Here is a 57,671-nt window from a genome sequence, read left to right on the forward strand (position 1 = left end):
ATGCCCGTGGCGGCAGGTCAGGATGCTGCTTGCAGGCAGGTAAAAGAAGCGTTCCTTATATCTTATATATAGTAATGAACGCCCGCAAGAGTACCCCCTTAAAGGAACGGACAACGAACGAAACAAGAACATTTATATTATTATTAACAACTAATTTACGATTAAGAACATGGAAAAAAAAATGAAGTATGAAGCTCCGGCAGTGGAAGTGCTGGAAGTAAAAGTGGAAACAGGCTTTGAAGGAAGCGGCTTTGATGTTACACCTCCGGAATATCCTGGATTCTAATAAAGAGATAAACTGGAAACATGTATAGAATTGCAATATCAAATTATTAATTTATATCAAAATGAAAACAAAAACTTTATTGGCCGCACTCGCGTTGCCCGCGATATTTGCGGCATGTAGCCAAGATGAATTTATGGCTACGCAAGAGTCGGAGTTCAAAGGGACACCTATCGGGTATTTGGAATTTACTGCTACACGTGGTGGAGCAGATACACGTCTGAATCTTAGCGGATGGGAAAAAGATGACAAGATTGCTCTGGGATGGATTTCTGCAGCAGACCTTTCTGCTACTGCCAATCTTTTCTCAAACCATCCTTTGTACTTCAAAGGAAACAACGGATTCAAATCAGAGACAATGGTGTTTGAAGGATTGTACATCGCTTCTTTCCCATACCAAGAAACTCAAAAAGTGAGTCCTTTGGCTTTTGATTTGGCAACACAGACTTCCACTAATCTTGAAGCTACTTATGGCAAACGGGTTTATGTAAGTGACAAATTCGTAGAACTGACGGAAGAGACAGCCGGTTTGGGCAATGCGTCTACATTGAGCATGGTTCCGCTTACAAACCTTATGAAACTTAACATCAAGCTGGCTGCAGGGGCGACAGTTCCTGAAGATTTCAAAGTATTGGGTGTTAAGCTGAATGATACTGGGAGTAAGTTGGTGAATAAGCTGACTCTTGCTTCTAGTAATTCTGCTGTTGTCGCAGGTAATTCTGCTCTTGCATCTAGTTGCTGGACTCCAGCACAAGGTAACATTGCCGTGCAAGTTGGTACAGAGAATGAAGGCCTTGCCATTGATGCCACAAAGGGCTTGGATGTATACGTACAGTTGGGAGCTTTTGCTGCTGATGATGCTACCACACTGGCTATCGAGACAAATTACGGTGATGCAAGTATTGCTGCAGGAGCTGAAAGTGTGACTTGGAGCAGCACAGGCTTGGGACAAGCAGCTGTTGCAAAAGTTGCCTCATTTGCTGAAGCAGTGAAAGCAATGAATGGTAAGGCTGCAAGTAAACCTTACGGCCAAAATGTAAGCGTGAACGTGACACTTAATGCAGCAAGCATTCAAGTTCCGACTACTGTAACATGCCAGGAAGATTTGAATAAGATTGTGAACCTGATGGATAAATTGGGTATGTTTGCTGCCGATAATACTAGTACAGCCACAATTGAGTTCTCAAAGAGCACCTTGAAACAAGCAGATAAGGTTGTAGCTAACGATGGCGATGTTGTTATCACAGACATCTCCGGATTGAACAAGCTGGGTGGTGCAGTAACTTTCAAAATGGCTGCTAGTGATTATCCTACGAATGTATATATTGCAGGCGAGTTGGGATTGGCTACAACACCTACGATAACAAGCGTGGGCTTTTCCGTACTGGACGGCGAAACGCTGACTGTGACCAAAGATTTGGACCTTGGAAGCAATGGCCTTACCATCAATGCAGGCGGTAAACTGGTTAATAAAGCTACCATCACCATTGGAAGTGGTAAAGCAATCGTTATCTCCGGTGAAGATGCAACTACAAAAGCTCCTGCCGCAATTTATGAAAGCAACGCAAAAGATGCTGCCATTGCAGGCGATGGTGTTTTCACCAACAGTGGTGTAGCTCATTGGATTGCCGGTTCATTGGCTAAGGTTGGCGGTAAAATCTATGCAGATGTTACTACCGGTGTCGAACTGAACAATGCGAATATAGCATTCGAAGATGTTGCGAGCGGAGCAACTTGTGAAGTAAAAATCGCAACAGATATGACTGTTGCCGGACAGTTGCAATCCACTACATTTGGCAATATTACCAAGATGACTATCAACGGTGAGGTTACGTTCGGAGTAAACCAAGCTGAGGCTTTTACCTTTACTAAATTGACAGCGATTAATGTAGAAACCGGTTCATTCAATCTTACCGGTGGCGACACTGCTGAAGGAGAAAACGCATTCTACGCACTCACTGCTGCTAGTGCAGGTTGTACATTGACTTTGGAGGAAGGCACAGAGCTCAACATTCCGGCTGGCGCTAAACTTGATTTAGGATCAGCTGGTGTTGTAAACTATAAGTCTGCAACAGTCAATAATGCAGGTTATATTGAAGCAGGTTCTGCAACAGGTACAGGTACTTGGGAAGGAAATGCTATCAAAGAGAATCCTAAAGCAGAATAATGGGAGCCGACGCAGCATTGCGGATAATGCTGGAATGACATCTTCAGGCAGCAGGTCCTGAATTTGCCATTCGGCAATCCTACAAACCGAATCCTCATCCGGAAGCCATGTAAAATGGTACGGGTGGGGATTCGTGTTTAGTATCTCTTTACCTGTACCGGAGTCTGAGACTCTGTCAACGTGCAAAAGAGACTGCTTTCCTGCATCTATATACCATAAATGCATCCCCCTTCATCTCTCCCTTCCCCCTTTAAGTAAATGATAAAAATTAGTTTATATCGTAATAGTATCTCGATTCTCCTCCTCCGGGGAGGAGGGGAATTCAGATACTACTACAGTATAAACTGAATTTCAACATATACTTATCAGGCTTCCCGGATTCCCGGTTCCTCTCTTCATCCCCCTTTTTCTTTGTCAAAAAACAAAACCACATGAAGGAAGAATGAAAGGGGATGTACGAAGCGTGCATTCGGTCAGCTGTTTTTTTTGCACGATAAACGTGATGTGTAGACGGTGTTTTCATTTGCATACACCGCTTTTTAAAAAAAACGAAAAAAGACAGTTACTTAGGAAAGAATGAATTATCTTTGCAACCGGTGTAAATATGCAGTCAAACCCCTATACATTATTATATATAGATGAATAGCAATACTACAAACGAGGAAAATAAACTGCAGTCCGTGCAGGAGCAGGAGATTGATTTGCTGGAACTGGCAAAGAAGGTTTGGGATTCGCGGAAGCTGATACTGAAAGTGTGCGGCATCGGGGCTGTGATAGGTCTGGTGATAGCTTTCAGTACCCCTAAGGAGTATACGTCGAAAATTCTGATTGCTCCGGAGTCTACCACCAAAAGTTCGTCATCCGGCATGAGTGCATTGGCGGCAATGGCGGGTGTCAGTCTTGGCTCTTCATCGGGCAGGGATGCCATTTATCCGGACTTATATCCGGATATTGTGAGTTCCACTCCGTTCCTCACCGGTCTTTTCGACATAGAGGTGCACGAAAACAAAGATACCACGATGATGACCCTTGCCACTTACATGAAAGAGCATCAGAGGGTGCCGTGGTGGAGGTCGGTTACCGGTGCACCTTTTAAATTGATAGGTTGGGTGACGTCTCTGTTCAAGGAAAAAACGGAGGAAGAGGGAGGTGACGCCCGGAAAATAAATCCTTTCCAGATGACCCGTGAACAGGCAGGCATAGCCGGTGCCATCGGTTCCAAAATCATGGTTACGGTGGAGAAGAAAACATGGGTGACAACGTTGGCTGTTACTATGCAAGACCCGTTGATAGCTGCTACGGTGGCCGACTCCGTACGGGTGCGCCTGCAGGACTATGTGACGGATTATCGGACGAGCAAGGCACGCATGACCTTGGAATACACCGAAAAACTGGCTAAGGAAGCGCAGGCCGAATACTACGAGGCTCAGGAAAAATACGCCCGTTTTGCAGATGCCAATCAGGGTCTGGCTATGTTGAGCTCGCGTGCGGAACTGGAGAAACTGCAAAATGAAATGAATTTGGCTTACTCTGCCTACAACCAGATGAGCCAGCAATTGCGGCTTGCCAAGGCCAAAGTGGAAGAGATTACCCCGGTATATACCATTATCCAACCGGCATCGGTTCCGTTGCGACCTTCGAAGCCGAGCAAGATGATGATTCTTGTGGGCTGTGTTTTCCTTGCCGGCGTGGGAAGCGTGGGCTGGGTACTGTTTGTGAGAGACTTCTTGAGAAATAGAAAGAAACAGGTGGCCGGTGACGGGCAGAAGGCTGATGATTAAAAAAATATACGGACTGCTGTCCGAACAGCAGCGTAAACGGGGTATTTGGGCAGCTTTTGCCGTATTGCTGCGTGCCATACTCGATTTTGCGGGAGTAGCTGCACTGATTCCGATACTGCTGGTGGTAGTGAAACAAGAGGATGGCGGTCGGGGCATGATGCTGGCGTTGTGTGGGGCCGTGTTGCTGTTTGTCTTGTTTAAAAACACATTGGTGGTGCTCCTGGCACGTGTGCAGAGCCGTTACCAATTGGAGATATACCGTGAGTTCAGCCGCCGGATGTTTGCTAATTATTATCACCGTGGTCTGCTCTTTCTGAGGGGGAAAAGTAGTGTCCAGTTGGGGCACGAGGTGAATTACGTCTGTTATACGTTCAGTTTGTGTGTGTTGGCTCCGGTCTTTCGTATGGCGGGAGAGTTGATGCTGGTACTGTTGATGGTATCGGCACTTGTGGTTTGGGAGCCGCTTGCCGGTTTGCTGCTTTGTGCCTGTTTTTTCCCTTTGGCTGCTTTGTATGTGGGATTGGTACGGAAGCGTTTGCGCCGTTTCGGAATGGAAGAATTGGAGGCACGGCGAAAACAGAGCCGTACGGTGGTAGAGGCTTTTCGCGGGTATTCCGAATTGGAGATAGCCCAGGCTTTCCATACTTCGCTTGCGAGTTTCGACCAGGGAATGGATTTCATCGTCCGCAACCGTCTGCGCACGGAAATATATCAATTGTTTCCGTCATTCCTCTCGGAAGTGGCGATTGTGGCGGGGCTGGCTTTGCTGATTGGCACCGGAAGCGGTGATTTGGGATTGGTGAGCGGTGTATTTGCAGTGGCTGCCTTCCGGCTGATTCCGGCAGTGCGTAGTGTGCTGAACAGTTGGGTAATGCTTCAAAATGCCTCACACACCATTACCGTAGTGGAAGAGGGAATCAGTGATGAACCGCAGGAAGAGGTATCGGAAGGAACTCCTTTCACCTTTAAACATGCCATCGAGCTGTGCGGACTCGGCTTTGCCTTTCCGGACGGACATACGCTTTTCAGTGACTTGAACTTAAAAATCGTTTGCGGTGAGCGTATCGGTGTACGTGGAGCCAGTGGTTCGGGAAAGTCTACACTTTTCAATCTGATGCTTGGCTTTTTTGAGCCGACAGCGGGAGAGATTCGTATAGACGGGCAGAAGCTGACACCTGCCAATCGTAGCGGATGGCACGAACGGGTGGGCTATGTTCCGCAGGAGATATTCATCATAGAAGGTACGCTTGCCGATAATATAGCACTTGGCCAATCGCAGGCCGACCGGGCAAAAGTGATGCAGGTTTTGGAACAAGTACAGCTTAAGGAGTGGGCCGACGGGCTGCCGCAAGGTCTGGATACACCTTTAGGAGAATATGGCAGCCGTTTGTCAGGCGGACAGAAACAGCGTATCGGCATTGCACGTGCACTCTACAAGGATGCCGAGGTCTTGTTTTTTGATGAGGCCACGTCTGCGCTGGACAACAAGACGGAGCAGGAAATCAATCATGCTTTAGAGATGCTTTCTTTAAAGCATAGAGAACTGACGCTGGTGGTGATAGCCCATCGTGAAAGTTCGTTGGCTTTTTGCGACAGGATATTTGAGTTGGAATAGTGATTAATGATTAGTGATTAATTGTCAATTATCAATTGTCAATTGTCAATTAAATTAAGTATAATGATGGAACAAGATTATTTGATAGCCGGGCATCGCATCCGGGTGGAGGGTGACCGCTTGGTGAAGGCGATGGATGCGCTGGATGGCTTTGCGGTGTTTAAAGTGGAAACGGAAGGCGAGGCGGTATGCCGGTTTGTTGAGGCTGAGACCCGGATGCCGGAGTTTGAACAAGTACATTATCGCAGTGAAATAGACGGTATTGTGAGTCGTTTCGGGCGTAATGCCGAAGAGTATGTTTTTGACATGACGCCTTCGGATGCCGAGCCTTTGCAACTGTGGATGAATCCGGATGCGCATACTGCCAGTTTCAAAGGGAATTATGCTCCCCGGCTGCTTCGTTTTGCCTGCTGGATTGCTTACGGAGTGGCTACTGCACCTCTTCAGACCGTTGCCATCCATACCAGTACCATTCAGTATCGTGGCAAAGCCGTGTTCTTTTTGGGAGAAAGCGGAACCGGGAAGAGTACGCATACCCGTTTGTGGCGTGAAAATATAGAAGGTGCCGTGCTGCTGAATGATGACAGCCCCATTCTGCGCATTGTAGACGGGAAGCCGTGGGTATATGGCAGCCCGTGGAGTGGAAAGACACCTTGTTACAAAAAAGAAAGTTATCCGTTGGCAGCGTGCGTGCGTCTGTCGCAAGCACCTTATAATGAAATAAAGAAGTTGAGTGTGGTTCAGGGATATGGGTCGCTCCATCCTTCGTGTCCTCCTTGTTTTGCCTATGATGACGGACTGTATGATCACATCAGCAGTGTGTTGGGCAGCCTGCTCTCGAATGTACCCGTCTATCATTTGGCTTGTCTGCCTGATGCTGATGCTGCCCGTCTGTCTTGCAAAACAATATTCGGTGCATGAAGAAGTTGACTGTTTCCAATAGCTTTCTTAGCGAAGCGGCAGAGGCTTTGAAGCAGGGACATGCTGTGAAACTTCTGATTGGCGGGCAGAGCATGTATCCTTTTATCAAGGGAGGGGTCGACCTGGTGGAGGTAGTACCTTGCCCTCCTGAAGGGGAACTGCCGAAGTGGTGTTGTCCTTTTTATCAATGGGAGGGCCGCTATATGATTCACCGTTACATAGGTTGTGAAGGTGATGAATGCCTGATGCTGGGGGATGGAAATATAGCACGTATCGAGCGTGTGAAGCGGGAGGAGATTGTGGGTCTGTTGCAGACCATCTACCATCCGGACGGCACCGTGCAGGATTGCCGTGATGCACGTTGGCTGAAGAAGGCGGAATGGTGGTATAGACTCCGTTTCCTGCGCCGATGGCTGTTACCGGCCTTCAGGCTGTTGCATGTACGTTGATGCTTTTAACTAAAATTATTATGGAAAAATTTCCTTAATAACGAATGTCGTTGTACTTTTGTACCATCTTTAAAGAACACTTATAAACAAAAAACTTTAGAAATTATGTCAAAAGTAACCGTAGTAGGTGCAGGTAACGTAGGTGCTACATGCGCTAATGTGTTAGCCTTTAATGAAGTGGCTGACGAAGTGGTAATGCTGGACGTGAAAGAAGGCGTTTCAGAAGGTAAGGCAATGGATATGATGCAGACTGCTCAGCTGCTGGGCTTCGACACCACTGTTGTAGGTTGTACCAACGATTATGAGAAGACTGCCAACTCCGACGTTGTAGTGATTACTTCCGGTATTCCCCGTAAACCGGGCATGACTCGTGAAGAATTGATCGGTGTTAATGCAGGTATCGTTAAGTCGGTTGCACAGAACATCCTGAAATATTCTCCGAATGCTATCCTCGTGGTTATCTCCAACCCGATGGATACCATGACTTATCTGTCATTGAAGTCTTTGGGCTTGCCGAAGAACCGTATCATCGGTATGGGTGGTGCTTTGGACAGCTCTCGTTTCAAATATTTCTTGTCTCAGGCTTTGGGCTGCAACGCCAACGAAGTAGAAGGCATGGTTATCGGTGGTCACGGTGATACTACCATGATTCCGTTGGCTCGTCTGGCTACTTACAAAGGACAGCCGGTAAGCACACTGCTGAGCGAAGAAAAACTGAACGAAGTGGTAGCTTCTACTATGGTAGGTGGTGCTACACTGACTAAGTTGCTGGGTACTTCTGCATGGTATGCTCCGGGTGCGGCAGGCGCTTATGTCGTTGAGTCTATCATCCACAACCAGAAGAAGATGATTCCTTGTTCAGTATATCTGGAAGGAGAATACGGTGAATCAGACATCTGTATCGGTGTTCCCGTAATCCTTGGCAAGAACGGTATCGAGAAAATCGTTGAACTGGAACTGACTGCTGACGAAAAAGCTAAATTTGCTGCCAGCGCTGCTGCCGTTCACAAGACAAATGCTGCTTTGAAGGAAGTAGGTGCTCTCTAATTGAGGGTAACTTAAAATGATAAGCAAACCTCACGGTCTTTTTCCGAAAGGAAAAGTCGTGAGGTTTTTTTATTCTCCAAAAACAAGAATCATTATGAAAAAACTACTATTAGGTATTGCTGCCGCTTGCCTGGCAGGTTTTATTTTTGCGCAGGATGCTCCGCTGTGGATGCGTCATAGTGTCATCTCTCCCGATGGGACCACCATTGCTTTTACGTATAAGGGAGACATCTATACGGTGCCGGTTGCCGGTGGACGTGCCATGCAGATAACTACCAACCCGCATACGATACGGCTCCGGTATGGAGTCCGGACAGTAAGCAGATTGCTTTTGCTTCGGACCGTATGGGAAGCCTTGACGTCTACATCGTGTCCAAAGACGGGGGCGAACCACGACGGCTGACTACCCACTCGGGAAGCGAAACACCGCTTGCTTTTACAGATGCCGGGCATATCTTGTTCTCTGCGGGCATCATGCCGTCTGCCGAGGCTGTTGTCTTTCCTTCCAACGGGCAGTTCAACCAGGTATATCGAGTATCAGTGGAGGGAGGGCGCCCGACGATGATTTCGTCCATGCCTATGGAGTGCATCTCCATCAATAAGGAGGGAGCGATGTTGTATCAGGATAAGAAAGGTTACGAGGACTACTGGCGTAAACATCACGTATCGCCCATTGCCCGTGACATCTGGATGTATACTCCGGGAAAAGAACCGCAGTACCGCCAGCTGACCACTTTCGGAGGAGAAGACCGTGAACCGGTTTGGGCTCCTGATGGAGAAACATTCTACTATCTGAGTGAGGAAAACGGCTCTTTCAATATCTACCGACGTACTCCCGGAGATGCAAAGGCCGTGCAGTTGACGCACTATACCAAAAATCCGGTACGCTATCTCAGTGCCGCTACGGACGGAAGGTTGTGCTATGGATTTGATGGTGAGATTTACACCCTGCTCCCCGGTGGAGAAGCGCAAAAGGTGAACATCAGCATTGTTTCCGACAGAAACGACAAGGACATTATCCGCCAGATTAAGAGTAGCGGTGCCACGGAAATGGCAGTGTCTCCGGATGGTAAGGAAGTGGCTTTCGTTTTGCGCGGCGATGTCTACGTCACTTCAGTGGAATATAAGACTACGAAGCAGATAACGAATACTCCTTGTCAGGAACGTACCGTAGACTTTGCCCCCGATGGCCGGACACTGGTTTATGCTTCCGAACGTGGCGGGCTTTGGCAACTTTACACTTCGACGATTGTGCGTAAGGATGAAAAGCTGTTTACCTATGCCACAGAGCTGAAGGAAGAACGCTTGACAAATTCGGATGCCGCTTCTTTCCAACCCCAATACAGCCCTGACGGTAAAGAGATTGCCTTCCTTGAAAACCGCAGCACCATCCGTGTCATCAATTTGAAGACAAAGGATGTGCGTACCGTTATGGATGGCAAGTATCAATACTCTTATTCGGACGGTGACCAGTGGTTCCAGTGGAGTCCGGACAGCAAATGGATTCTTTCGGACTATATCGGTGTAGGTGGATGGAACAACAAAGATGTTGTGCTACTGAATGCCGATGGCAAGGGTGAAATGGTGAACCTGACCGAAAGCGGATACAACGATGGCAATGCCAAGTGGGTATTGGGTGGAAAAGCCATGATTTGGACCAGTGACCGTGCGGGGTATCGCAGCCACGGCAGTTGGGGAGCCGAAGACGATACTTATATCATGTTCTTTGATGCTGAAGCATACGACCGTTTCTTGATGAACAAGGAAGAATCCGCTTTGCTCGAGGAAGCGGAGAAGGCAGAGAAGGAGGAGAAGGAAAAAGCCGGGAAGAAAGACGGAAAGGATGCCAAGAAGAAAAAAGAGGATGCCGACAAAGATAAGGAGAAAAAGGTAGAGCCGTTGAAGTTCGACCTCGCAAACCGCTTTGACCGTATTGTACGCCTCACCGTCAACTCCTCGCATATGGCAGATGCCATGCTTTCTGCTAAAGGGGATAAACTCTATTATCTGTCTGTTTTCGAGGATGGGTACGATCTTTGGGAGCACAATCTGAAAGAGAATGTTACAAAGGTTCTTTTGAAGAAAGTAGGTGCAGGCGCTTTGCAGCCTGACAAGGAAGGAAGAATATCTTCCTTTGTGCCCGCGACGGAATGAAGAAGATAGAGATTGAAGGCAGCAAGATTTCTCCAATTGAATTTGAGGCTTTCTTCGATTACCGCCCTTATGGTGAGCGTGAATATATCTTCGACCATATCTGGCAGCAGGTAAATGATAAGTTCTATGTGGCAGACTTGCAAGGTACGGACTGGAATGGATACAAAGAAACCTATAAGCGCTTCTTGCCTTATATCAACAATAACTACGATTTTGCGGAAATGCTGAGTGAGATGCTGGGTGAATTGAACGGTTCTCATACGGGAGCGCGTTATTATGCTTCGGGCGCAGCACTTCCTACGGCTGCTTTGGGAGTGTTCTATGATGAAGCTTATGCGGGCGATGGACTGAAGATTAAAGAAATTATAGCTCAGAGTCCATTGACGAAGAAAAAGACGGATGTCAAGCCGGGCTGTATTATCGAGAAAGTGGATGGTGTTGTCATTAAGGCCGGTGCTGATTATTTCCCGTTACTCGAAGGTAAGGCAGGCCGAAAGGTGATTCTCTCGGTCTATGACCCTGCTACCGGAAAGCGGTTTGAAGAAACCTTGAAGCCTATATCTTACGGTGCCCAGAATGAGTTGTTGTATAAGCGCTGGGTGGAAAACTGCCGCAAGAAGGTGGATGAATATTCCGGCGGGCGCATTGCTTATATTCACATCAAAGGTATGGATAGTCCGAGCTTCCGTAAGATGTATTCCGACTTGCTGAGCGAGAGTAACCGCAAGAAAGAGGCAGTCGTGGTAGATACCCGCCACAATGGAGGCGGCTGGCTGCACGACGATGTGGTGACATTGCTGGGTGGCAAAGAGTATGAACGTTTTGTCCCGCGCGGCCAGTACATCGGTAGCGACCCCTTCAACAAGTGGCTGCAACCTTCGTGTATGCTGGTTTGCGAGGATAATTACAGCAATGCCCACGGTACTCCTTTCGTATATAAGACATTGGGAATAGGCAAGCTGGTAGGTGCTCCCGTGGCAGGAACCATGACTGCTGTCTGGTGGGAAAGCCAGATCGATCCAAGTATTGTATTCGGTATTCCGCAGGTAGGTTGTGTGGATATGCAGGGCAACTATCTGGAGAACCAGACTTTACAGCCGGACATCTTGGTTTATAATGAGCCGGAAGCTGTTTTGAAGGGAGAAGATGCACAGCTGAAAGCGGCGGTGGACCATTTGCTGAAGGGGTTGCAACAGAAGAGGTAGATGGCAAAATAAAACCTGTTTTCTTGATGTCACTCTCACTGCTGTCACTTTTTCCTTCTGTCCCTTTATTCATCGGTATTTGAATGGTGAGTGAGAACAAATAACAAGGGTGAGGACAAAATTTTGCCCTCACCCTTGTTATTTGCCGTTTTCCCGTCTATTTCTCTTCCCAAAAGCATCTTTGCAGTATAGGAAGTGGTAAACTGATGAATAGGTTTATGAGTTTATTATCAATGCATTACATTTACAACGTTGTTACATTCTTATGTAAAAGACGTTACACACCGGGGAAAGACTCTTTACACACCGGGGTAAAGGCCGTTACACACCGGGGTAAAGGTAGTTACATCCTGGGGTAAATGGAGTTCCCCGCTGAGGTAAATAGGTTATCCTGCTGGAGTGAATGAAGTGATATAGGCTTATCTGATGTCTGCCCCCCACATCATTTTATTGCGAAGGGTATCAAAGAAAATATGGTTGAACCGTTTCACTACCTTTATGCTATAGTCGGCACGTGAGATGTGCAACTGGGTCGTTTCTTTGCAGGACTCGCTACGGCCGTCGATGGCAACCAAGAAGTTGTGGCTGCGGCTTTCCACATCAAGTGTAATTTCCCAGTCGTCACAAATGACGATGGGACGGACGTTGAGGCTGTGTGGAGCCACCGGGGTGATGGCAATGGTTTTACTGTGGGGCACAATGACCGGACCGCCGACGCTGAGTGAGTAGGCGGTGGAACCGGTAGGTGTGGAGACAACCAGGCCGTCAGCTTGATAGGTGGTCAACGGAGCGCCATTGATGGCGGCGTGGATACTGATCATGGACGAACTGTCCCGCTTCAATACGGCTATCTCATTGAGGGCGTAAGGGGATTGCATCAAGCGTTCATCGTCGCACCTCAGTTGCAGTACACTACGCTCTTCCACCTTATAGTGGTTGTTGTAGATTTCATCGAAGGTCTCTTCCATCTCTTCCGGTGAGATGTCGGCAAGGAAACCCAGCCGGCCGGTATTGATGCCCAATATGGGGATATTCTTCTTTCCTACACGGCTGGCTGCTTTCAGGAAAGTGCCGTCGCCACCGATGCTGATAACCATGTCGGCACAGAAATCATCTCCGTCAAACAATTCGGCGTCAGGTATGTTTAAATGTAAATCGGTAGTCAGGAAGTGATGGAATTCCCGGCAGATGCAGAGCTGTGCATTATGCTGTCCGAGCAACCGGAAGAGGTTTTCTGCATGCGAGGATTTCTTTGCTTGGTAGGTATTTCCGAATATGGCAAATTTCATAATCAATTCTGTTGGATTGAAGTGCAAAGATGCTATTTTTTTCTCAGAATGCTGCCAATATATAACTATTATTTGTACTTTTGTCCCAAACTATAAACCGAATTATGACTAGATTAAGCGTTAATATAAATAAGGTGGCAACGCTGCGCAATGCCCGTGGAGGTGATGTCCCGAATGTTGTGAAGGTAGCGCTGGATTGTGAAGACTTTGGTGCTGATGGCATTACGGTGCATCCCCGTCCTGACGAGAGGCATATCCGCCGTAAGGATGTATATGATTTGCGGCCGTTGCTGCGGACAGAGTTCAATATCGAGGGTTATCCTACACCCGAATTTATGGATTTGGTCTTGAAGGTGAAACCGCATCAGGTAACTTTGGTGCCCGACAGCCCTACACAGCTGACTTCAAACGCAGGCTGGGATACCAAGACCCATTTTGACTTCTTGAACGAAGTGTTGGATGAGTTCAACAATGCTGGTATCCGTACTTCCGTATTTGTTTCCACCGATGCCGAAATGATAGAATATGCTGCCAAAGCCGGTGCCGACCGCGTGGAGCTATATACGGAACCTTATGCTACGGCTTATCCCAAAGGACGGGAAGCGGCTGTAGCTCCTTTTGTCGAGGCTGCCAAGGTGGCCCGCAGCTTAGGTCTGGGGCTGAATGCCGGACATGATCTGAGTCTGGTGAATCTGAATTATTTTTATCAAAACATTCCGTGGCTGGACGAGGTATCCATCGGGCATGCGCTGATTAGTGACGCGTTGTATCTGGGATTGGAGCGTACGGTCAAGGAATATAAAAACTGTCTTCGCTGATGAATGTAATGTTGTTATTGGCCCAAGTGGCTCCGGCACTGACTGACTCTATTGCAGGTGCCAATCCGGTACTGACACAAGTAAACGCTTCCGACGAAATGAATTTATGGAGCATGGCCATCAAAGGTGGCTGGATTATGATTGTCTTGGGTTTGATGTCCGTACTTTGTTTCTACATCTTGTTTGAACGTAATTATGTTATCCGGAAGGCGGGGAAAGAAGACCCTCAGTTCATGGATAAAATAAAGGATTATATTTTGGGTGGGGAATTGAAAGCTGCCATTGCTTATTGTCGCAGTGTGGATACTCCCTCGGCCCGTATGATTGAAAAGGTATCAGCCGTTTGGGACGCCCGGTGAACGATGTGCAGGCTGCCATCGAGAATGTGGGTAATATTGAGGTTGCCAAACTGGAGAAGGGAATGACGATTATGGCCACGATTTCCGGTGGCGCTCCTATGCTAGGCTTCCTTGGCACGGTGACGGGTATGGTACGTGCATTTTGGCAAATGGCAAATGCCGGAAATAATATTGATATAACGTTGCTTTCCGGTGGTATTTATGAGGCGATGATTACTACGGTGGGCGGTTTGATAGTCGGTATCATAGCTATGTTTGCCTACAATTACCTGGTGACATTGATAGATGGCGTGGTCAACAAGATGGAAGCCAAGACAATGGCATTCATGGATTTGTTGAACGAACCGGCGAAATGATTAATTAAAGAATTAAGAATTAAAACTTAAAGGCGTGTTAAAACGTAGAGCTAAAATATCACCCAATTTCAGTATGGCGTCCATGACGGACCTGATTTTCCTGCTGCTGATTTTCTTTATGATAACATCTACCATGGTATCGCCCAATGCTATCAAGGTACTGCTGCCGCAGGGAAAGCAACAGACTTCTGCAAAGCCTTTGACAAGAGTCATCATAGATAAGAATCTGAATTATTATGCTGCTTTTGGCAATGACAAGGAACTGTCTCTGACGCTTGAAGAATTGACTCCTTTCCTACAATCGTGTGCGGAGAGGGAGCCTGAAATGTATATAGCTTTGTATGCTGACGAAACAGTGCCTTACCGGGAAATCGTGAAGGTGCTGAACATTGCAAACGAGAATAAATTCAAGATGGTGCTGGCTACACGACCACCGGAAAACTAAATCGTACATTGTACATGGCTAAATTGTAAATGCAATGGTGAATCGGAAGAAGAAAGGAAAATATATAGGTATGGCAGGTGCACTTGTGGTGCATGTTGCCATTATTGCCCTTCTGATACTGGTAGGATTCACACCGCCGGAACCCTCGGAAGAAGGCGGTGTACCCGTTATGCTGGGAGAGGTGCCCGATGCACTGGGCGCTGCCGACCCTTCTTTGGTAAAGGTGGATGTCATGCCGGAGGAAACCGCTCCTCAGGTGCAGGAAACGGTGGAGCAGGACATCATTACGCAGGAAACTGAAGAAACCGTTGCCATAAAGCCCAAAGCCGAACCCAAGAAAAAGGAGGAGGTGAAGAAACCGGAAAAGACGGAAGCCGAAAAAGCGGAAGAGGCCCGCAAACTGGCAGCGGCAAAAGCCGAACGGGAACGTAAGGAAGCCGAGGAAGCTGCCCGTAAACGGGTAGCTGGCGCTTTTGGCAAAGGTGCCCAAATGGGTAGTAAAGGCGATACGGAAGGCGAAGGTATTCAAGGAAGTCCTACGGGAAATGCTCCGTCCGGAGCCACTTCGGGTACGGGAGGCTACGGCTCGTTTAATTTGGGCGGACGTTCTCTTGGTGAGGGCGGATTGCCGCGGCCGGTATATAATGTGCAGGATGAAGGTAGGGTTGTGGTGACCATCACAGTGAACCCTGCCGGACATGTGATAGCAACCAGCATCAACCGCCAGACCAATACCGTCAATCCCGCATTACGGAAAGCGGCGGAGGATGCTGCCAAGAAAGCCCGTTTCAACGTGGTAAGCGGCTTGAACAATCAGACGGGAACAATAACGTATTATTTTAATCTAAAATAAGAGGAGGAACAATTATGGGTACAGTTTATGTTTTTTTTGCCGACGGATTTGAAGAAATAGAAGCTTTTACTTCTGTGGATGTGATGAGACGCGCCGGACTGAACGTAGAAATGGTGACGGTAACCCCTGATGAAATAGTGACGGGAGCACACGATGTTCCGGTCTTGTGCGATAAGAATGTAGTGAACTGCGACTTCTTTGATGCAGAGCTTGTATTATTGCCTGGCGGTATGCCGGGTGCGTCCACTTTGGAGAAGTGTGGCGAACTGCGTAATCTGGTACTGCGTTTTGCCCAAGAGCAGAAACCGATTGCTGCTATTTGTGCGGCTCCTATGGTATTGGGTAAGCTGGGATTGCTGAAAGGCAAGAAGGCTACTTGCTATCCCGGCTTTGAACAATATCTGGAAGGTGCCGAATGTACGGGTGCTCCGGTAGAAAGAGACGGCAATATCATCACTGGCAAAGGACCGGGCGCTGCCATGGAGTTTGCATTGGCCGTAGTGGAGCTGTTGCAAGGCAAAGAGAAGGTGCAGGAACTGAAAGAAGCTATGTGCGTAACAGATTTATGATTTTAAATCATAAATCATAAATCATAAATCATAAATGCTTCAGTATGCTCTGATTGTTGCCGGTGGTAAGGGTTTGCGCATGGGGACCGAACTCCCCAAACAGTTTCTCCCGATAGGGGGAAACCTGTTTTGATGCGCACTCTGGAGGCGTTTTATGACTACAATGCTGAGATACGGATAATATTGGTGCTTCCCCACAGCCAGCAGGATTACTGGAAGCAGCTGTGCAGGGAGTACCGTTTTTCATTGCCGCATGCCATTGCAGATGGGGGGGAGACGCGGTTCCACTCCGTAAAGAACGGTTTGGCTTTGGTCAAGACACCAGCTTTGGTCGGTGTGCACGATGGGGTGCGCCCGTTCGTGGCCCGGGAAGTGATTGCACGCTGTTATGACTTGGCGGCCGAGAAAAAGGCCGTAATTCCGGTAATCGGTGTGGTGGAGACCGTTCGCCGTATGGAAGGGGAAGGCAGTGTGACTGTCGGCAGGGATGATTATAGATTGGTGCAGACTCCCCAGGTTTTTGATGCGGAACTGCTGAAAGCGGCATACGAGCAGCCTTATACACCCCATTTTACCGATGATGCTTCTGTGGTGGAGGCATTGGGCGTATCTGTCTTTTTGACGCCGGGAAATCGGGAAAACATTAAAATAACCACTCCTTTTGATTTAAAAATAGCCACAGCTCTGATAGGTTCATGTTCGATTTAGCCACGCGTGACATAAAATATTTGTCGGGCGTCGGGCCGCAGCGTGCTTCGGTGCTCAATAAGGAATTGGGCATTTACTCCTTGCACGATTTGCTATATTACTTTCCATATAAATATGTAGACCGCAGTCGGATTTATTATATTCAGGAGATCGATGGGACGATGCCCTATATTCAGCTGAAAGGTGAAATACTAAGTTTTGAGACGGCTGGAGAAGGGCGCCAGCGCAGGTTGATTGCCCATTTCTCGGACGGTACGGGGGTGGTGGACCTGGTTTGGTTTCAGGGCATCAAATATTTGGTAGGGAAGTATAAAGTGCATCAGGAATATATTGTGTTCGGAAAACCGACCTTCTTCAATGGTAGAATCAATATGGCTCATCCGGATATAGACTCTGCTTCGGATTTGAAATTGTCGTCCATGGGGTTACAACCTTATTATAATACGACTGAAAAGATGAAACGGAGTTCTCTCAATTCGCATGCCATCGAGAAGATGATGAATACGGTGGTGCAGCAGTTGCGTGAGCCGTTGCCCGAGACTCTTTCTCCTGCTATACTTGCCGAGCATCATCTGATGCCGTTGACGGAAGCTTTGGTCAATATACACTTTCCCGCTAATCCGGATTTATTGCGTAAGGCACAGTATCGGCTGAAGTTTGAGGAGCTCTTTTACGTACAGTTGAATATCCTGAGGTATGCAAAAGACCGTCAGCGGAAATATCGCGGTTATGTTTTTGAACGGGTGGGGGAAGTGTTCAATACCTTCTACTCCCGTAATCTTCCTTTTGAACTGACCAATGCACAGAAGCGGGTATTGAAGGAAATCCGTAAGGATGTAGGCTCAGGAAAGCAGATGAACCGCTTGTTGCAGGGGGATGTGGGAAGTGGAAAGACGCTTGTCGCACTGATGAGTATGTTGATGGCGCTCGATAATGGTTTTCAGGCATGCATGATGGCACCTACCGAGATTTTGGCAAACCAGCACTATGAAACCATCCGTGAGCTGCTGTATGGAATGGAGGTACGTGTGGAGCTGTTGACCGGTTCTGTCAAGGGCAAGCGGCGCGAAGCTATCCTTGCCGGTTTGTTGACGGGAGACATACATATATTAATAGGTACCCATGCCGTTATTGAAGATACGGTGAATTTTGCTTCGCTCGGTTTGGTTGTGATTGACGAGCAGCATCGTTTCGGTGTGGCCCAACGGGCACGCCTGTGGACAAAGAATGTACAACCTCCCCATGTATTGGTGATGACGGCAACCCCGATTCCCCGTACATTGGCAATGACGCTTTATGGCGACCTGGATGTGTCTGTTATCGATGAATTGCCTCCCGGACGTAAACCGATTGTCACTCTTCATCAGTTTGATAGCCGTCGGATAAGTTTATATCAGTCCATGCACAAACAGATTGCCGAAGGCCGGCAGGTCTATATTGTCTACCCGCTGATTAAGGAAAGCGAAAAGATTGACTTAAAAAACCTTGAAGAAGGGTATCTGCATGTTTGTGAAGAGTTTCCCGAGTGTAGGGTTTGCAAGGTGCATGGAAAGATGAAACCTACTGAAAAGGATGCTCAAATGCAGTTGTTCGTATCCGGCGAGGCACAGATAATGGTGGCTACCACCGTGATTGAGGTAGGTGTAAATGTACCCAACGCTTCGGTGATGGTGATTGAGAACGCCGAGCGTTTCGGGCTGTCCCAGCTTCATCAGCTTCGGGGACGTGTAGGACGTGGAGCCGACCAGTCCTATTGTATCCTGGTTACCGGCTACAAGTTGGCGGAGGATACAAGGAAGCGTTTGGAGATAATGGTGCGGACTAATGACGGCTTTGAAATAGCGGAAGCAGACTTGAAACTGCGTGGTCCTGGAGATTTGGAAGGGACACAGCAGAGCGGCATTGCTTTCGACCTGAAGATTGCCGATATAGCCCGTGACGGACAATTGCTGCAATATGTCCGTGAAGTAGCGCAAACGGTGGTGGATGCAGACCCGCATGGCATGTTGCCTGAGAACGAGGTCTTGTGGCGGCAACTGAAAGCGTTGAGAAAAACGAACGTTAATTGGGCTGCCATTAGCTGAAAAAACGGTTAAACATGCACTTTTGTTGCATTTTATGTTGTAAAACATGTTTGCTTGTAAATCTCCTATCCATAGGGCATTAAGGCATCTTTGCGGGCTTTACAGTACCCTCCTCTTCGAAAAAATAGTTAATGACTGATGTCGTTTTTCAGAGAGAAATGTTACCTTTGGGAGAATTTTTGAAAATCAATCTGGATATTCGCGTAGAACAGGTGGTGTTTGATTTGCCGAGATGCTTGCAACGGATATCAAAATGAATGACGAAACGGATGAATTTTAATTGGATAAAAACTGCTTTATTGGCTGCGACGGCAATGGTTGGCTTGAATTCTTTCTCGCAGGACTTGATTGCCCGCCAAGCTCCCGTCGACAGAAAACTTAAGAGTGTAGATTCTCTGGCTTTGCAAAAACAGATACGTGCGGAACAATCATTGTATCCGGGTTTGGATTTGTATCCCAACTGGAACAACGAATTCGTACAAGCCTATGGCAATGCGATTGTGCCTGAGAGCTATACATTTGATTTGACCGGTTTCTGTATGCCTACTCCCAATACCCGTATCACAGATGTATTCGGTTACCGTCCCCGGAGAAGAAGGGCTCATTACGGTTTGGATATCAAGGTGTATGTAGGCGATACAATCCGTGCGGCTTTTGATGGAAAAGTACGCGTTGTCAAGAATCAAGGGCGTCGTGGATACGGTAAATACGTCGTTATTCGTCACGACAATGGTTTGGAAACCGTTTACGGACACTTGTCTAAACAATTGGTTGATACAAACCAGTTGGTAAAAGCCGGCGAACCGATTGCATTGGGAGGAAATACCGGACGTTCTACCGGTTCACACCTTCACTTTGAAACCCGTTTCTTGGGTATTCCCATCAATCCTGCGCTTATGTTTGATTTTGAAAAGCAGGATATCGTAGCTGATTCCTATACTTTCCATAAGACAAAAGGCTCTTCCGGTACGCGCGTAGCATGGCATCGGGTGAAGGTCTGTTCTATAAGGTAAAGAAGGGAGACACATTGGGACGGATTGCAGCACGTCAGGGAACCTCCATCGACAAGCTTTGCAAACTGAACAGAATTACGCGTAAAACAATCCTGAGACCGGGACAAGTATTGCGCTGCTCATAAAAACGTAAACAATCTCTATAGAAGAGGGTACTTTAATAGATTTTAGAGTGCCCTCTTTTTCTTTTTCTTTAATTATTCCTATCTTTGCAGCGCACTGTGAAAAAAGGAAATGAAAGATACCAAGCAACAATTTGAACATGTCATTGCGGTTTGCCGTGACTTGTTCTCTAAGAAACTTCATGATTACGGTCCGGCGTGGCGCATTCTTCGTCCGTCTTCCGTAACAGATCAGATATTCATCAAAGCCAACCGTATCAGAAGTATTGAAACGAAAGGGGTGACTTTGGTAGACGAAGGCATCCGTTCTGAATTCATAGCTATTGTCAACTATGGAATTGTAGGATTGATACAGTTGGAGCTTGGTTATGCCGAAGCTGCCGATATGACCAATGAAGAGGCGTTGGTGCTGTATGATAAATATGCCAAAACCTCTTTGGAGTTGATGCTTGCCAAAAATCATGATTATGATGAGGCTTGGCGTAGTATGCGTATCAGTTCGTATACGGATTTGATATTGATGAAGATTTATCGGACAAAGCAGATTGAAAGCTTGTCCGGAGCGACTTTGGTTTCGGAAGGTATTGATGCCAACTATATGGATATGATTAACTATTCTGTATTCGGCTTAATTAAGATTGAATTTGGAGATTGACAAGAAACATATTGTCGGGAAAGTTTGGGTGAACCTCTGCCGTTTTCTGTTGGGGGCTTTGTTCATATTTTCCGGATTTGTGAAAGCTGTTGATCCGTTGGGTTTCTTTTATAAAATTCAAGATTACCTGACGGCTTTCGGCATGATTTCCTGGTTTCCTTCTTATGCGCCCTTGCTGGTAGGGATAGCGTTGTCTGCCATAGAGTTCAGTGTAGGTGTTTTCTTGTTTTTGGGTATACGCCGGAAGGTGGCATCTGCATTGGCATTATTGCTGATGGTTGTAATGACTCCGCTGACACTTTATCTGGCTTTGGCTAATCCGGTATCCGACTGCGGATGCTTCGGTGATGCGTGGATATTGACCAATTGGCAGACTTTCGGCAAGAACGTAGTCTTGTTGGCGGCGGCAGTATCTGTATTCAAGTGGCAGGATTTACTGGTGCGTTTCATTACTCCGAAGATGGAGTGGATGATTTCCATGTATACGTTTCTATTTGTGTTTGCGTTGTCCTTCTATTGCCTGGAGAATTTGCCGATACTTGATTTCCGACCTTACAGAATTGGAGCGAATATCAAGGCGGGCATGGAAATTCCGGAAGGTGCCAAACCAAGCGTGTTTGAAAGCCGGTTCATTTTGGAAAAAGGAGGAAAGCGTCAGGAATTTACATTGGATAACTATCCGGACAGTACATGGACGTTTGTAGAATCGCGTACGATACTGAAGGAAAAAGGTTATGAACCTCCCATTCATGATTTTTCATGATGAGTCTGGATACATGGGAAGATATAACGGACAGCGTACTGTCGGATAAAGGATATACGTTTCTGCTGGTTGCCCATCGGATAGAAGGAGCGGACGACAGTAACATCGACCTTATCAATGAAATATACGATTACAGTGTGGAGCATGGTTATGGCTTTTATGCCTTGACTTCATCTCCGGAAGACGAGATAGAATTGTGGCGTGACAAGACTGGAGCGGAATACCCTTTCTGCCAGACAGATGATATTACGCTGAAGACCATTATCCGTTCAAATCCCGGTCTGTTGTTGGTAAAGGACGGAACAATTTTGAATAAGTGGAGTGACAACCGGCTGCCTGATGAATATGTGCTGACCGATAGCCTGGACAAGTTGGAATTGGGCAGGCAGAAGCAGGAAAGTGACTTACAGACAATAGGCTATGTGTTGCTGTGGTTCATCATTCCTCTGATGATGGTGCTTTGTGTCGATATTTTAGTCGTAAGGCGCCGGGAGAAACAACGCCTCAGACAACAATAGTATCAAATAGTAAATAGTAAATTGTCAAATAGTAAATACATTAACCCTTTTAATAATAAAACAAAATGAGAAAAAACATTGTTGCAGGAAACTGGAAAATGAACAAAACCCTCCAAGAGGGTATTGCTCTTGCAAAAGAACTGAATGAAACATTGGCTAACGAAAAGCCTAACTGTGATGTAATCATCTGTACTCCGTTTATCCACCTGGCATCTGTTACTCCTTTGGTAGACGCTGCAAGATTGGTGTAGGTGCAGAAAACTGTGCAGACAAGGAATCAGGCGCATATACCGGCGAAGTATCAGCTGCTATGGTTGCTTCTACCGGTGCAAAATATGTCATTCTGGGTCACTCTGAACGTCGTGCTTACTATGGTGAAACAGTTGCTATTCTGGAAGAAAAAGTAAAATTGGCTTTGGCTAACGGTCTGACTCCGATTTTCTGTATCGGTGAGGTATTGGAAGAACGTGAAGCAAACAAGCAGAATGAAGTGGTAGCCGCTCAGCTGGCTTCTGTATTCTCTTTGTCTGCCGAAGATTTCTCTAAGATTATCTTGGCTTACGAGCCGGTTTGGGCTATCGGTACCGGTAAGACTGCTACTGCAGAACAAGCACAGGAAATCCACGCTTTCATCCGTTCATTGATTGCTGAAAAGTATGGTAAGGAAATCGCTGACAACTGCTCTATCCTTTATGGTGGCAGCTGCAAGCCTTCTAATGCAAAGGAACTGTTTGCCAACCCGGATGTTGACGGCGGTCTGATTGGTGGTGCTGCCTTGAAGGTTTCTGACTTCAAGGGTATCATCGATGCCTTTAATTAAATAGTTGAAAGCTGAAAGTTGAAAATTGAAAATGGATTGCATGACTGTTTTTCATTTTCTGTTTTCCATTTTCAGCTTTCCAATTTCCGTTATATAAAGATATTGACTCATGAAAAAGCTTGGTTTACTTTTAGTTGCATGTTTCGCTTTTGCAACGATTTCTGTAGCGCAGAACAATATTGTGAAAAGCCTGGAACGTAATGTGCCGGGACAAGGCAAGGTGACTATCCATCAAGATGCGCGCATTGCGGCATTGATAGGTTCGGAGTATGTTCCTGCCGGTTCGGATGAGCGGAAAGTGATTAAAAGTTCGGGTTACCGCATACAAGCTTATGCAGGGAATAATACCCGTCAGGCCAAGAACGAAGCTTATGCGGTAGCTACCCGCATCAAGGAATATTTTCCCGAACTTACAGTTTATACCTCTTTCAATCCTCCCCGTTGGCTGTGCCGTGCAGGAGATTTCCGCAGTATCGAAGAAGCGGATGCCATGATGCGTCAGTTGCGGGCTACCGGTGTATTCAAGGAAGTCTCTATCGTGAAAGAGCAGATAAACATCCCCTTATAAAGAATTATCATGTTAGGAAAAGAAGAAATTGTATCTCCTTCATTAGATGAACTGAAGGAACATTATTACCGCATCCTTACTCTGCTGGGTGAAGATGCCGGACGTGAAGGTTTGCAGAAGACACCTGAACGGGTGGCGAAGGCCATGTTGTCGTTGACGAAAGGGTATCATATGGACCCGCACGAGGTGCTCCGTTCGGCCAAATTCCAGGAAGAATACAGCCAGATGGTGATTGTGAAAGACATCGACTTCTTCTCACTTTGCGAACATCACATGCTTCCCTTCTACGGAAAGGCACATGTGGCATATATTCCTAACGGCTACATTACCGGACTGAGCAAGATAGCCCGCGTAGTGGATATTTTCTCTCATCGCCTGCAAGTGCAGGAACGTATGACTCTCCAAATAAAAGAGTGTATTCAGGAGACGCTGAATCCGCTGGGGGTTATGGTTGTTGTGGAAGCCAAACACATGTGCATGCAGATGCGCGGAGTAGAGAAACAGAACTCCATTACCACTACATCCGATTTTACCGGAGCATTCAACCAAGCGAAGACCCGCGAGGAATTTATGAATTTAATCAGGCATAATTCTTGATGGAGAACTCCCCGAATTGAATTTAAAAATTTAGGATGACTCTGTCTCCCAGCCGCTTTGCCATGATGCTTTTTACTTTGTTCAATTCGCTGTAGCGCTCCATGATGCTGTTACACTGGGTTTCATCATTGGCTATGGCAGGGTTCTGTAACGCAAATAGGGTATGCTTCAATTCTTCGCAGACGATGGCATATTTGAAGTTTATCATTAACCGTGGAATTAGCTCATAGAGGCGTTCTTCGTCCGTCACCATTTGTTCTATCTGTGATTTCCTTAACTGATAGCGGTTGCTGATAAGCTCCACGCTCAGCTTGCTGATGACGGGGTCGGGATGCGCCACAAAATACCGTTCGGCGGTAAAACCCTCATTGTGGATACGTTCGGCAGCTTCTGTCAGGATTTGCCGGTGAAGCGGATTGTGGAAGGCAAGTTCGTCTTCTTTTAAATCATTGACTATATATTCAGTTACAGTGATAGGGGTTTCCTGCCCCTCTCCATTGGTGACATTGCACATCACCCGCTCACCATAGAGCACTACCATCTTCAGAATAAGTCGTTCGTATTTATAGAACTCCTGGCCCTCCTTGCCTCTTGCGGGATGAAGGATACATATTCTTCCTCGGGTGGAAAAGGTGGAGGTGTTTCGGAAGGGAGACCGGCAGGCAGTGATTCGGGCGGATAGCCAGCTTGTTGTGCGTCGGGGCTGGTAGCTGTAGCTGCAGTATGACTGCCATTGACACCTGCTTCTGCATTGGCTCTTGCGGCATTGGCCGACCGACGCTCACGTTCTGCCCGCTCAGCTTGTTGCTCGGCTTGCTTTTCGCGACGCTTGGCAACCTCAGAAACCAGCAGTTTGTCTTCTACGTGCAATAATTGGGCGCACTCCTTGATATAGACATCGCGCACAATGGCTTCGGGAATGATGGAAATGCTCTGCACAAGGTTTCCGATAAGTTCGGCACGCTTGATGGGGTCTTTTCCAGCATCTTCCAGCAACAGATTGGTTTTGAAGCGGATAAAGTCCGTTTCATTCTCTTGTATGAAGGCCTGAAATTCCGTCGCATTGTGTTTGCGGGCAAAGGAGTCCGGGTCGTCACCGTCGGGCAGGAGGCAGACTTTGATATTCATGCCCTCTTCCAGCAACATGTCGATGCCTCGGATAGAAGCCTTTATACCGGCAGCATCACCGTCGTAGAGCACTGTCATATTGTTGGTGAAACGATGAATCATCCGGATTTGTCCGGGTGTCAATGCCGTGCCCGAAGAGGCAACCACGTTCTCTATGCCCGATTGGTGCATGGAAATGACATCCGTATAACCTTCGACCAGAAAGCAACGGTCTTGTTTCACAATGGCTTGTTTGGCAAAATATATGCCGTACAGTTCATTGCTTTTATGGTAAATCTCCGATTCAGGCGAGTTGACGTACTTCACCTTGACGCCTTTGGTGGCGCCGGCAAGCACGCGTCCCCCGAAAGCCACCACCTTGCCGGAGAGAGTGTGTACCGGAAAGATGACCCGCCCCCAGAAGCGGTCGCGCAGTCGGTGGTCGTCCGTCTCGTAGCAGAGGCCGGTCTTGACAAGATAATCCTTTTTATAGCCTTTCTTCAAAGCTTCCTGGGCAAGGGCATCGTGGCTCTCGGTACAATAGCCCAACTGGAACTTCTCGATGATGTCATCCCGAAAGCCGCGGCTGCGGAAATAGGCCATGCCGATACTCCGTCCGTCTACGTGGTTCTTTAGGATATTCTGGAAGTAGTCGCGGGCAAAGTTGTTCACGATGAAGAGGCTTTCCCGTTCACTCTGTGCTATCTTCTCTTCACTGGATAGTTCGCGCTCCTTGATTTCAATACCGTATTTTTTGGCGAGATACTTCAGTGCCTCAGGATAAGACATCTGCTCGTGCTCCATGATGAAATGCACTGCATTTCCTCCTTTTCCGCAGGCAAAGCACTTACAGAGCCCTTTGGCGGGGGATACATAGAAAGAAGGGGTTTTGTCATCGTGGAAAGGACACAGACCCACATAGTTCACACCGCGTTTGCGCAGGGTAACGAAATCGGATACGACATCGTATATTTGTGCGGCATCAAGTATGCGGTCTATGGTGGGTTGGTCTATCATTGTCTCTTTTCTAATTTCTAACTTGTGCAAAAGTACATGATATTTCTTGGATAATCAAAAAATATCATATAGGAAAGAGCTGACTGGAGTCCTACATCATCATAAACTTCCCGTGGATTGTATAGTCGAGTTTTTCTTTTAATCTTTGTATATCAACCGGCTTGGACATATATCCGTTAAAGCCATTCTGCATAATCTTTTCTTTGTCTGAAGCAAAGGAGTATGCCGTTACTGCAATAATGGGTACCGTTTTGGAGATTTTACGTATTTCGCGAGTTGCTTCATATCCATCCATTTTTGGCATATTGATGTCCATGATAACCACATGCGGATGAAACTTTTGATGGAGTTCCACGGCTTCCTCTCCATTCCAAGCGTGAACCAACTCATAATCTTTTGTAGGATAGACTCAAACAACATATAGTTGCTTTCGTTGTCCTCAGCTATCAGGATTGTTGGCTTTTCCTTAATTTTCTCGTTCAAAAGAGGCATTACTGTTAGATTAGTTTCCTTTTGAACCTCTTTCGGTTTATAGGGTATTGTAAACCAGAAAGTACTTCCTTTACCTTCTCCTTCGGAATCTACTCCGATGCGTCCTTTCATTCTTGTGACAATGTTTTTGCATATTGAGAGTCCTAATCCCGTTCCTTGTATAAAGGTGTTTACTTTGGTAAACCGTTCAAATATTTTCTTCTGGTTCTCTAGTGAGATACCTATTCCCGTATCTTTTACGTAGAAATAGATTTCTTCTCCACGGATTTTGTATCCAAACATAATCTCACCTTTTTCTGTGAATTTTGCAGCGTTGACTAGCAGGTTGATGAGGACTTGAGAGAGACGGTTATGTTCTGTCTGTACATAACAAACAGGTTCCCCTGGAACGAATCGTAGGACAACACCTGGTTGCAGTCTGTCTCGTACTGTGTTTTCCACATCTTTTGCCAACTGATTTAAATCAACATTCTGATATTTGAATTCCAGTGTATTTGCTTCTATTTTTGAAAGATCGAGAATGTCACTTATCAGTTGCAATAGCAACTGGTTGTTGGTTTCTATAATGCTGATGAACTCTTTACGTTCGGTTTCGTTTTCGGTTGCAGTCAGTAAGCTGGAGAATCCTACGATGGCATTCAAGGGAGTACGTATTTCATGACTCATATTGGCCAGAAATGCAGATTTCAACCGTTCGGACTCTTGGGCTTTTTCTCGTGCCCGGATAAGCGCTTCTTCTTGTCTTTTACGTTCTGTTATCAGTAAAAGGGAACCGACAAGCGATATCGGACAGCCATTTTTGTCGCGCTGATCAACTACTGCATTGGTTTCCATCCAGTCTATTATTTTTCGTCCTTCTATTTCGGTGATAATGCGATACTCTTCTCTGGCATGTTGCAACTTTCCTAAAATGAGATTTTTATGTACTTGGTGCATACGTTCGAAGTCTTCCGGATGTATCTTTCGGAAATATTCTGACGCCTTGATAATATCTACTTGGTCTGTGGAACTTTTCTCTTTTGTAAAGTTCATATGGTCTAATATCTTTTGTGCTTCGCAATAGATTAATTCTTTTTTTAAATCCCAGCGCCATGGTATGATGCGCGCTATGCTCAGTGTCATTTCCAGCTTTTTGTTAGTTTCTCGTAATGTGTTTTCGGCATCTTTACGAGCTGTAATGTTTACAGCGAAGACATCCAAAGTGTGTTTTTGGGATGCCGGGCAGAGAATGAATTCGTAAAAGCTGTTTGTTTGTTTGAAGTAATGAGTAAATGTTACTGTTTGTTTTTCTTGGAATACCATTTCCATGAAATGTGTCAGGTGCTCTATTTGGGAAAAGGCATTTTTTTGTGAACCATCAGCGGTTGGCGTAAACTGGTTGTTGAAGATGATGTTGCCGCACCGATAGCTCATATCTGCTATTTGTCCTGTTTTGTCGAAGAAAACCTCTATCTGGGTATAAGATATCGGCATGTTGCGTAAAAGGGTATCATGGGCACTTAGCAAGGCGATCTTCTTTCGTTGGAACCAATAAATGACTAAAGCTATGATAAGTAGTGAGAGTATCAGCACTACTCCACAAATAATCCACCATTGATATTTCTGCCAGAATGTAAGCGGTTTATGTATAAATACCGTGTTCATCGGACAAAGGGTGGCGTCAAGACCGTCTATCTGTAGCTGTGAATAGTTGATGAGGGGATATGATTGTTTGCTGTATTCAAACGGGATATTCCGTGCGTCTTCTCCTTCGAATATCTGCTTGAGTGCCGAAGAAAGTGACTTCTGCACTTCCATGCGGTCATAGAAATATCCTCCCACAAATCCCTCTTTGCCCACATAGGCACTTCTTAGTGCAAATACGGGCTGGGGCGACGATGCAACCAGCTGGAAGTCTCCGCTGATGAGTGTAGGAAAACCGAGCAGGTTCTTACGTTCGTAAAACCATGTGGAAAAAAGCATACCTATCTCCGGTTCATCATTTAGCAGATAGGCTTGTAATTCGTTTTGGTTTCTTTCATTACCTATTAAACGTTTATAGCGGAGGTTTGGATACTGTGACGTTATATAGCATGAATAAGCCGGTCCAGGTCTTGGTTATGATAGAGTTCATCTGCTGCAAATACAATAATTTTCATTTTGGGCTGCATCTGTACCATCATGTCGATGGTCTCTTTGTACATATACGGCGTTTCAATGAAGGTAAAGTTGTATTGTTGCCGTAGGTCGGCCAAAGGAGCTGTGGCGTTATCGGGCATGTGTATAGGACGTCCGGTGAAATAATATTCCCGGGTGGCATACGTGTCTTCATTGCCTATCAATACCATCGGGATATTTCCCCACTCGCTCAAAATACGTTCCCTTAAAGTAAAAGCCATGTTGCCGATAAGTACGAGATAATCAGGCTTCTTTTTCCGGAAACGTTGGAAAATGCCATTCTCCATCCGGATATATGATGAGTCATTACGGATAAACGTCCCGTTCATGTGTACTACATCGGCTGTGATATCCTCTATGGAAGATGTTTGCAGTAGGATAGGGGTTATAAGCTCCTGGCTCCAGGGTGCGCTTTCATTGTACGAGTTTATAATAAGTAATCTGCGGTGTTTACCGACAATGGTTTCATTGGCAAAAGCCAAGTTTAAATATAGAAAAATGAAGCATAAGCTAATTGTACATCTTTTAAATAAAAATACTTTCATAACTTAACTTTTTAAGTAATATGTTGTCTAATAACAATTTGATTGCCATATGCATTATTTATACAAAAATAATACATATGCATTTTAATCTTAAAATATAATCGTTGAAATTTAAAATAATTAACAATATGTTTTGTTGTATATGCTTAATCTTAATGTAATTATTGTTCTATATTATCTGGCAGGTGCGTACAAGAGTGAGAGGGAGTTTATGCGGAACATTATTTTGGAACGTTTGCTCAAATGATGCACCGTCCGGAGAAGACGGTACTTTCATGTTCGCCTCCGAAGAGTTCGACATGGAGGTGAATGCGTGTGAGAGCAGGCTGAAGGACAATGGCAGAAAACCGATAAACCTGGATGCTTTGCGGCAAAGGAACCACAATCACAGCGGTCTTGTATTGGGCCGTGTGGTTGGAGTGGGTGGCCTGGGTGGAGGCAGCACTTCAAAAGAGGTGGCGGCCTATTTGCCTATGTGATTTTTTTGTTATTTCCATGTCAGTTGTTAGGAATCCAGGTGGTTAATGCACCTCTCCAGGGGATTACGTCAACGGATAGCGTAAGGTAGTGCCTGTTGTTTTCATTTGGGGTGTTCGGAGTTATGGGAACGGGGTCGTTTTCCGAAATACGCGGATGTCCCAGACGGTTAATTCCGGTTACGGAAAGTCTGTAAATGTTGTTGCGCACTATGGCGAACTCCATCGGTCCCATCACGGTGTCATCGTTGTTGTCATTGTGTCGGTTCCAGCAGAAGTAGTAACAGTAATAGCCTGCTGCGTCGTAGTTGTCCGTGCTCGATTGATAAAGGGTGAACTGCGCTTTTTTGGCGGCTTTCCTGAAATCTGCCTGGAATGCTTCGTTGTTAATGTTCTGTTCATGCCACTTTTGCCACAAATGGTCTGGGCTTGTTTGGTCTGCGCTGTAGACGGCTGCCTGCCCATTGCCTTTTATGGTGAGATTCTTCTTTTTTTCATTTCCGAATACGGCTTTATAGAACCTGCTGTTCTCTTCTGCCTGGAATGCTTTTTCGCGCACTTCCTCCCATGTCACGTAGAGTGTATTGGCGTAGGAATAAAGGATAGGGTCTTTGGTCGGATTTCCCTTGGCGTTTGCAATGGCATCCTTCAATTTCCGGGAGCTTTGTCGGTCGCCATGATTTGTCCTTTGAGTACGATGCCGGTAGTGATTCCGTTTTGTTGCATTTCTATGCCGGGAATGGTGTTTTCGGTTACATAGCGCCATGTGTGGTAGTCTTTTCCCTTATTTTTGATGACTTTTGAAATCAGTGAGGTGTACCATTGGCTGCGTGCAGTGGCATCAATGTGCCAGTTACCTCCTTCGTAGTTGCCGAGGCAGAAGTTGAAGTAATCCTTGAAGGGATAACCTTTGTCAATGTTTTTGTCAATTCCGTTTTTTATGGTAGCATCTGTGTCTACCACGTAGTTGGTTTGGGGACCATGGCGGTATTCTGCTCCGCAAATCAGTGCGCCGGTATTGCTGCCGTCGGTCGACACGCGTCGCAGGTAGTAGAAGTCGCGGCTCATGTTCACCAGTGCCATTTTGGTCAGTTTCACCTTCAGGGTGGCGTTGTTTTCATCATCTCCCAGCACGTAGGTTTGGTCTTCGTTTTTACTTCCGTCTTTGAAGTCGATACGTGCTACGGCACGTTCCACCAGGATGTTGCCTTCGTTGTTTATCTCTTTTTCTTTAGCGCCTTGCCGGTTCATGCCGGAGAAGTTGAAGGGAGTATTCTTTTGGGTGTACTTTTCCCAATATTCCATTTTTGGGGGAATATTCTTTTCAATGCACGCTCTGTCTGCGGTAGACATCAGGAATCCATGTTGATGGTCTTTTCCTCCCCACACAGCTTCTCCTCTTATTATGTTGCCATTGGCATCTTCAGTAATGTTTTCGGTTTTGTGTATCCATTCTTCCAACATGAAATCTTTCAGCATGAAATGCTCTTTGAAGAGGTCTTTTAGTTCATTCGTAGGGTTACAAAAGGCGTAGATATGAATTTTGTCTTTTTCTTTCGTACTGTCAGCCTTATAATAGGCAGCCAGTGCGGCTTTGTCTATTTTCTGGACGGTGCCGACAGTGCCTTTTGCTTTGTTGAGGACTGCCAACGATGCTTGTTCGCCGCAGGCAATGAATTTGTCATCTTTGTCGGCCAGCACAAGCAGGATGTTGTTCACCCGGTTCTCGAACTCTCTTGTTGCGGCATTGTTTGTATTGCCAATGCTGTCGGGCTTATTATTTTCATTATCCGCATTTGTATTCACTGTAGGCAGTTGCACTTGTACATTTACGTACACCACATCTTCAGACTTGTCCGGCTTTACATCTGTTTTTACGCCTGCTTTTTTGTCAGCGGGGTTGCCGCAACCTGCCATGGTGCATATTGCCAGTATGCTGATAAAAAAAATGTTCCGGTTTCTCTTTTTCATAGCGTAAATTTATTAAGAATTTCGGCGTACAAAAATAAAACAAATTGGTAATAGTTCCCAATTTTTTACTATTATATTTCTGTTTTTTCATGAATAAACATTGGTTTAACATGATTTGTAAAGCAACATAGTACCATACTGATGTTGATAAAAAGTGAGGGAAATACCGTTTTCTCTTTTTCACGAAAGTCTGAGAAAACTTGCGGAAGTAGCAAGAGGGAAGTAGCAAAAAACTGAAAATCAATTGTCTGTGGATTGCCAATGAATAGGGAGAAAGCCATAAAAGGTAAAGGCTGTGCAGGATTGAAATCACTTTTTGTGCCGGAGTTGATTCCGGCTTTCTTCTGCAAGGCGCGCAAGAACTTGTTCCGGCAGTGCCTCTTTCAAGAGGACGTGTTTTTCTTTGTCCAGCAGGTAAAGGGTGGGCATGGTGGGGAATACATACGGTTCGTTGTCGGTGGAGGTGGCGGTTCCGGCTATCCAGCCGTCGGGCAGTTCGTTTCCGTTGTGGGGATGTGCTTCGGGACGGGGCGGGGTTTCATGGTCGCTTTCGGTATTGATGGCAAGCACGGTGAGCCGGTCGTCGTGCAGCATCTGCCTGAAGAGGCTGTCGGCGTGCAGCTGGGCGATGGCCTGACGGCAGTGGGTGCAGTCGGGGTTGTAGAACATTAGGAGCAGGTGCGGGGCGGAGGGGTGGCGTGTAGCGTCTGTAGTTTTCCTTCCGCAGTGTGGTAGGCGAAGTCGGTGGCTGTGGTGCCGGGGCGGTTCTTCCGGGCGGCAGAGAGCAGGAAGCGGGGGCGCGACTTTTCGGTATCGTCCAGGATAGGGGTGCGGGCCAGCTCTTCCAGAAAGGGGATGAAGTGCTCTTCGCTCTGCATGGGCGAGCCGGGGGTGTAGAGGTACTTCTCAGAGAGTTCCGCCAGCAGCAGGTAGGCGGGCTTGTCGGCTTCGGCGCGCTGCATCAGCCGGCGGACGGCGGCGGTGCGGGCTTCCTCTTGGGCATGGGGGAAGAGGGAAAGGAAGTTGGCAAGATTCTGCTCCACGAAGTCGGGGCGGCGGCTGCGCAGGGTGTCGGCGAAATCCAGACCGTCCCAGAAGTGTGCCAGGATGTAGGCGGCACGCTCGTGGGGGGTGCGCAGGGTGGTGGGCACGGAGGGCAGGGGCAGCTCTTGGGATAGGGGCTGCTGGGCGCTGATGCTGCCCCAGAAGCCGGCAAGCAGCAGGAGGCAGTGTAGCAGGAGAAGCCGCGTCAATGATGCGGAAGACAGGTGGCCGTTCATGGTCTTCATAGCCTTTCCAGTTCCTGCTGGCTGAAAGATGCCACGCTGGCTATCTGCTCCAGCTTGTCGAAGACGAAATTCATGAAGAACACGCCATACACTGCCTTGATGTCGGACTGCCACTCGCTGCCTTTCTTGCCCTGGGTGGTCTCCAGCTCGGGAATCTGCGCGGTGTTCAGGAAGGTGAGGTCGGTGATGAATCGCTCTCCCTCCAGCAGGTCGTTGAGGAAGTCGATGAGCAGGTCTTTGGTAATCTCCTGTCCGAAGATTTTCTTGAAACCGCAGTCGGTGAACGGATTGATGAATTTTCCCATGATGCCGGATTTTTAGTTGTACCGACAAATATAGGGATAAAAAATTCATTCTTCAAAGCCGCTTTGTGCTTATTTGTGTGTGCGCAGCACTAAAAAGTCATCACGGGGATGGATAGTAACTAACCTCTGTTTGTCAATGGTAAGTTTATAAGAAGAACGGACATGAAAAAGCCCGGGAGGGTTTCATGGATTATATATATATCTGATACGGGATTGTGGATAATGTAGGCCGTCTGTCAGGTACCGGATTCTGACGGCTCAGACTCCGGTACCTGACAGCTTGGACACCGGTGTCTGACGGCTCAAACACCGGAGTCTGTCAAAGTGCGGTCGCTGCCCCTGAAACGGCATGGCCGGGGCATTCAGGTGTCCGGGTTGTAGAAATGACTTGCGAAGAAAAGAGGTGAAATGCGGAGTAACTTAATTCTGTTCTACTATAAAAGCCCGGGAGGGATGTCCCGGGCTATAAGATTCAAGGTGCTTCGGCCTGAAATATTATCACTATTAGTCTTCTACACAGCGGATGAAGCAGGCGTCATTGTGCCAAATATTACTGCTTACTTTCATTTTTGAAATATAGTTAAAGTCAAAAGTAAAATAGTTGATATCCCAGCCGAGGGATTTACCGCCTTTTACTGTCGCTTGTTTATCAAACCAATAAATGGCGCCGGGGCGCATATACAAGTCATAAAATAGTGGCTTTTCTTTTAACGTTTCACCTGGTTGGCTCCCATTTTCAGGATATTTATCATATCGGTCGGATGAATAGCGAAGTATTCCCATACTAGTTGCGTCGCTTGGATTAAGCGCATCATATCGTTTGCGATGTCCATAGCCGGAAGCCCCTATGGGGAAAAACAGATTCTTACATGTCTCTTTGTTATATACAAAACACCCTCGCATACCAGCAGTTTTAGAACCAGCACCATATTGGTATGCGCCCGATATGGTAGTTGCGGTTTCTGTTGCATCATTGCCATATAGTACACCATATCCTTGTTCTATTTTGTCAGATAGAAATAAAGCGCGAAAGTCTTCATATTCGGCTATTCGTGCTCCTTTTAAGCTGAACTTGCCTACCTCTTTCGGAGTAGATTGGGTATTTTTCTCGTATTGCCACATCGTTTTGCCGTCTTCTAGTATGTCAGGAGCAATTGTGGGAATTGCGCTCCACTGCATTTCAGAATCAGTTCCTGCGATTTTTAATGAGGGGTTATATGTTGCAGTGTGTGATGGGAAAAATGATGGTTCTACATTAATCCATTCCTTTTCGTATTTTTGGTTACTTGCCGCAATCGGGTTTGCCATGTTTCCCAATTTGAACAACGAGCCTTCGTCCAGTGGTGAAGTGGCTTCACTTGAAGCTGTTACCAAGTTATGGGCATGCCATTTGGCGCCACCATCCAGCAATGCGTCGGGAGCATCTCCTTGCCGTACAAATATCAAGTGCTGGCAAGTATAGTTGTGGTAGTTTACTCTAATTACGGCATAACGATTTTCGTTTTCCCCGCACCCCCCACTAAAATTCACCATAAAGTCAATGGGGGTTCCCGTATTGCCCTCTACCTGTTGTTGTCCGTTTAGGTTGATAAAATTTGAGGTGCTTCCTTCTACAACTTCTGCTCTCCACGGCCCTTCGGATGTGAATTCTACAAAATTTGTCGCATTCTCCCGAGGCAACCTGAGGAGTTTTACATGGAAAGGTGTGTTGTTATCGTGTTTTCTGTAGATTCCTTTGGGATTGACAAGGCGTCTTACTTGCAATATTTCTACATTTTCTGTCAACTCTCTAGACTCGCCTCCCGGCATCTGCAATATGGCTGTGAGTTTTACTGTAGCCCGACGCTGGTAAGCCACATAAGGGTTATTCCCTGTGTATCCGGTTGTGATAATCATCTGTTTGGCGCGCGTATAAAAAGGAATGGTTACATTTACAGTGTGTTCATTTTCGTTGGAGGTAATTGTAAATTTTCCATCCTCTTCCTCATTTTCAAACTCTTTTTTGTCCTGCAAATAGGTTCGGGTACCGATTTGTTTTGTATCATAATAATTCTGATTATTAACTATATAGTGCACCCCCTCACTACTCTCTTCCAAAATATTTGTCAATATCTTGTATTTGGTCTTGCGCAATGAAAGGAAGCCATTCCAAGGCTGATTGGCATTATTCTCATTTATTCCGCTGTAATCTTTTCTTGACGTCACATCATAATCATACCAATACGCATAGTCCAGCTGGTCTGCATTACCGGTATAAGCATCTTTGGGTGCCCAGTTGTTTGTAATAATCTCGGCTTTTAAGTCAGTAAGCGTTCCGCCTCCCGTATTAATCTTTATAGGCAGGTTCATGGTTCGGTTATACAGATAAGAGATATAATAGGGGTTGGGCGCTTCGATACCCGGTTTCTCTTCTTTGTATTCGATGTGCCAATCCACATCATTGGCATATTTGTTGAATTTCAGTGTCAGTTTGTAGTGGTGGTTGCGTTCGGCGTTGTAGTCGGTAGTGATATTCTTGCCCAGCATGAAGCGGTAAGTGATGTCACCGTTGCCCACCCGCCTTCGGCATTGGAGACGTAGTAGGCTTTTACTTCGATGTAGGTGCCGTAGGGCTTATTGTCTTTGGCTATATAGGTTTCGTTTCCAGGAAGTCCCGGAGCATCCAGTGCTCCGTCTGGTTCTCCTGTTCCGTCAGGTCCGGTAGCATCTTGTCGTTTGTCTTTTCCCGTTCCCTGCATGTTTTCGTAGAAGAAGAGTGCTTCATTGGTCTCTCCATGTGCCAGTTTGGCATACTCCTGCTCTTTGTCTTTGTAGTCTTTGCTCAATACAGAGACTCCTTTATACTCTTTATTGATGTAATAATAATACGGTTTACCTTTCGTGATGCGTGCCGGCCAGTGTTCATCGTAGTTTTTTCCTGTGGCATACGTGATGCTTTCGCCTTCTTTTATAAGGCCTCCATAATTTTCAATGTCATCATTAGAATCCATATTGATGGTGCTTTCCTTGCCTAAATAGCATTCCGTAGGTATATCCTTGATGGTAACCGATTTCAGGTAGATATATACATTCTCGTGAAGGTAGAACCATCGTAAGCAATCGTCACCTTGGAAGCCGCACGGCGTATCCAGGCGTGTAGTTTGGTGGTTGCCTGGTTTATCACTGCCACTTCGTCGTTCTGTGCGCTTCCCGTAACGGTGAAATGGCCGAACATCTGGTTGTTGGCTATTATCTCCTTATTCCATTGGAGGGAAATGCTTTTCAGACCGTCGGCAGTTTTTATGTCTTCGGCATAATTGGTTTCAAGGTCTTCCATATTCGCCACCGCATAAATCATATAGCGCCCGTAAGGGATTCTCAGCTTAAAGTCGGCATGGGGTGTCTGTGTTTCGGCAGAAGGAAGGCCTTGCTTCTCACCGCCTATAGTTTCAGTGTTTTTTTCATTTGTTCTATCGGTTTCCGTAAGTGTATATTCTCCCTCTCCCGGTGTGCCCTCTTCTGCTTCTTTCAGCCTGTATATCTTCTGCAACTCCCCTTTGTCATTATACACCACCACGTGCAGGCTCTGAATCAGCTTGATGGCATCTCCTGCCGTTCGTGTGTCGGCCTCCAGCGCAGGTGTCAGGTTTTTGAACTTCACGGTGGCGCTGACAAGGCTTTCGCCTTCGCCTATCTCGCCGCCGTTGTAGAGCAAATCGTCTTGGCAGGCGGTGTTGCCGAGGCACAATATGCACAAAAGTATGTAGGCTAAAAAGTTACGTTTCATATCGGTTGCTTTCTTTTTGTTTATTATTTAGAAGACGCAGATGACACGGATGACGCGGATTTTTAATATTCTTATCCGCTTAATCCGCTTCATTCCGCGTCAAAGCGATAGCAGATTTCAGTTCTCGGACTGCCTGGGGGGGAGGCTCCTTCGGTGTTTAGCGTTTCTTCGGGTCGGCTTTCTCGTCCAGTCCGAATACCGGGTCGAGCACTACAGACCAATAAGGCTCCACGTCCACTTCCCAATCCAATTTGTAATCGGAATCATCTTTAAATGTCACCCGTACCTTGACATGCGTGTTGCGGAAGAGGGAAGCCAGATGCAGCAATACGCTGTGATACTCTCTTGTCACTGAAGAGTAATCGTTTTCGTTCCATCCATCATCTTTCGGCTTGAGGTTCTCTTTGGTATGGATGGTCACTTCGTATTCCTGCAACAGTAGGTCGTCTGCCGTTTCTGCCGCTTTTACTGTTTTGCTTTCGGGCAGGTAGAAGGCAAGAGCAGGGGTAGTAGGATACTCGCTTTGCTTCGGTACCTTTATTTCTGTGTCTCCATCCGGTTGATAAGAGAATTCCACAGTTTCCTCTTTTCCTTCTTCTGCATTCGGCACCTTGTAGCGGTCAGCCACTCGTATTTTTGGGCATCGCCGGAGGGGGCTTCTTTCTTCGCTTCCTCCACCATCCAGTCTATCCAGTCTACACCGGTGCCTGCACTTGCCGTTCCGGTCTCTTTCGGCAGGTGTGTGTGTTGCTCTCTGGCTGCATCCACCACCCAATATTTTCCATCAGTGCCCGTTTGGACATGCGGCATCAGATACATGCGGTCTTCGATGACTTTCTTCAGGCTGATTCCGGTTACTGCGATTTCTCTCTCTTCATTCCCCTCCTTAGGTTGATACCTGAAGCTGAAAGTAAACTTGGTTGCCGCACGTACCACGTACAATGTCTGGGGAATTCCTGTATAGAAGTCATCCTCAATGTAATTTTCCGGTATAGCGCTTCGTTCCGGTATATCGACTTCATACATGGCGGTCATCGGTATGCCGTTTCCCTCATTGAGGGCTGTGGCATATTGGTAACTGCCGGTCTCCGTTCCCAGGGCGAATACATAGCTGTCTATGGCGGCGGTGCCGTTTGACTCGTCGGGCAGAAAAGCCTCGTTGGCAAAGCTTAGCGGTGCGCCTTTGGCATCTTTCAGCCCGTTGCAGTTGGCCAGCAGGTAGATGCGTTTCCGGCAGCCGGCTTCCACCTTGAAAGTATGTTCGTCTGAAAGAAGTATGCCGTAGGAGCTGCCGGAGCTGATAACCCGGTTTTCTTCTACTGTCCATCCGCTTGTAGTTCCCGTGGAGCCTTCTGCGCCATCACCCGTTTTTTGCGACACGATGACGATTTGCAGCCGTTTTATCACTTCATCGGGTTCCTCCGTCCCATCGGCACGTGTGGAAGCACCTGCCACGGCAGCGCGAAAGGCAAGATATACGGCATTCTCCTTCTCCGCCGGTGGCGCTACGGGCGATTCGTCGGTGCACGACGTAAGTCCCGCCGCACAGCAGAGCAGGCAGAATGCAATGATATATAGATACTTCCGTCTCATGTTCTTTTCTGTTACATTTCGATGTCGTTTATTCTTACCACCCAGTCGTTCACCACGATGCGCGTGTTCAGCCATGTGCCTCCTTGCAGGAAGAAGAAGAGGGTCCAGCGGCTTTCACGGTCCAGGTACTCCTGGTCGGCCATCTTGTGGTAGCGGTCGCTCTTCATCAGCAGCAGGTACTTGTTTAGCGGGAGGTCTATCACGGTATTGCCGTCGGCATGCCGTTTCACGGTCAGGCGCGGTGCGTTCTTCGTCATCAGGCGCGACGTGCTCAGTTCGGCGTAGGCCACCTCTACAGGAATCGGCTCCACTTGGCTTTGCCCCACGATGCTTACGCCCGTCTGTGCCTGTCCTTGTGCCCAAGGGGTGTAGGTGGCGGTGCCGTTTGCCACGAGGTCGTTCGTGTGGTCGAAGAGGGTGTTGTCGTCCGTAATCTCGAAGTCAAAGTCGTCGGCGTTCACTGTTCCTCCGTCCGCTTGCTGAAGCACGATTCGTATGCCGTTGGTGTCCTTCATCATCTTCACGGTGCCTTCGCTGTAGAGGTCGGCAGTGGCGAGGGTCAGTTCGCCCCAGAAGAGGTCGTGCAGTGGCTTGCCTACGGGTTGCACCAGGCATTCGTCGTTCATCTCCACGGTCAGCTCCTGCTTCCGGCTTCCCTCGGCGGGGATGTTGCCGAAGCCGAACGAGCTTTCCCGACAAGCCATTCCGCCGTAGGCGACAAAGTGGTATTCGCCCTCCTCCAAGTCCAGCTTCATGCGGTAGTCCTCGTCTTGCAGTTCCGCGCCTGTCACGGTTTTGGTATCCACGTAGTTGTCTTCGTCATCGTAGATAAGAAGTGTCAGGCAGTCCACCTGTGCAGGGAACGCATTGGCGAACTCCATGTTATAGTCGTAAACGAAGCGCAGCGATACACCGTGGGGGCACGGGTCGAGGTCTTCGAAGATGCGCTCGCACGAGGCGAGGGCAACAGCCGCCGTGAGGGCGGCAGCTGTTGCCAGGGCGACGAGCGCACTGCTTGCGAATCTTGAAAGTCTATGTCGCTTGTTGCTTTGCATGCTTGTCTTGTTTTTAGAATTCAATGTCGTTTACGCGAACTACCCAGGGGAGTACTTCGACGGAAAGTTTGAGGTAGACGTCTTCTTTTTCATCGGGCTTTCCCGGGTCTACGGGGTCGGGGTCATTTTCGGTGATGCGTGGATGTCCCAGACGTTTGATTTCAGTTACCGACAGTTTGTAAACGTTGTTGCGTACCACGGCAAATTCCATCGGACCCATCACACCGTTGTTGCCATTATCGTTGTGGCGGTTCCAATAAAAGTAATAGCAGTAGTAGCCTGCCTCTTCATCATTCCCTTCTTTGCTTGCCTGGTAAAGGGTGATGCCGGCGTCAGTGGCGGCTTTTTTGAAAGCTTTCAGAGCAGCTTCTTTGCCGGTGCTTGTTGTCTGCCATGCCCGCCATAAATAATCCGGGCTGTTCTGGTCATTACTGTATTTTTCTTTACTTGTATCATTCACGCCAGTTGTCTCTTGAACATTATTCTCCGGTTTTCCAAAGGCAGCATTATAAAGGTCGGAACCTTTTCCTGCTTCTATGGCTGCATTGTGCACTTCATTCCATCTGACATAAAGCTTATTGGCATAATAATATAAAATCGGGTCATTGGGGGATTCGTTCCCTTCTAAATTTTGGCTATTCAAAACTTTTGCCAAATTCTCAGGTGTTTTGTCGGTAACCGGTTTTATCTTTCCTTTGAACACAATACCTGTAGTTATACCGTTGTTTTGATTGTTAATTCCGGGGATTGTGTTTTCTGTCACATAACGCCAGATTTTATAATCCTCTTTCCGCTTATCCGCCGGAGTCCACCCCTCAGAATTATCATCTTCTCCCTTTAGTACGTTGCTGATTGTTTCAGTAAACCACTGTTTTCTTGCTGCAGGGTCAATACTCCAAACGTTTCCCGTTTGGTGTCCTAAACAGAAATTGAAGGCGTCTGAGAATTTGTATGTATGGTCATGCTTTTTTGTATTTTTGTCGTTGGCATCCGTATCTACTACATAGTTTGCCCTAACTCCGTTATCATATTCTGTTCCGCCAATTCTTAAATTGTCGCCATCGGGCAAACCATCATCTGACACACGACGAAGGTAATAGAAGTTTTTACTCATATTTACTAATGCCATCTTTGTCAACTCTATTTTCAATGTTGCTTGCTTTTCATTGTTTTCGCCAAAGATATAGGTATTAGGTTCCTCTTCCTGACTTCCATCTTTGAAATCGAAACGCGCGACTGTACGTTCAACTTGGATATTACCCCTGTTGTCTACCGGGCTGCTGCCAGCTTGATTGTCACCGGAAAAATCAAAAGCATCGGATTCGTTGGCATAATTCTCCCAGTCCTTGAATTCTTTTGGAATAAATTTTTCTATGCTTTTGTATGTTGCAGAAGTCATAAGAAAGCCCTCCTTGTGTTCCTTTCCTCCCCAAATGGCACCTCCTTCGGTTACGGTCCCATTAGGTTGTTCAGTTATTGTACCTGCCCACTTAGTCCACGCTGTATTACCTGGCTGTAGCGCTTTAAATTTCTCGGTCAATTCCTGTGTCGGATTGCAAAATACGTAAATATGAATCTTATCCTTACCGGTATTCAGGATTTCACCGCCATTTGCCTGATAGTACTCATGTAGTGTAGATTTGTTTATACTTTGTGTAGTCCTGACTATGCCTTCTTGTGGATTCAATGACTTACGCGTTGTTACAGCAATAAATTTGTTCTCTGTATCAGCCAATACAAGAAGAACTTCGTTTACTTTGTTTTCGTACTCTTTTCCTACTTCGGTACCGTCTGTACTGGTGCCATAATCATCGTCATTGTCAGAATCTGTTTCACTCCTTGTGTTTCCGCCTGCCACGGGCAGTTGCACGGTCACATTCATATACACGGCATCATCCGGGTGTCCGGGATTTATTCCCTTGTTGCCGTTCAGTTCGTCGTCGCTGCATCCCGCAATGGCACACATTGCCAGCATGCCAATGAAAAAAAGGCTCCAATTTTTTCGTTTCATAGTGTATAATTGTTAAAGTTTTTTATTTGTATTCAGCTATATTGCTATTTCTTTTTCTTCTTATTATTCCGCGTCTTCCGCCATCTCCTGCTTTATGCGTTCTATCTGCTGTAACGCGTCTTCCGCTTGTGCCACTCCCTTTTGCCGGGCTTCCCGCAGCAGCGGTTCGGCGGTATCGTAGTCTTTCAGCAGGGTGGCGCGTATGCCGCGGGCATAGATGGCTTCGGGTGCATTGCCGGCTTTGTCCAGATAAGCCTCGGCACCCTTCAGGTCGCCAAGGCGCAAGGCCGTGTTGGCTGCATTGAGGTTTGCCACCGGGTCGTCGGGAAACATGCGCACGGCGGTCTCGAAAGTGGCGTTATACTCGTCGCTGCCTGGTTCCATCTCTTGTGCGGCGAGGTACATCTCATTCAGGCTCAGCTTCTGGGGCTGCGTCTTGATGAGCCGCCTGATTTCTTCGAGGTCGGTGTAGGCACGCACCTCGTACTGCACGGCATAGTCCGAATGGCGCAGGCCGGGATAGACCTCGCGCAGCAGGTAGGCATAGTCGGCAGGGTAGGTCGATTTTATTTTCCACTCTTTCGGGTCGGGTGCCAGGTCGCTGTGTATCAAGGCTAGTATGCCGTCGCGGCTCTTCAGTTGCGAAGAGGCGACGAAGCGCTCCAGTCCCTCCCAGTCTTCCGGCTCGGAGTCGGTGGTGAAGAGCGATTGGGGGAAGGCATACTGCTTGCGTACATATTCCTTCAGGGTCTCCGTACGCCCCTTGGCCAGGCGCGTGTTGTTGCTGTACGAGCCTTCGGGCGAGGCGTATCCCTTGATGCTGATACCGATAATCTTGCTGTCGGCGTCGTTCTTCACGGCATCGATGGTGGCGAGAATCTTCTTCAGCTCCTCCGGATTGCGGCGGTAGTCGGGGTATATCTCGGTGCGGTTCACCGGGAAGTCGATGTAGGCCGAGCCTTCGATGCGGTTGATTTTCTGTTCCGCCTTGGGGCGTATGTAGGCATAGGCGGGCAGGAAAGGCGTAGGCACGCGCTTCTCCAGCCGCAACTTGGTCAGGGGCGTAGTGGAACCGGTCAGGGGGGCATCGCAGCATCCGCAGGTGGTTTCGGTGGTGCTGAGCCGGGCTCTGCCCATCCACTTCTCGTAGGGCACCGTCACGCGGTATTCTATCAGGCTGCGTTCGCCGTTGCGATAGAGACGGTCGGTGTGCGGGGCATTGCGCAGGTGGTGATAGTAACGGTTGCGCCCCGCAATACGTACGGGCGGCAGGCCGAGGCTGTCGTCGTCCAGGGTGAGCGAAGGGGTGAGCAGTACTTCACGGTTGCTCCCTTGCTTGAGTGCGGATATGTCGAGGTCCATTGCCACGAATAGTTTGTCTTCTTGCTTGGCGACAGCAAGATTTTCTATCTTAATCTGTCCGTCCATCAGTGTCTGGCCGTCGGCTCCCAATGTGCAACATAGGGACAACAAGCCAAAAATCAATTTTTTAGCTATTTTGTTCATAACCACCGAATGAGTTTAGAATGTATATACAAGGTTTACCGCGGCCTTGGTGGGGCCGACGTAGTGGTGCGGCTTGTCCTTCTCGAGTTTGGTTCCGCAGTTGGCGCAGGGGTAGGCATCGAATCGTGTATAGACATATCCGAAGCCTATCTCGGCCTCCAGGTTCCAGTGCTTGTCCAGAATCCAGGAATAGCCGTAGGCCGCGCCTACGCCAAGGAACCATCCTTGGTAGCGCCGGTTGGAAAGTTTGGAGAAGTCGCTTCCCAGGAAGGAGAGGTCGTTTTTCAATCCGCCAAAGTTGTATTGGCCTCCGAGGAGGTGTGCTCCTACAAAGTGTCCTGCCCAGCGGTCGCAGAACCAGTAGCGTGCTTCGGGCTGCAGAAGCCAGTGCTTCCACTTCCGCTCGTGCGAGAGTGTCCATCCGTTGTAATTGGCAGACACGTCGAGTGTCCATCTTGCTGCCAATCCTGTTTCCACGCCTGCGTTCACTGTGGCGAAGGCGTCGTATAGCAAATTACTTTTCAGAGCCACTTCCTGACATCGGGCTCCCATACTGAAAAGACCTAAAAACAAAATCGCATAAAGTTTTAAAGTCATCTTTTCCATTATTTAAGATTTGTTAGTGTCATTAATATTTTATTCTCCAATTTGTAGAGAAAGATTTATCAAATTACCAATAAACTCCTAAAAGGAATCAAACAAAATTCCGTATGCCCGGCCTATATACCGCCGGTAGTAAACAATGAAGAGTATTCAGCAAAAACATAGATACTGCTGGAATTACTATTCATTGCTTTTTTGTTGTATAATTACAATGTGTAATAGTATCTCAACTTTCTATATTCTTTACAGTCTGCGCTATCAGACTGCCGTTTCAGGATTCATCTCTTACCAAGAGATGGATAGTAGGATAATCAATAAAAACATGGAGAAAAACGTCCTGCTGCAAAGTCATCTTCCAATATACATTTTGATATACAATACTGTAATTTCACGAATGAGAGATAATAAGTAAAATAATTATTTGGATATTATCACTGCTAATCATAGCTTTGCAGTCCAAATCCATCTCTTGGTAAGAGATGAACTTATTTTTATTTGTTCAAAGTAGGCTTAATATGAGCTTGTTGGCCTTGTCTATGATGGTTGTGTCAAGCGAAGCCAGGTAAATCAATGTCGTGTTTTCAGAGTCATGCCCCATTCCCTCACTGATGACAGAAAGGGGGATGTTTTTGTTTTTGGCCACTGTGCCCATGAATGGCGCGCCACGTACATGGTGAGCGGAATGGAAATTTGTAACTTGTTACCAATAAATTTTAACTTTTTGTTGACTAAATGCAGCGCGTTATTATATTGTTTTCTCTCTTCTTTTCCTTTTTTGCAAATGATGGGGAGCAGATAAGGAGATTCTTGTGATATGGGGTATTTTTCAAGTATGTCTTGCATGTGTTGTTCCCATCGTATGCTAAGTTGTTGTCCTGTTTTCTTACGTCGATAGGTAAGGATCCCGTTTTTCAGGTCGCTCTTTTTTAGATAAGCCATGTCTACAAATGACATGCCTCGGGTGTAGAAACTGAATAAAAACATGTCGCGTGCATAATCCAGTGACGGGTAGTGTGACAAGTCCATATTTCGGATGCTGCGGATGTTTTTTACGGGCAGTCCTCGTCGGATGGTTTTCTCTACTCCCGTATAGACATTTTTGAAGGGGAATACTTGTTTCGTAAATCCTTTTTCTACTGCCCGGTTGTACACGGCACGCAGAATCCGATTGTAGAAGGAGATGGTGTTCATGCCCACTCCGGTCGATTTGAGATAAGCCTCGTAGGAAGCCATTAGGTCTGCATCAAAATCTTTCCAGAATACATCCTTTCCTTGACGGAAACGCATGAAGCTGTTGAGTGTACAAGTGTAGGTTTCGCCGGTGCGCACTTTGCCCAGTCGGTGCATGCGGTCGATGTTTTCTTGCATGAATAGTTGTAAGGTTACTTTGGGCGAAGCATTGTTCTTTGCCTGCTTGCTTTGCGTGGCGGCAAGCTTTGATTTGTTCTTGATAGATGCCATGAATAAAAAAAATTAAAGTGGATAAAATATTGCTGTTATTCTAATACAGCTTTTCAAGGGGCAAAGATGTGGTTTTATCGGCTGGAAAACAAGCGTGTGCCTTGGCATCGAGCACACACTTGCCGGTTGCTTATTTTATCTTTTCCCGGATTTTGGTCAGGTACTTCTTCATGCCTTCGGCATCCTTATTGTTGATAATCTCCAGCAGGCTCTTCAGTTCCAGGCGGATGTTCTCCACTTGTGAGGGGGTGCGCGGATTGAACAGGATTTCCTGGAGCAGGTAGTCGTCTTCACTCAGCAGGCCTTTGGCAATGGCCATGTGCTTCTTGAAGGTGGTGCCCGGAGCTTCCTGGTGTTTCATTACCGCTGCAAACACGAAGGTGGATACAAACGGAATGGACAGCGAATAGGCTACAGTCTCATCATGCTCGTCGAATGTATATTCGAAGATGTTTAGCTTCATTGTCTGGTAAAGGTCTTTGAAGAAGATTTTTCCCAAGTGGTCGCCTTCGCTGATGATGATGGCATTCTCTGTATTCAGATTGCTGAGACTGGCAAAAGTAGGCCGAACATGGGATGCGTGGATACATATCGGAAACCGCTTTCTTCGTAAAATTTCTTCAATCCGGTCTTTACCGAAGCAATGTCGCTGATGATGCAGTCCTTAGGCAGTACGGGCAGCACTTGGCGGAAGGCTTCCAAGGTGTATTTCACCGTAGCGGCGTTGATGACCAGTTCCGGCTCGAACTCCTTGATTTCCTCCAATGTAGTGAAGCGGTAGGTGTTGTAGACAAAACGCAGTTGGTGCGGGTTGACATCGAACACAGCCGTCTCGTGCTGGAAACTCAATATATCTGTAAAGAAAGAGCCCATTTTCCCGGCTCCAAGTATAAGTATTCTCATGATGGTTGGTTGGTAAAGCCTCTCCCCCGGGAGGGGCTGTTCAATGATTAATAATTTCCATTTGTTGTCTCACACTCTCTTCGTGTATCGCCTCAAATACCTTTTTGATGAACTCGGCATCCATGCCGCACAATGCGCCTTGCGAGCCGCGCTTCTCGAGGATTTCGTTGTAGCGTCCGGTTTGCAGGATGGTCATGTCATGTTCCTTTTTGTAAGTGCCGATTTCTCGTGCCACACGCATTCGCTTGGCCAGCTCCTGGATAAGATTGTTGTCACATTCGTCAATCTGCTTACGCAATTCGCTGAGGTTCTCGGTGCTTTGCGTTTCCTTGCGGATGACGAGCAGGTTGAGGATGTAGTCCAGCACATCCGGAGTGACTTGCTGGGAGGCGTCGCTCCAGGCACAGTCGGGGTTGCAGTGGCTCTCTACAATCAGTCCGTTGAAGCCCAAGTCCATAGCTTGCTGGCAGAGCGGGGCAACGAGTTCGCGCTTTCCACCTATGTGGCTGGGGTCGCAGAGGATGGGCAGGTTGGGGATGCGGCGGCGTAGCTCGATGGGGATGTGCCATTGCGGCAGGTTGCGGTACAGCTTCTTGTCGTAGCTGCTGAAACCGCGGTGAATGGCACCGAGGCGTTTCAAGCCAGCGTTGTTGATGCGCTCCAAGGCTCCAATCCACAGTTCCAGGTCGGGGTTTACCGGATTCTTCACCAGTACCGGGATATCGACGCCTTTCAGTGCATCGGCAATTTCTTGTACGGCGAAAGGGTTGGCGGTGGTGCGTGCACCTATCCAAAGAAGGTCGACTCCGGCCTTCAGACATTCGTATACATGTTTGGCGGTGGCTACTTCGGTAGAAACATACATGCCGGTTTCTTTCTTTACCTCTTTCAGCCATGCAAGGCCGTCTACGCCGATGCCTTCGAAGCCGCCCGGTTTGGTACGCGGTTTCCAGATGCCGGCACGGAATAGTTTGATGCCTTTGTCTGCCAGTTGTTTGGCAGTGCTCATTACTTGTTCTTCGGTTTCGGCACTGCAGGGGCCGGCTATTACCATAGGGCGTTTGTTTTCAACACCAGACAATGTGATAGGTTCTAATTCTAGTTCCATATTCTTTATTTGTTTAATAATATTCTTTTGTTATACTCCTTTTTTCTTGTAACTTTCACCCTCTCAGGAGACCTTTCTGAACGTGGTTCCCAAGATTTACTAAAACGTCGGAGAAGATTTACTAAATCGTTCCTCCCGTTTTACTAAATCTCCGGTGGAGTTTTAGTAAACGAGATTCCGGCTTTAGAGTGTTCATTTCCTACTTGTAAGTATTTATTCTATCTCCTTGATACGCTCCAATGCTTCTGCCAGTTTGTTGTCCTTGCAGCAGAGGGAGATGCGGATGTACCGTTTCCCGTTGCTTCCGAAGATGAATCCCGGAGTGATGAACACCCGTGCCTCGTGCAGCACGCGTTCGGTCAGTTCTTCCACGTCTGTACAACTGTCGGGGATTTTGCCCCAGAGGAACATGCCTACCTGGTTCTCGTCGTAGGTGCACCCCAGGGTATGCATGATTTCTCCTGCCAACTGACGGCGGTTGCGGTAATTCGCGTTGTTGCCGTCATACCAGTCGCGCTCGGCTTCCAGTGCGGTGGCGGCTGCCAGTTGCATGGCACGGAACATGCCGCTGTCGATGTTGCTCTTCACCTTCAGTATCCATTGCACGAAGTCGGCATTCGAGGCAAGCATGCCGATACGCCAGCCCGGCATGTTGTGGCTCTTGCTCATGGAGTTGAACTCTATGCAGCACTCCTTGGCACCGGGGATGCTGAGGATGCTGATGGGGTGCTCGTTCAGGATGAAGCTGTAAGGGTTGTCGTTCACGATGACGATGTCCTTGCGGCGGGCGAAGTCTACCAGTTTCCGGTACAGTTCCGGTGTTGCATTCGCTCCGGTGGGCATGTTGGGATAGTTGGTCCACATCAGCTTCACGCGGCTCATGTCCATTTGTTCCAGCTCGTCGAAGTCGGGCATCCAGCCGTTTTCTTCTTTCAGGTTATAGTTCACGACCTCGGCGCCCAGAATCTTGCTTAATGAAGTATAGGTAGGATAGCCCGGATTGGGCACCAGCACTTGTTCGCCGGGGTTGACAAAGGCAAGCGTCACGTGCAGGATGCCTTCTTTGGAACCGATAAGCGGCTGTATCTCTGTGTTGGGATTCAATGTTACGTCGTACCACTTCTCGTACCACCGGGCAAAGGCTTGGCGCAGTTCGGGGATGCCCACGTAGGGCATGTAGCCGTGTCCGTCCGGGTTGCAGGCGGCTGAGCAAAGTGTCCGGATGGTCTCTTCGGAAGGCGGCATGTCGGGGCTTCCGATGCCCAGGCTGATGACGTCCTTGCCTTCGGCGTTCATTTGCGCCACCTCTTTCAGCTTTTTCGAGAAGTAGTATTCGCTTACGCTTGCCAGACGTTCGGCTGGCTTAATCTTGGATGCTTGACTTTCCATCTTCATATTCTCCTAATATTTTCAGTTCTTTGGTCAGCGGTGTGATGGCCGCGATAGATTGTTTGTATCTCAGTACATTGTCGAATACGACATCTACGTAAAACTGATACTCCCATTCCCGTCCGATGATGGGGAGGGACTGTATTTTGGTCAGGTTGATACTGTAGAAGGACAGAATGGACAATACTTGGGAGAGGCTTCCTTCGGTGTGGGGCAGTGTGAACACCATGCTGGCCTTGTTGACCTCCTTGCTGCGGTGCCGGTTCAGTTCATCCACCTGCCAAGGGTCGGCTACCACAAGGAAGCGGGTGAAGTTGTGCTTGTTTGTTTCGATGCCTTCCTGCAGAATCTTCATGCCGTAACGCTCTGCGGCTGCTTTGGAGCAGATGGCAGCATGGCCTTTCAGGTTTTCTTTTTGGATGATTTCGGCACTGCGGGCGGTATCTTCGCCTTCCACCACTTTTATGCCGGGGTGCTGTCCGAGGAATTCACGGCATTGCATCAGGGCGATGGGGTGGGAGTTGACTTCGGTAATGTCATCCCAGTCTTCATCGGGCAGGCAGACAAAACTATGGGAAATACGCAGCTTGTACTCGCCCACAATCTGTGCGCCACTTTGGCGCAATAGCTCATTGTTATGCAGCAAACTACCTGCAATGGTGTTTTCTATTGCCAGCATTCCTATGGTCTGACTGTCTTTCCGGATGGCACCGAACACGTCTTCAAAGTTGGCGCAACAGATTAACTCTATTTCTTCTCCTTCGAAGTACTTGTGTGCGGCGATGTCGTGATACGAGCCTAATGTTCCTTGAATGGCTACCTTTTTCATTATTCTTTATTTTCTTGGTTATGCTATAAAAAAAATCCCGCTTCCATACGATGGAGCGGGATTCTGTATATTTACTTGGTTCTCTATTCAGTCCTTAAGCATCACTGTCACTTGATACATACAAACTCCCGCTCTACTTTCTGGCTAAAGTAAAAGTAAAAAAAGAAGTAATATGCATAAGTAAATGACTTCATACTTGTATTCTCTGTTTTTGAATTACGCGACAAAAGTAATGCTTTTCTTTTATATACAAACAAAAAACAATGTTTTTTTTAGGGATAGTAGCAATTTAACTTATTTCCCTTTCTATAATCCCAGGATGTCTGTTTGTCTTCCACCCGGCTGGTTACCATATTGTCCGTTAAAGTTCTGTATTTCTTTAGGATTGAGTTCCAGTCCTTTCTTCATGTCTTCTGCCGAGCCTTCTTTGTCGCCGTTCAGCAACTTGGCACGTCCGCGCTCATGATAGGCCTCTGCGAAATTAGGGTTCAGTTCTGTGGCTTCCGTAAAGAGCTCGATGGCTTCTGTCAGCTTGTTTTGGGTGATGTAAAGCTGTCCTAAGTAGAGGAAGGCTTGTTCGTTAAAGGGATTCAACTCCGTCACTTTCCGGTAACTGCTTTCTGCTTTTTCTTTGTTTCCCGTAGCTTCTTCTATCTTTCCGCGGAGCAAGATGGCACTTTCGTCTTCCGGGTCTTGTGCCAGAATGGCGTCTATGTCTTCCATCGCTTCCTTATATTGTTGCATTTGTGCCAGAGCTTCGGCACGTAGCAGGCGTGCCTCGGTGAAGTCGTCCTTCAGTACGATGGCTTTCGTGAGGTGGGCAATGCACATGATGCCGTCGCCCCGGCCATTGTCTGCTTTGCCCAGCAGGTAGTGTGCCATGCGTTGCCCTCTTCTATTTCGATAGCTTTCTTTGCTGCTCCTGCCATGGCGGGATAGTCTTCCTGCATGTAGCATACGTTGGCCAGACTGAGGTAGGTGGAGGTATGTTCCGGCTCTATTTCGGTCATACGCTGCAGCAGCTTGTGTGCCTCGTCCAGTTCGTTGGTCTGGGTGTAGACTTGGGCAAGGTAGCCCATGGTCTCAAAGTCTTCCTGAATGGCGAGGGCTTCCGTGAAGCATTTGATGGCGTAGTCTGTACGGCCCATGCGTTGTGCACGCATACCGTCATACTTGAATATCTCAAAATTCTTCTGCTCGTTTTTTTGTTTCTCATCGGCGGGGTTGGCAGACTTGCCGGTGAAGAAAGATTTAAAGAATCCCATAGGTGATTAAAAATTAAAGAATTAAAAATTAAAAAGGAAAAGGAGGGGCATGGCTGATAAGAGATGTTCCTCTTAGCGGCAGGACATTCTTTTCCAACGGCAAAAGTAATGAATTATTTTTTGATTTGAAGCATTCCGTTGACAGCAATTACTTTGCCTTCGTCCAACAATTCATGTAACACATCGATGAGCATGTTTTTATCGTCCGGTATCTGCTCTGCCAAAGTGGCTGGAGTTTGTTGTTTATCAGATAGGGCTTGAAGAATCTTTTCAGAAAGTTCCTTTTCCGAAAGGTGCCCGGAAGGTTTCTTGTTCTTCAGGCTGATGCAGGTATCACATTGTCCGCAGTCGTGTTCGTTTTGCTCTCCGAAATAGTGCAGTAAAATACGGCTGCGGCACACTGTGTCATTGGTGACGTAATCCAGCATGGCACTTATGCGTTTCTCATATCGCTCTTTGCGTTCCTCGTACACGGCGGGAGAGATTTGCAGGTGGCGCATTTCAACCCTCTCGCGCGTGTATATTATATATGGTGTCTTTTTGCGGGGGATGTAACTGACGATACGCAGCTTGGCTAGGTGGATGAGCTGTTCATACACTTGCCGGCGTGTGAGTCCGGTGCGTATGGCCAGTGAATCTTCATTGATGAAAGCATAATCTGTGAAGACCCCGGTATAGGAACGGAGAATGGTTTGGATGAGTTTGTCCATGTCTTCGCCGAGTTCCCTCAGTCTGTAAAGTTCGTCCCGACGGATAGTGAACAGTAGCCGGGATGCATTGTCTTGTTCGTCTGTATATTCCAGATATCCCGCTTGTGTCAGAATCTTCAAGGCACTGTCCACGGGAACGGGGAAGTACTTGAACTTTCGGCAAAAGTCCTCGATATTGAACTCGCGTACACAGCCTTGCCCGTCGCCCATTGCCATCTGGTAATAGTATTGGAGATGCTCATATACTTCCTTTATATATTCTTTTTCAGGAAAGGTGTCGGGAATGCGTTTGTGCAGTGTTGCCTTGTCCGACTTGGCGTAAAGGACGACCGCGTAGGCTTTTTGTCCGTCCCTTCCGGCACGTCCTGCTTCCTGGAAGTAGGCTTCTATGGAATCGGGCAGATCCATGTGGATGACAATCCGTACATCCGGTTTGTCGATACCCATACCGAATGCATTGGTGGCAACCATGACACGGCTTTCTCCTGTTTGCCAGCGTTGTTGGCGGATGTCCTTGGTGGCGTCATCCAGTCCGGCATGGTAGAAGTCGGCGGTGATGTCTTCGTTGTGCAGCAGTTCGGTGATTTCCTTGGTGCGGCGGCGGTTGCGCACATAGATGATGGCGCTTCCGGGCATACGGCGCAGGATGTGCAACAGCTCTCCCGTCTTATTTTCCGTCTTGCGGACGATATAGGCGAGATTTTTGCGTTCGAAACTCATGCGGAACACATTTTCCTTACGGAAATGCAGGCGGGCCTGGATGTCTTTCACCACTTCCGGAGTGGCGGTGGCTGTCAGTGCCAGCACGGGTACACCGGGTAACAGTGTGCGTATCTCGGCTATCTTCAGATAGGCAGGACGGAAATCGTAACCCCATTGCGATATGCAGTGGCTTTCGTCTACCGTAATCATACTGATTTTCATCTTCTGCAGTTTGGTGCGGAAGATTTCAGTATCGAGCCTTTCGGGGGAGATATAGAGGAACTTGAAATTGCCGAATATACAGTTCTCCAATGTGACGATGATTTCCTGCCTGCTCATGCCCGAGTAGATGGCAAGCGCCTTGATTCCCCGCTTTTTCAGGTTTTGTACCTGGTCTTTCATGAGGGCAATCAACGGAGTGATGACTAGGCAAAGTCCTTCCTGGGCAAGCGCCGGAACTTGGAAAGTGATGGATTTTCCTCCTCCCGTGGGCATTAGTCCCAAAGTGTCCCGTCCCTCGCCGATGCTGTTGATGATGTCTTCCTGGATTCCCCGGAAGGTATCGTATCCCCAGTATTGCTTCAAGAGCCTCACCCCCAACCCACCCCCTCCGGCTCCCCCGTTATCGGGGGAGGGCAATCCCGTAGGGAGAGGAGTTTTGAAGTTACTACTGCTGCTCATGGTCTTATTGAACTTTCTTGCTACTTCTTATCGTTGAATTGATATTCTTTCCTTCTCTATGCTAATAGTAGTGATTACTTATCTTATAGCATCAACCAATTTTCATCATTTCCTTAATATAAGGAGACTATTCTTATTCCCCTCCTGTGGGGGAGGGGTTAGGGGAGAGGCTTTTAATTCGGCTTTATGTCTTCAATCTGCAACTGCACTTCACCCCTCTTATGCGTATTCTCCTCAATGGAATAGCAGATGTCGAAGGAACGTTTGGTCTTGATGAAGCGTACGTGGGAGCTTTGCCCGAAAGCGATGCCGTTCATCACATTGTTCGATTTATTATCCACCAGTTCCAGCTTGATATGTTCCTGGTCGCGTCCTACGACTTTGCTGGTACCATAATCATAGACATTGTGCGTACAGAAAATGGGTTTGGCATTGTCCGGCCCGAATGGATTGAATTTCTTCAGGTCGCTGAAGAATTTCGGAGTGATGTCTCTGAAATCAATCTCGGCATTGATGTCGATGACGGCGCATGTCTGTTCCGGCAGTATGTTTTGTGATACGAACTCTTCAAAACGTTCGATAAAGGCCGGTACATTTTCCACCTTCATGGAAAGACCGGCGGCGTAGGTATGACCTCCGAAGTTTTCCAAAAGGTCGCGGCAGTATTCAATGGCTTTGTAGACATCGAATCCGGAGACGGAACGGGCAGAACCGGTTGCCATGTCATCCGTACGCGTCAGCACTACTGCCGGGCGGTAATAGATTTCCGTCAGCCGGGAGGCTACGATGCCGATGACACCTTTATGCCAGTCTTCATTGTACAATACAATGGACCGGCGGTCGGCAAGTCCATCCAAATCGGCCACAATCTTATTGGCTTCTTCGGTCATGGTCTTGTCCAAGTCCTTGCGGGTCTCGTTGTATTGGTTGATTTGTCCGGCTTTCTCCAAGGCAAGAGAAAAATCTTTTTCGGTAAGCAGGTCAACGGCTTCTTTCCCGTTCTGGATACGTCCGGAGGCATTGATGCGGGGACCTATTTTGAATACAATGTCACTGACGGTGATGTCCTTGTCCGTCAGTCCGCAGACATCAATGATGGCTTTCAGACCTACACTGGGATTGCTGTTCAATTGTTTTAGGCCGTGGTAGGCAAGGATACGGTTTTCACCCATAATGGTACAATATCCGATGCGATGCTGACGGCGCAAAGGTCCAATAGGGGAATCAGGTGATGGAACTCGATGCCATTGTTAATGGCAAATGCCTGCATGAACTTAAAACCTACACCGCATCCGGACAGATGCTCGTATGGATAAGTGTTGTCTTCCCGTTTGGCATTCAGAATGGCTACGGCAGGGGGCAGTACATCATCGGGGACATGGTGGTCGCAGATGATGAAATCAATGCCTTTCTCCTTGGCGTATGTGATTTCTTCGACGGCTTTGATACCGCAGTCCAATACAATAATCAAGCCCACACCACTCTCTGCGGCATAGTCTACTCCTTGGACTGAAACTCCATACCCCTCATTGTAACGGTCGGGGATATAGTAGTCGATGTTCGAATAGAACTGTTGGATAAACTTGTAGACCAATGCCACAGCCGTGGTACCGTCTACGTCATAATCTCCGTAAACAAGAATGCGCTCTTTCTTTCCCATTGCCTTGTTCAGGCGCTCTACGGCTATATCCATATCCTTCATCAGGAATGGGTCGTATAAGTCCGGTAGTTGGGGGCGGAAAAACTTCCGGGCATCCGCTGCCGTTGTTATTCCCCGCTCCACCAGCAATTTTCCCAATATTGGCTAATTCCCAATTCTTGGGCCAGTTGTTGGCTTGCTTCTGCCTGTTCGGGTGTAATGGTTGATAATTCCATTTGTGAGTCATTTTATATATTATTTTTTCTTTTTCTATCTCAAGATGTTGGGGAAGCAGGGGGCCAATACGTGCACTTTTCTCCAACAAGGTGTAAAGGTATGAAAAACTCTTGAAACGGAGGTGAATTCTGCGGAAAAACTTTATAAGTATATGTATTCTCCACTAAAAAACTTTATTTTTGTATCCATCAAAAAAATATTGCTATGCTTGTTTTTATCTCTTGTGCAAAGACCATGGCGGCGCGCTGCTCTGTTGCCGTGCCCGAAGTCACAGTCCCGAAATTCGAAGCGGAGGCTGTGCGGAATGCGTTGGAAATGTCGCAGTATTCAGTATCTGAATTGGGAAGGCTTCTTCGGGTGAATACCCAAATTGCTGCCGAGAACCGTTTGCGTTTCCATGATTTCTGCTCGGAGGAGAATCGTCCGATGCCGGCCGTTTGCGCCTACACGGGAGCTGTTTTTAAACGCATTTTTCCGGAGGATTTCTCGGCGGAGGATTTTCGTTATGCGCAAGAACATCTGCGCATCACTTCTTTTCTTTATGGGTTGCTTCGCCCGCTGGACGGTATCAGACCCTATCGCTTGGAAGGAGATGTCCGCCTGCCCGAAAAAGGTGGAATATCCGTGTTTGATTATTGGAAACCTTTGTTGACGGATTACTTCATAGAGGAAATTAAAGACTGTGGCGGTGTTCTCATTAATTTGGCAAGTGCCGAAATGAAAAATTTGTTTGACTGGAAGCGGGTGGAGCAAGAGGTGCGCGTCATTACGCCCGAGTTTCAAGTCTGGAAGGACGGCCGGCCGAAGACTGTCGTCATCTACGCCAAGATGTGTCGCGGAGAGATGACGCGTTTCATTGTCAAGAACCGTCTGGAGTGTCCTGAGGAGTTGAAATCCTTTTCTTGGGAGGGCTTCGTCTGGGATGAGATACGCAGTACGGAGAATGTATGGCATTTTTCGTCAGGTACATCTGTGTAACCCGTTGGCAGAATTGAACGATGTGGGAAAACCGAGAAACAGAACATTTTCCTATCTGCTCCCTATCTGCTCCCTACCTGCTCCCTATCAGGTCTCTCTATATATACACGGAGCAGATAGGGGGAAAATAGGAGCAGGTAGGCGGAAAACCGAAAAACAGAACAAAAATGTAATGAAAAGGTACGCTACGTTTAGCTCGGATGTTGCTATATGCCGCTTTGGATGTTTGCGCAAAATGAAGAACTAAATACGTAATTTGGGATGGGAGGAAAGAATGAACCCTCTATATTTGCATACGGTAAACTTAAAAGCAATATACTATGAAGAGAAACGGATTAAGAGCAGTTGTTGCATTGGCTTTGACCATATTTCTATTGAATGCTCCGGTTTGTGCTACAACCTCCGGATTGCAGGATACTTGTGCAGAGGCGGGGGGTGAGACTGTGCTGCAGCCGGAGTGGATGAGGATTCTCCATGATACGCTTCCTATATGTAAGATTTCCATTCCCGGTTCACACGATAGCGGTAGCATCAAAGGAGGGCGTATGTTGAAAACGCAAGCAACAGATATTCCTGCCCAATTGCAACAAGGCATCCGTGCTTTCGATATCCGTTTGGAAAAAAAGGATAATAAATTGGGGGTGTTTCACAGCCATGCCTTTCAGGATATATATTGGGAAGATGATGTTTTACCTGCTTTTATACACTTTCTGCAAACATATCCTTCTGAGACTTTGATTGTTTCCTTGAAAAAGGAAGGAGGAGAATTGCGGGATTATGCTTCTCTGCTGTCCGCTTCTTTAAGCAGCCCTGAGTATCAAAGTTATTTCGTGATGGACTTTCGCCCTGAACTGACGCTGAAAGATTGCCGTGGAAAGATTCTTTTCCTGCATAGAGATCATGCTATGGATAATTATCCTGGAGCAGCGTGTGTAGGTTGGGAGGATGACAGTACTTGCCTGCTCACTCTTCGTAATAAAGATGGTAAGGAAGGGGCGGTTCTGCTCGAAGATGAATATCAATATGAATCGGGTGAAGAGGCCGGGCGGAAAGTAGAAACCTGCATCCGCAACCTCGACAATGTATCTGCCGAGCCGGCCTCTTCGCGTCGGTGGGGGATTACTTTCGTAAGTGCTACCGGGCTTCCTTCGGGAACTCCTAAAGCCTTTGCCGATAAGGTGAACAAACCGGTTGCCGACTATTTGAGGAAAGGGGGAAGGCGGATTTGCGGCATTGTCTTCATCGATTTTGTGGGCAAGCCGGACGGAAAGGCATTAGTGGCGTATTTGATAAACAGCAACCGCCTTTGAGAAGAGGCAATGTTTGCGCAAAATGAGGATTAATATGCGCAATTTGCTGTTTTGTCGATTTCCCAATTTCATTAATTTTGTAATTAGAATTAAGAAACCTGTATAATCATATACTATATACTATGAAACTGTCAATAGATTTGGGAGGAACCAATATCCGGATAGCACAAGTGGAACAAGGGAAGTGCCTGAATAAAGAGTCTGTCCCTTGTCCTGCCCAGCAGGATGCCGCAGCGGTGTTAAGCCTGCTTTCCCGTCTTGTCCGTGACATGATGGATGGGCGGGTGGATGGCATCGGTATCGGTGTCCCCTCGATTGTCGATTCCGTGAAGGGGATTGTATATAATGTGGCAAACATAGCTTCCTGGAAAGAGATACATTTGAAGGAGGTCCTGGAGAATGAGTTC

Annotated in this window: 36 protein-coding genes and 13 pseudogenes (1 of these 49 running past the window's edge); 24 read left to right on the top strand and 25 right to left on the bottom strand. The window is 47.3% G+C overall.

The window, feature by feature from the left end:
• The first annotated feature begins 347 nt into the window (after positions 1–347).
• From JCM16496_RS09835 to JCM16496_RS09865, 7 genes and pseudogenes are all read left to right on the top strand, one after another.
• Positions 348–2,450 carry a hypothetical protein gene (locus JCM16496_RS09835; protein ID WP_128809529.1) on the top strand — a complete coding sequence of 701 codons (2,103 nt, stop codon included), beginning with the start codon at positions 348–350 and terminating at the stop codon, positions 2,448–2,450.
• A gap of 638 nt (positions 2,451–3,088) precedes the next feature.
• The gene (locus JCM16496_RS09840) at positions 3,089–4,231 is read left to right on the top strand and encodes a Wzz/FepE/Etk N-terminal domain-containing protein (RefSeq protein WP_025833995.1); all 1,143 of its coding nucleotides are present in this window, start codon (positions 3,089–3,091) and stop codon (positions 4,229–4,231) included.
• Positions 4,224–5,846: an ABC transporter ATP-binding protein gene (locus tag JCM16496_RS09845; RefSeq protein WP_128809530.1), complete on the top strand. Its 1,623-nt coding sequence runs from the start codon at positions 4,224–4,226 to the stop codon at positions 5,844–5,846. Before JCM16496_RS09840 ends, JCM16496_RS09845 begins: the two co-directional genes overlap by 8 nt.
• 66 nt (positions 5,847–5,912) lie before the next feature.
• Positions 5,913–6,767: a phosphoenolpyruvate carboxykinase (ATP) gene (locus JCM16496_RS09850; protein ID WP_025833997.1), complete on the top strand. Its 855-nt coding sequence runs from the start codon at positions 5,913–5,915 to the stop codon at positions 6,765–6,767.
• A complete protein-coding gene (locus JCM16496_RS09855; protein WP_025833999.1) occupies positions 6,764–7,216 on the top strand; it encodes a hypothetical protein in 453 nt (150 codons plus the stop codon). Before JCM16496_RS09850 ends, JCM16496_RS09855 begins: the two co-directional genes overlap by 4 nt.
• A 105-nt stretch (positions 7,217–7,321) precedes the next feature.
• A complete protein-coding gene (mdh, locus tag JCM16496_RS09860; protein WP_005829779.1) occupies positions 7,322–8,263 on the top strand; it encodes a malate dehydrogenase in 942 nt (313 codons plus the stop codon).
• A gap of 94 nt (positions 8,264–8,357) precedes the next feature.
• A pseudogene (locus tag JCM16496_RS09865) lies at positions 8,358–11,622 on the top strand (S41 family peptidase).
• 419 nt (positions 11,623–12,041) lie between these two features.
• Here JCM16496_RS09865 and JCM16496_RS09870 read toward each other — a convergent pair.
• On the bottom strand, positions 12,042–12,911 hold the full coding sequence (locus JCM16496_RS09870) for an NAD kinase (protein ID WP_025834004.1): 870 nt from the start codon (positions 12,909–12,911) through the stop codon (positions 12,042–12,044).
• Between the two features lie 104 nt (positions 12,912–13,015).
• On the opposite strand from JCM16496_RS09870, the gene JCM16496_RS09875 reads away from it, so the two are divergent.
• The 13 genes and pseudogenes from JCM16496_RS09875 (at position 13,016) to folE (ending at position 24,159) form a co-directional block, all read left to right on the top strand.
• Positions 13,016–13,729: a pyridoxine 5'-phosphate synthase gene (locus JCM16496_RS09875; RefSeq protein ID WP_005833357.1), complete on the top strand. Its 714-nt coding sequence runs from the start codon at positions 13,016–13,018 to the stop codon at positions 13,727–13,729.
• Positions 13,729–14,444: pseudogene (locus tag JCM16496_RS09880) on the top strand (MotA/TolQ/ExbB proton channel family protein). Before JCM16496_RS09875 ends, JCM16496_RS09880 begins: the two are co-directional and overlap by 1 nt.
• A 34-nt stretch (positions 14,445–14,478) precedes the next feature.
• Entirely contained in the window at positions 14,479–14,889 is a 411-nt protein-coding gene (locus JCM16496_RS09885) for an ExbD/TolR family protein (RefSeq protein WP_005833355.1), read from the top strand.
• Between the two features lie 34 nt (positions 14,890–14,923).
• On the top strand, positions 14,924–15,742 hold the full coding sequence (locus JCM16496_RS09890) for a TonB family protein (protein ID WP_128809531.1): 819 nt from the start codon (positions 14,924–14,926) through the stop codon (positions 15,740–15,742).
• Between the two features lie 14 nt (positions 15,743–15,756).
• Positions 15,757–16,311: a DJ-1 family glyoxalase III gene (locus JCM16496_RS09895; protein WP_005829959.1), complete on the top strand. Its 555-nt coding sequence runs from the start codon at positions 15,757–15,759 to the stop codon at positions 16,309–16,311.
• Between the two features lie 34 nt (positions 16,312–16,345).
• Positions 16,346–17,019: pseudogene (locus tag JCM16496_RS09900) on the top strand (2-C-methyl-D-erythritol 4-phosphate cytidylyltransferase).
• Positions 17,007–19,103, top strand: a complete 2,097-nt coding sequence (gene recG, locus JCM16496_RS09905; protein ID WP_025834011.1) for an ATP-dependent DNA helicase RecG — start codon at positions 17,007–17,009, stop codon at positions 19,101–19,103. Before JCM16496_RS09900 ends, recG begins: the two are co-directional and overlap by 13 nt.
• A 269-nt stretch (positions 19,104–19,372) precedes the next feature.
• Positions 19,373–20,241, top strand: a pseudogene (locus JCM16496_RS09915) (peptidoglycan DD-metalloendopeptidase family protein).
• A gap of 109 nt (positions 20,242–20,350) precedes the next feature.
• Positions 20,351–20,893, top strand: coding sequence for a DUF1599 domain-containing protein (locus JCM16496_RS09920; protein ID WP_005833349.1), 543 nt, complete (start codon positions 20,351–20,353; stop codon positions 20,891–20,893).
• A pseudogene (locus JCM16496_RS09925) lies at positions 20,883–22,174 on the top strand (BT_3928 family protein). Before JCM16496_RS09920 ends, JCM16496_RS09925 begins: the two are co-directional and overlap by 11 nt.
• A gap of 65 nt (positions 22,175–22,239) precedes the next feature.
• Positions 22,240–22,994: pseudogene (gene tpiA / locus JCM16496_RS09930) on the top strand (triose-phosphate isomerase).
• Positions 22,995–23,103: 109 nt separating this feature from the next.
• A complete protein-coding gene (locus tag JCM16496_RS09935; RefSeq protein WP_025834014.1) occupies positions 23,104–23,562 on the top strand; it encodes an SPOR domain-containing protein in 459 nt (152 codons plus the stop codon).
• Between the two features lie 9 nt (positions 23,563–23,571).
• A complete protein-coding gene (gene folE, locus JCM16496_RS09940; RefSeq protein ID WP_025834016.1) occupies positions 23,572–24,159 on the top strand; it encodes a GTP cyclohydrolase I FolE in 588 nt (195 codons plus the stop codon).
• Between the two features lie 22 nt (positions 24,160–24,181).
• On the opposite strand, the pseudogene dnaG reads toward folE, so the two are convergent.
• Positions 24,182–26,283: pseudogene (gene dnaG / locus JCM16496_RS09945) on the bottom strand (DNA primase).
• Between the two features lie 91 nt (positions 26,284–26,374).
• Positions 26,375–29,477: pseudogene (locus JCM16496_RS24915) on the bottom strand (response regulator).
• 275 nt (positions 29,478–29,752) lie between these two features.
• On the opposite strand from JCM16496_RS24915, the gene JCM16496_RS09955 reads away from it, so the two are divergent.
• Positions 29,753–29,956, top strand: a complete 204-nt coding sequence (locus tag JCM16496_RS09955) for a hypothetical protein (protein WP_025834018.1) — start codon at positions 29,753–29,755, stop codon at positions 29,954–29,956.
• Positions 29,957–29,975: 19 nt separating this feature from the next.
• Here JCM16496_RS09955 and JCM16496_RS23645 read toward each other — a convergent pair whose 3' ends face one another.
• The 22 genes and pseudogenes from JCM16496_RS23645 to recJ form a co-directional block, all read right to left on the bottom strand.
• Positions 29,976–30,605: a fimbria major subunit gene (locus JCM16496_RS23645; protein WP_244440294.1), complete on the bottom strand. Its 630-nt coding sequence runs from the start codon at positions 30,603–30,605 to the stop codon at positions 29,976–29,978.
• Positions 30,602–31,924, bottom strand: a complete 1,323-nt coding sequence (locus JCM16496_RS09960) for a hypothetical protein (protein ID WP_244440295.1) — start codon at positions 31,922–31,924, stop codon at positions 30,602–30,604. The genes JCM16496_RS23645 and JCM16496_RS09960 overlap by 4 nt, the downstream gene beginning before the upstream one ends.
• A 309-nt stretch (positions 31,925–32,233) precedes the next feature.
• The gene (locus JCM16496_RS23650) at positions 32,234–32,593 is read right to left on the bottom strand and encodes a thioredoxin domain-containing protein (protein ID WP_244440296.1); all 360 of its coding nucleotides are present in this window, start codon (positions 32,591–32,593) and stop codon (positions 32,234–32,236) included.
• On the bottom strand, positions 32,593–33,213 hold the full coding sequence (locus tag JCM16496_RS23655; protein ID WP_369346659.1) for a DUF5106 domain-containing protein: 621 nt from the start codon (positions 33,211–33,213) through the stop codon (positions 32,593–32,595). Before JCM16496_RS23655 ends, JCM16496_RS23650 begins: the two co-directional genes overlap by 1 nt.
• Positions 33,214–33,266: 53 nt before the next feature.
• Positions 33,267–33,518: pseudogene (locus tag JCM16496_RS09970) on the bottom strand (PD-(D/E)XK nuclease family transposase); the annotation flags it as partial.
• A gap of 504 nt (positions 33,519–34,022) precedes the next feature.
• Positions 34,023–36,044, bottom strand: a complete 2,022-nt coding sequence (locus JCM16496_RS23660; RefSeq protein ID WP_244440297.1) for a hypothetical protein — start codon at positions 36,042–36,044, stop codon at positions 34,023–34,025.
• Positions 35,984–36,508: a hypothetical protein gene (locus JCM16496_RS23665; protein WP_244440298.1), complete on the bottom strand. Its 525-nt coding sequence runs from the start codon at positions 36,506–36,508 to the stop codon at positions 35,984–35,986. Before JCM16496_RS23665 ends, JCM16496_RS23660 begins: the two co-directional genes overlap by 61 nt.
• 62 nt (positions 36,509–36,570) lie before the next feature.
• Complete coding sequence (locus JCM16496_RS23670; RefSeq protein WP_244440299.1) at positions 36,571–37,284, bottom strand: fimbrial protein; 714 nt, start codon at positions 37,282–37,284, stop codon at positions 36,571–36,573.
• Between the two features lie 157 nt (positions 37,285–37,441).
• Positions 37,442–37,861: a hypothetical protein gene (locus tag JCM16496_RS23675; RefSeq protein WP_244440300.1), complete on the bottom strand. Its 420-nt coding sequence runs from the start codon at positions 37,859–37,861 to the stop codon at positions 37,442–37,444.
• Positions 37,822–38,877 carry a hypothetical protein gene (locus JCM16496_RS09980; protein WP_244440301.1) on the bottom strand — a complete coding sequence of 352 codons (1,056 nt, stop codon included), beginning with the start codon at positions 38,875–38,877 and terminating at the stop codon, positions 37,822–37,824. Before JCM16496_RS09980 ends, JCM16496_RS23675 begins: the two co-directional genes overlap by 40 nt.
• A gap of 11 nt (positions 38,878–38,888) precedes the next feature.
• Complete coding sequence (locus JCM16496_RS09985; protein ID WP_025834021.1) at positions 38,889–39,932, bottom strand: FimB/Mfa2 family fimbrial subunit; 1,044 nt, start codon at positions 39,930–39,932, stop codon at positions 38,889–38,891.
• A 13-nt stretch (positions 39,933–39,945) separates the two neighbouring features.
• On the bottom strand, positions 39,946–41,943 hold the full coding sequence (locus JCM16496_RS09990; RefSeq protein WP_025834022.1) for an Mfa1 family fimbria major subunit: 1,998 nt from the start codon (positions 41,941–41,943) through the stop codon (positions 39,946–39,948).
• Positions 41,944–42,006: 63 nt separating this feature from the next.
• Positions 42,007–43,449 (bottom strand): DUF3868 domain-containing protein, encoded by a 1,443-nt coding sequence (locus JCM16496_RS09995; RefSeq protein ID WP_128809534.1) that lies wholly within the window; start codon positions 43,447–43,449, stop codon positions 42,007–42,009.
• Between the two features lie 15 nt (positions 43,450–43,464).
• Positions 43,465–44,046: a DUF3575 domain-containing protein gene (locus JCM16496_RS10000; protein ID WP_025834025.1), complete on the bottom strand. Its 582-nt coding sequence runs from the start codon at positions 44,044–44,046 to the stop codon at positions 43,465–43,467.
• Positions 44,047–44,551: 505 nt separating this feature from the next.
• Positions 44,552–45,513 (bottom strand): annotated as a pseudogene (locus JCM16496_RS10005) (site-specific integrase).
• A 130-nt stretch (positions 45,514–45,643) separates the two neighbouring features.
• Positions 45,644–46,416: pseudogene (locus tag JCM16496_RS10010) on the bottom strand (prephenate dehydrogenase/arogenate dehydrogenase family protein).
• Positions 46,417–46,456: 40 nt separating this feature from the next.
• On the bottom strand, positions 46,457–47,524 hold the full coding sequence (locus JCM16496_RS10015; protein WP_025834028.1) for a bifunctional 3-deoxy-7-phosphoheptulonate synthase/chorismate mutase type II: 1,068 nt from the start codon (positions 47,522–47,524) through the stop codon (positions 46,457–46,459).
• A gap of 213 nt (positions 47,525–47,737) precedes the next feature.
• Positions 47,738–48,919, bottom strand: coding sequence for a pyridoxal phosphate-dependent aminotransferase (locus tag JCM16496_RS10020; protein ID WP_025834030.1), 1,182 nt, complete (start codon positions 48,917–48,919; stop codon positions 47,738–47,740).
• Complete coding sequence (locus JCM16496_RS10025) at positions 48,888–49,742, bottom strand: prephenate dehydratase (protein ID WP_025834032.1); 855 nt, start codon at positions 49,740–49,742, stop codon at positions 48,888–48,890. Before JCM16496_RS10025 ends, JCM16496_RS10020 begins: the two co-directional genes overlap by 32 nt.
• 306 nt (positions 49,743–50,048) lie before the next feature.
• Positions 50,049–51,007, bottom strand: a pseudogene (locus tag JCM16496_RS10030) (tetratricopeptide repeat protein).
• A 113-nt stretch (positions 51,008–51,120) separates the two neighbouring features.
• Entirely contained in the window at positions 51,121–53,100 is a 1,980-nt protein-coding gene (locus tag JCM16496_RS10035) for a RecQ family ATP-dependent DNA helicase (RefSeq protein WP_244440302.1), read from the bottom strand.
• 173 nt (positions 53,101–53,273) lie between these two features.
• Positions 53,274–54,986 (bottom strand): annotated as a pseudogene (gene recJ / locus JCM16496_RS10040) (single-stranded-DNA-specific exonuclease RecJ).
• 194 nt (positions 54,987–55,180) lie between these two features.
• On the opposite strand from recJ, the gene yaaA reads away from it, so the two are divergent.
• The 3 genes from yaaA to JCM16496_RS10055 form a co-directional block, all read left to right on the top strand.
• Entirely contained in the window at positions 55,181–55,954 is a 774-nt protein-coding gene (yaaA, locus tag JCM16496_RS10045) for a peroxide stress protein YaaA (RefSeq protein WP_025834034.1), read from the top strand.
• Positions 55,955–56,274: 320 nt separating this feature from the next.
• A complete protein-coding gene (locus JCM16496_RS10050; RefSeq protein ID WP_025834036.1) occupies positions 56,275–57,264 on the top strand; it encodes a phosphatidylinositol-specific phospholipase C in 990 nt (329 codons plus the stop codon).
• Between the two features lie 122 nt (positions 57,265–57,386).
• Positions 57,387–57,671: the 5' portion of an ROK family protein gene (locus tag JCM16496_RS10055; protein ID WP_025834037.1), read on the top strand. It continues 543 nt past the right edge of the window; the window shows 285 of its 828 coding nt (coding positions 1–285); its start codon is at positions 57,387–57,389; its stop codon lies beyond the right edge, outside the window.

This window comes from Bacteroides rodentium JCM 16496 (assembly GCF_000614125.1).
GTDB lineage: Bacteria > Bacteroidota > Bacteroidia > Bacteroidales > Bacteroidaceae > Bacteroides > Bacteroides rodentium.

Excerpts from the sequence above, each read along its gene's own strand:
- JCM16496_RS10050 (WP_025834036.1), top strand. The coding sequence starts at position 56,275 with ATGAAGAGAAACGGATTAAGAGCAGTTGTTGCATTGGCTTTGACCATA.
- JCM16496_RS09845 (WP_128809530.1), top strand. The coding sequence starts at position 4,224 with ATGATTAAAAAAATATACGGACTGCTGTCCGAACAGCAGCGTAAACGG.
- JCM16496_RS09875 (WP_005833357.1), top strand. The coding sequence starts at position 13,016 with ATGACTAGATTAAGCGTTAATATAAATAAGGTGGCAACGCTGCGCAAT.
- JCM16496_RS09895 (WP_005829959.1), top strand. The coding sequence starts at position 15,757 with ATGGGTACAGTTTATGTTTTTTTTGCCGACGGATTTGAAGAAATAGAA.
- JCM16496_RS09840 (WP_025833995.1), top strand. The coding sequence starts at position 3,089 with ATGAATAGCAATACTACAAACGAGGAAAATAAACTGCAGTCCGTGCAG.
- JCM16496_RS09985 (WP_025834021.1), bottom strand. The coding sequence starts at position 39,932 with ATGCAAAGCAACAAGCGACATAGACTTTCAAGATTCGCAAGCAGTGCG.
- JCM16496_RS10000 (WP_025834025.1), bottom strand. The coding sequence starts at position 44,046 with ATGACTTTAAAACTTTATGCGATTTTGTTTTTAGGTCTTTTCAGTATG.
- JCM16496_RS23660 (WP_244440297.1), bottom strand. The coding sequence starts at position 36,044 with ATGCTGGGCAAGAATATCACTACCGACTACAACGCCGAACGCAACCAC.
- JCM16496_RS10035 (WP_244440302.1), bottom strand. The coding sequence starts at position 53,100 with ATGAGCAGCAGTAGTAACTTCAAAACTCCTCTCCCTACGGGATTGCCC.
- JCM16496_RS10015 (WP_025834028.1), bottom strand. The coding sequence starts at position 47,524 with ATGGAACTAGAATTAGAACCTATCACATTGTCTGGTGTTGAAAACAAA.
- JCM16496_RS09980 (WP_244440301.1), bottom strand. The coding sequence starts at position 38,877 with ATGAGACGGAAGTATCTATATATCATTGCATTCTGCCTGCTCTGCTGT.
- JCM16496_RS23650 (WP_244440296.1), bottom strand. The coding sequence starts at position 32,593 with ATGTTCTACAACCCCGACTGCACCCACTGCCGTCAGGCCATCGCCCAG.
- JCM16496_RS09855 (WP_025833999.1), top strand. The coding sequence starts at position 6,764 with ATGAAGAAGTTGACTGTTTCCAATAGCTTTCTTAGCGAAGCGGCAGAG.
- JCM16496_RS10025 (WP_025834032.1), bottom strand. The coding sequence starts at position 49,742 with ATGAAAAAGGTAGCCATTCAAGGAACATTAGGCTCGTATCACGACATC.
- JCM16496_RS09870 (WP_025834004.1), bottom strand. The coding sequence starts at position 12,911 with ATGAAATTTGCCATATTCGGAAATACCTACCAAGCAAAGAAATCCTCG.
- folE (WP_025834016.1), top strand. The coding sequence starts at position 23,572 with ATGTTAGGAAAAGAAGAAATTGTATCTCCTTCATTAGATGAACTGAAG.
- yaaA (WP_025834034.1), top strand. The coding sequence starts at position 55,181 with ATGCTTGTTTTTATCTCTTGTGCAAAGACCATGGCGGCGCGCTGCTCT.
- JCM16496_RS09920 (WP_005833349.1), top strand. The coding sequence starts at position 20,351 with ATGAAAGATACCAAGCAACAATTTGAACATGTCATTGCGGTTTGCCGT.
- JCM16496_RS23655 (WP_369346659.1), bottom strand. The coding sequence starts at position 33,213 with ATGAAGACCATGAACGGCCACCTGTCTTCCGCATCATTGACGCGGCTT.
- JCM16496_RS23665 (WP_244440298.1), bottom strand. The coding sequence starts at position 36,508 with ATGGATTCTAATGATGACATTGAAAATTATGGAGGCCTTATAAAAGAA.
- JCM16496_RS09960 (WP_244440295.1), bottom strand. The coding sequence starts at position 31,924 with ATGAAAAAGAGAAACCGGAACATTTTTTTTATCAGCATACTGGCAATA.
- JCM16496_RS09990 (WP_025834022.1), bottom strand. The coding sequence starts at position 41,943 with ATGAAACGAAAAAATTGGAGCCTTTTTTTCATTGGCATGCTGGCAATG.
- JCM16496_RS09835 (WP_128809529.1), top strand. The coding sequence starts at position 348 with ATGAAAACAAAAACTTTATTGGCCGCACTCGCGTTGCCCGCGATATTT.
- recG (WP_025834011.1), top strand. The coding sequence starts at position 17,007 with ATGTTCGATTTAGCCACGCGTGACATAAAATATTTGTCGGGCGTCGGG.
- JCM16496_RS23670 (WP_244440299.1), bottom strand. The coding sequence starts at position 37,284 with ATGAAACGTAACTTTTTAGCCTACATACTTTTGTGCATATTGTGCCTC.
- JCM16496_RS09955 (WP_025834018.1), top strand. The coding sequence starts at position 29,753 with ATGTTCGCCTCCGAAGAGTTCGACATGGAGGTGAATGCGTGTGAGAGC.
- JCM16496_RS10020 (WP_025834030.1), bottom strand. The coding sequence starts at position 48,919 with ATGAAGATGGAAAGTCAAGCATCCAAGATTAAGCCAGCCGAACGTCTG.
- JCM16496_RS09850 (WP_025833997.1), top strand. The coding sequence starts at position 5,913 with ATGGAACAAGATTATTTGATAGCCGGGCATCGCATCCGGGTGGAGGGT.
- JCM16496_RS09995 (WP_128809534.1), bottom strand. The coding sequence starts at position 43,449 with ATGAACAAAATAGCTAAAAAATTGATTTTTGGCTTGTTGTCCCTATGT.
- JCM16496_RS09890 (WP_128809531.1), top strand. The coding sequence starts at position 14,924 with ATGGTGAATCGGAAGAAGAAAGGAAAATATATAGGTATGGCAGGTGCA.
- mdh (WP_005829779.1), top strand. The coding sequence starts at position 7,322 with ATGTCAAAAGTAACCGTAGTAGGTGCAGGTAACGTAGGTGCTACATGC.
- JCM16496_RS09935 (WP_025834014.1), top strand. The coding sequence starts at position 23,104 with ATGAAAAAGCTTGGTTTACTTTTAGTTGCATGTTTCGCTTTTGCAACG.